The organism is Acinetobacter sp. 1294596 (genome assembly GCF_000582925.1).
Classification (GTDB): Bacteria; Pseudomonadota; Gammaproteobacteria; order Pseudomonadales; family Moraxellaceae; genus Acinetobacter; species Acinetobacter radioresistens.
Map to the genome: position 1 here is coordinate 1 of NZ_JFCC01000016.1, position 57174 is coordinate 57174.

50 protein-coding genes, 4 tRNA genes, 3 rRNA genes, 1 pseudogene and 1 riboswitch are annotated in these 57174 nt (G+C 42.7%); of the genes and pseudogenes, 27 read left to right on the forward strand and 31 right to left on the reverse strand.

The features are described 5' to 3' along the window. From J502_RS07735 to secA, 9 genes are all read right to left on the reverse strand, one after another. Positions 1-241: ribosomal RNA gene (locus tag J502_RS07735) — 16S ribosomal RNA — on the reverse strand; the annotation flags it as partial. A gap of 624 nt (positions 242-865) precedes the next feature. Further along, positions 866-942, reverse strand: a tRNA-Pro gene (locus J502_RS07740). 4 nt (positions 943-946) lie between these two features. Then, positions 947-1022, reverse strand: a tRNA-His gene (locus J502_RS07745). A 36-nt stretch (positions 1023-1058) separates the two neighbouring features. Next, positions 1059-1135 (reverse strand) — tRNA-Arg (locus J502_RS07750). 45 nt (positions 1136-1180) lie between these two features. Then, positions 1181-1257, reverse strand: a tRNA-Pro gene (locus J502_RS07755). A gap of 153 nt (positions 1258-1410) precedes the next feature. Then, positions 1411-2475, reverse strand: a complete 1065-nt coding sequence (gene nadA / locus J502_RS07760) for a quinolinate synthase NadA (RefSeq protein WP_034683707.1) — start codon at positions 2473-2475, stop codon at positions 1411-1413. 140 nt (positions 2476-2615) lie between these two features. Further along, complete coding sequence (argJ, locus tag J502_RS07765; protein WP_034683709.1) at positions 2616-3836, reverse strand: bifunctional glutamate N-acetyltransferase/amino-acid acetyltransferase ArgJ; 1221 nt, start codon at positions 3834-3836, stop codon at positions 2616-2618. Between the two features lie 164 nt (positions 3837-4000). Next, on the reverse strand, positions 4001-4360 hold the full coding sequence (locus J502_RS07770) for a hypothetical protein (protein WP_034683756.1): 360 nt from the start codon (positions 4358-4360) through the stop codon (positions 4001-4003). A gap of 135 nt (positions 4361-4495) precedes the next feature. Continuing rightward, complete coding sequence (gene secA, locus J502_RS07775) at positions 4496-7225, reverse strand: preprotein translocase subunit SecA (RefSeq protein WP_034683712.1); 2730 nt, start codon at positions 7223-7225, stop codon at positions 4496-4498. 339 nt (positions 7226-7564) lie between these two features. Between secA and J502_RS07780 the strand changes: the two genes are divergently transcribed. Both J502_RS07780 and J502_RS07785 read left to right on the forward strand, forming a co-directional pair. Beyond that, positions 7565-8206 carry a peroxiredoxin gene (locus tag J502_RS07780; RefSeq protein WP_005018543.1) on the forward strand — a complete coding sequence of 214 codons (642 nt, stop codon included), beginning with the start codon at positions 7565-7567 and terminating at the stop codon, positions 8204-8206. 129 nt (positions 8207-8335) lie between these two features. After that, a complete protein-coding gene (locus J502_RS07785; protein WP_348908065.1) occupies positions 8336-8887 on the forward strand; it encodes a dual specificity protein phosphatase family protein in 552 nt (183 codons plus the stop codon). An 8-nt stretch (positions 8888-8895) separates the two neighbouring features. Here the strand turns inward: J502_RS07785 and J502_RS07790 are convergent, their stop codons facing one another. From J502_RS07790 to trpA, 4 genes are read right to left on the reverse strand one after another with little or no spacing between them, the layout of a single operon-like run. Beyond that, complete coding sequence (locus tag J502_RS07790; RefSeq protein WP_212750095.1) at positions 8896-9903, reverse strand: SPOR domain-containing protein; 1008 nt, start codon at positions 9901-9903, stop codon at positions 8896-8898. Beyond that, positions 9894-11177, reverse strand: a complete 1284-nt coding sequence (gene folC, locus J502_RS07795; protein ID WP_034683717.1) for a bifunctional tetrahydrofolate synthase/dihydrofolate synthase — start codon at positions 11175-11177, stop codon at positions 9894-9896. Before folC ends, J502_RS07790 begins: the two co-directional genes overlap by 10 nt. Continuing rightward, a complete protein-coding gene (gene accD, locus J502_RS07800) occupies positions 11174-12070 on the reverse strand; it encodes an acetyl-CoA carboxylase, carboxyltransferase subunit beta (protein ID WP_005018522.1) in 897 nt (298 codons plus the stop codon). The genes folC and accD overlap by 4 nt, the downstream gene beginning before the upstream one ends. Further along, positions 12067-12870, reverse strand: a complete 804-nt coding sequence (gene trpA / locus J502_RS07805; RefSeq protein WP_005407043.1) for a tryptophan synthase subunit alpha — start codon at positions 12868-12870, stop codon at positions 12067-12069. Before trpA ends, accD begins: the two co-directional genes overlap by 4 nt. A 353-nt stretch (positions 12871-13223) precedes the next feature. Here trpA and J502_RS07810 point away from each other — a divergent pair, with 353 nt between their 5' ends. Beyond that, positions 13224-14555, forward strand: coding sequence for a Na+/H+ antiporter NhaC family protein (locus tag J502_RS07810; protein ID WP_034683720.1), 1332 nt, complete (start codon positions 13224-13226; stop codon positions 14553-14555). Positions 14556-14596: 41 nt separating this feature from the next. Here the strand turns inward: J502_RS07810 and J502_RS07815 are convergent, their stop codons facing one another. After that, complete coding sequence (locus tag J502_RS07815; RefSeq protein WP_034683723.1) at positions 14597-15622, reverse strand: AraC family transcriptional regulator; 1026 nt, start codon at positions 15620-15622, stop codon at positions 14597-14599. A gap of 126 nt (positions 15623-15748) precedes the next feature. Between J502_RS07815 and J502_RS07820 the strand changes: the two genes are divergently transcribed. Continuing rightward, the gene (locus tag J502_RS07820; protein WP_034683726.1) at positions 15749-16627 is read left to right on the forward strand and encodes a metal-dependent hydrolase; all 879 of its coding nucleotides are present in this window, start codon (positions 15749-15751) and stop codon (positions 16625-16627) included. 74 nt (positions 16628-16701) lie between these two features. Here J502_RS07820 and J502_RS07825 read toward each other — a convergent pair whose 3' ends face one another. The 4 genes from J502_RS07825 to J502_RS07840 form a co-directional block, all read right to left on the reverse strand. Then, on the reverse strand, positions 16702-17697 hold the full coding sequence (locus tag J502_RS07825) for a DUF2804 domain-containing protein (RefSeq protein ID WP_034683729.1): 996 nt from the start codon (positions 17695-17697) through the stop codon (positions 16702-16704). Between the two features lie 255 nt (positions 17698-17952). Further along, entirely contained in the window at positions 17953-18462 is a 510-nt protein-coding gene (locus J502_RS07830; RefSeq protein ID WP_005018507.1) for a DUF1543 domain-containing protein, read from the reverse strand. A 264-nt stretch (positions 18463-18726) separates the two neighbouring features. Continuing rightward, positions 18727-19956, reverse strand: coding sequence for a tryptophan synthase subunit beta (gene trpB, locus J502_RS07835; protein ID WP_034683731.1), 1230 nt, complete (start codon positions 19954-19956; stop codon positions 18727-18729). Then, a complete protein-coding gene (locus tag J502_RS07840) occupies positions 19940-20581 on the reverse strand; it encodes a phosphoribosylanthranilate isomerase (protein WP_005018498.1) in 642 nt (213 codons plus the stop codon). Before J502_RS07840 ends, trpB begins: the two co-directional genes overlap by 17 nt. Before the next feature lie 145 nt (positions 20582-20726). Beyond that, a riboswitch (cobalamin riboswitch) is annotated at positions 20727-20931 on the forward strand. Between the two features lie 24 nt (positions 20932-20955). On the opposite strand from J502_RS07840, the gene J502_RS07845 reads away from it, so the two are divergent. The 3 genes from J502_RS07845 (at position 20956) to J502_RS07855 (ending at position 24224) form a co-directional block, all read left to right on the forward strand. Continuing rightward, entirely contained in the window at positions 20956-22788 is a 1833-nt protein-coding gene (locus tag J502_RS07845) for a TonB-dependent receptor plug domain-containing protein (RefSeq protein WP_502322085.1), read from the forward strand. Between the two features lie 99 nt (positions 22789-22887). Next, entirely contained in the window at positions 22888-23466 is a 579-nt protein-coding gene (locus J502_RS07850; RefSeq protein ID WP_005018493.1) for a cob(I)yrinic acid a,c-diamide adenosyltransferase, read from the forward strand. A 44-nt stretch (positions 23467-23510) separates the two neighbouring features. Continuing rightward, entirely contained in the window at positions 23511-24224 is a 714-nt protein-coding gene (locus J502_RS07855; RefSeq protein WP_034683736.1) for a glycerophosphodiester phosphodiesterase, read from the forward strand. A gap of 9 nt (positions 24225-24233) precedes the next feature. Here the strand turns inward: J502_RS07855 and J502_RS07860 are convergent, their stop codons facing one another. After that, the gene (locus J502_RS07860; protein WP_005018488.1) at positions 24234-24767 is read right to left on the reverse strand and encodes an META domain-containing protein; all 534 of its coding nucleotides are present in this window, start codon (positions 24765-24767) and stop codon (positions 24234-24236) included. Positions 24768-24963: 196 nt separating this feature from the next. Between J502_RS07860 and J502_RS07865 the strand changes: the two genes are divergently transcribed. Both J502_RS07865 and J502_RS07870 read left to right on the forward strand, forming a co-directional pair. Beyond that, positions 24964-26127 (forward strand): acyl-CoA desaturase, encoded by a 1164-nt coding sequence (locus J502_RS07865; RefSeq protein ID WP_005018486.1) that lies wholly within the window; start codon positions 24964-24966, stop codon positions 26125-26127. Positions 26128-26300: 173 nt separating this feature from the next. After that, the gene (locus J502_RS07870) at positions 26301-27743 is read left to right on the forward strand and encodes a protein adenylyltransferase SelO (protein WP_005018484.1); all 1443 of its coding nucleotides are present in this window, start codon (positions 26301-26303) and stop codon (positions 27741-27743) included. Between the two features lie 335 nt (positions 27744-28078). On the opposite strand, the gene J502_RS07875 is transcribed toward J502_RS07870, so the two are convergent. Beyond that, on the reverse strand, positions 28079-28765 hold the full coding sequence (locus tag J502_RS07875) for a response regulator (RefSeq protein WP_005018483.1): 687 nt from the start codon (positions 28763-28765) through the stop codon (positions 28079-28081). A 12-nt stretch (positions 28766-28777) separates the two neighbouring features. Next, a complete protein-coding gene (gene baeS / locus J502_RS07880; RefSeq protein WP_034683739.1) occupies positions 28778-30445 on the reverse strand; it encodes a sensor histidine kinase efflux regulator BaeS in 1668 nt (555 codons plus the stop codon). A 133-nt stretch (positions 30446-30578) separates the two neighbouring features. On the opposite strand from baeS, the gene J502_RS07885 reads away from it, so the two are divergent. From J502_RS07885 to J502_RS07895, 3 genes are all read left to right on the forward strand, one after another. After that, positions 30579-30986 carry a hypothetical protein gene (locus J502_RS07885; protein ID WP_005018481.1) on the forward strand — a complete coding sequence of 136 codons (408 nt, stop codon included), beginning with the start codon at positions 30579-30581 and terminating at the stop codon, positions 30984-30986. A 309-nt stretch (positions 30987-31295) separates the two neighbouring features. After that, positions 31296-33098: an acyl-CoA dehydrogenase C-terminal domain-containing protein gene (locus tag J502_RS07890; RefSeq protein WP_005018480.1), complete on the forward strand. Its 1803-nt coding sequence runs from the start codon at positions 31296-31298 to the stop codon at positions 33096-33098. A 170-nt stretch (positions 33099-33268) separates the two neighbouring features. After that, complete coding sequence (locus J502_RS07895) at positions 33269-35050, forward strand: acyl-CoA dehydrogenase C-terminal domain-containing protein (protein ID WP_005018479.1); 1782 nt, start codon at positions 33269-33271, stop codon at positions 35048-35050. 88 nt (positions 35051-35138) lie between these two features. Here J502_RS07895 and orn read toward each other — a convergent pair whose 3' ends face one another. Further along, positions 35139-35702 (reverse strand): oligoribonuclease, encoded by a 564-nt coding sequence (gene orn, locus J502_RS07900; protein ID WP_005018477.1) that lies wholly within the window; start codon positions 35700-35702, stop codon positions 35139-35141. Between the two features lie 126 nt (positions 35703-35828). On the opposite strand from orn, the gene rsgA reads away from it, so the two are divergent. The 4 genes from rsgA (at position 35829) to secB (ending at position 38161) form a co-directional block, all read left to right on the forward strand. After that, positions 35829-36887, forward strand: coding sequence for a small ribosomal subunit biogenesis GTPase RsgA (rsgA, locus tag J502_RS07905; RefSeq protein ID WP_005018475.1), 1059 nt, complete (start codon positions 35829-35831; stop codon positions 36885-36887). 102 nt (positions 36888-36989) lie between these two features. Beyond that, a complete protein-coding gene (locus tag J502_RS07910; protein WP_005018472.1) occupies positions 36990-37412 on the forward strand; it encodes a rhodanese-like domain-containing protein in 423 nt (140 codons plus the stop codon). An 11-nt stretch (positions 37413-37423) separates the two neighbouring features. Next, positions 37424-37681: a glutaredoxin 3 gene (gene grxC / locus J502_RS07915; RefSeq protein ID WP_005018469.1), complete on the forward strand. Its 258-nt coding sequence runs from the start codon at positions 37424-37426 to the stop codon at positions 37679-37681. 27 nt (positions 37682-37708) lie between these two features. Further along, entirely contained in the window at positions 37709-38161 is a 453-nt protein-coding gene (secB, locus tag J502_RS07920; RefSeq protein WP_005018466.1) for a protein-export chaperone SecB, read from the forward strand. Positions 38162-38222: 61 nt separating this feature from the next. Here secB and coaBC read toward each other — a convergent pair whose 3' ends face one another. Continuing rightward, on the reverse strand, positions 38223-39488 hold the full coding sequence (gene coaBC, locus J502_RS07925) for a bifunctional phosphopantothenoylcysteine decarboxylase/phosphopantothenate--cysteine ligase CoaBC (protein WP_034683741.1): 1266 nt from the start codon (positions 39486-39488) through the stop codon (positions 38223-38225). Between the two features lie 111 nt (positions 39489-39599). On the opposite strand from coaBC, the gene radC reads away from it, so the two are divergent. Together radC and J502_RS07935 are read left to right on the forward strand one after the other, a co-directional pair. Further along, entirely contained in the window at positions 39600-40325 is a 726-nt protein-coding gene (gene radC / locus J502_RS07930; RefSeq protein WP_005018462.1) for a RadC family protein, read from the forward strand. Between the two features lie 42 nt (positions 40326-40367). After that, positions 40368-41279, forward strand: coding sequence for a bestrophin family protein (locus J502_RS07935; RefSeq protein WP_005018461.1), 912 nt, complete (start codon positions 40368-40370; stop codon positions 41277-41279). 6 nt (positions 41280-41285) lie between these two features. Here J502_RS07935 and J502_RS07940 read toward each other — a convergent pair whose 3' ends face one another. Next, positions 41286-42152, reverse strand: coding sequence for a PHP domain-containing protein (locus J502_RS07940; protein WP_034683744.1), 867 nt, complete (start codon positions 42150-42152; stop codon positions 41286-41288). Positions 42153-42196: 44 nt separating this feature from the next. Here J502_RS07940 and J502_RS07945 point away from each other — a divergent pair, with 44 nt between their 5' ends. The 4 genes from J502_RS07945 to mnmC are packed head-to-tail and all read left to right on the forward strand — an operon-like array spanning position 42197 to position 45579. Continuing rightward, positions 42197-42811 (forward strand): inner membrane-spanning protein YciB, encoded by a 615-nt coding sequence (locus tag J502_RS07945; RefSeq protein ID WP_005018456.1) that lies wholly within the window; start codon positions 42197-42199, stop codon positions 42809-42811. A gap of 25 nt (positions 42812-42836) precedes the next feature. Next, positions 42837-43139 (forward strand): YciI family protein, encoded by a 303-nt coding sequence (locus J502_RS07950; protein ID WP_034683747.1) that lies wholly within the window; start codon positions 42837-42839, stop codon positions 43137-43139. Positions 43140-43143: 4 nt separating this feature from the next. Further along, on the forward strand, positions 43144-43632 hold the full coding sequence (locus J502_RS07955) for an SH3 domain-containing protein (protein ID WP_005018451.1): 489 nt from the start codon (positions 43144-43146) through the stop codon (positions 43630-43632). A gap of 39 nt (positions 43633-43671) precedes the next feature. Further along, positions 43672-45579, forward strand: a complete 1908-nt coding sequence (gene mnmC, locus J502_RS07960) for a bifunctional tRNA (5-methylaminomethyl-2-thiouridine)(34)-methyltransferase MnmC2/FAD-dependent 5-carboxymethylaminomethyl-2-thiouridine(34) oxidoreductase MnmC1 (protein WP_034683749.1) — start codon at positions 43672-43674, stop codon at positions 45577-45579. Positions 45580-45651: 72 nt separating this feature from the next. On the opposite strand, the gene J502_RS07965 is transcribed toward mnmC, so the two are convergent. Continuing rightward, entirely contained in the window at positions 45652-45966 is a 315-nt protein-coding gene (locus J502_RS07965; protein ID WP_005018447.1) for a rhodanese-like domain-containing protein, read from the reverse strand. A gap of 91 nt (positions 45967-46057) precedes the next feature. Here J502_RS07965 and J502_RS07970 point away from each other — a divergent pair, with 91 nt between their 5' ends. Together J502_RS07970 and J502_RS07975 are read left to right on the forward strand one after the other, a co-directional pair. Beyond that, positions 46058-46546 (forward strand): YajQ family cyclic di-GMP-binding protein, encoded by a 489-nt coding sequence (locus J502_RS07970; RefSeq protein ID WP_005018442.1) that lies wholly within the window; start codon positions 46058-46060, stop codon positions 46544-46546. Between the two features lie 27 nt (positions 46547-46573). Next, a complete protein-coding gene (locus J502_RS07975) occupies positions 46574-47077 on the forward strand; it encodes a DUF4442 domain-containing protein (protein ID WP_034680273.1) in 504 nt (167 codons plus the stop codon). 42 nt (positions 47078-47119) lie between these two features. On the opposite strand, the gene J502_RS07980 is transcribed toward J502_RS07975, so the two are convergent. Further along, positions 47120-47488 carry an acyl-CoA thioesterase gene (locus J502_RS07980; protein ID WP_171071758.1) on the reverse strand — a complete coding sequence of 123 codons (369 nt, stop codon included), beginning with the start codon at positions 47486-47488 and terminating at the stop codon, positions 47120-47122. Between the two features lie 55 nt (positions 47489-47543). Beyond that, positions 47544-47975: a thioredoxin TrxC gene (gene trxC, locus J502_RS07985; RefSeq protein WP_034683751.1), complete on the reverse strand. Its 432-nt coding sequence runs from the start codon at positions 47973-47975 to the stop codon at positions 47544-47546. A gap of 262 nt (positions 47976-48237) precedes the next feature. Between trxC and J502_RS07990 the strand changes: the two genes are divergently transcribed. After that, on the forward strand, positions 48238-48573 hold the full coding sequence (locus tag J502_RS07990) for a protein tyrosine phosphatase family protein (protein ID WP_005018435.1): 336 nt from the start codon (positions 48238-48240) through the stop codon (positions 48571-48573). Further along, positions 48566-49003, forward strand: coding sequence for a protein tyrosine phosphatase family protein (locus tag J502_RS07995; protein ID WP_005407025.1), 438 nt, complete (start codon positions 48566-48568; stop codon positions 49001-49003). Before J502_RS07990 ends, J502_RS07995 begins: the two co-directional genes overlap by 8 nt. A 162-nt stretch (positions 49004-49165) precedes the next feature. On the opposite strand, the pseudogene J502_RS08000 reads toward J502_RS07995, so the two are convergent. Then, positions 49166-53489: pseudogene (locus J502_RS08000) on the reverse strand (Ig-like domain-containing protein). Positions 53490-53696: 207 nt separating this feature from the next. On the opposite strand from J502_RS08000, the gene J502_RS08005 reads away from it, so the two are divergent. Next, a complete protein-coding gene (locus J502_RS08005; protein WP_005018429.1) occupies positions 53697-55079 on the forward strand; it encodes a dihydrolipoyl dehydrogenase in 1383 nt (460 codons plus the stop codon). Between the two features lie 49 nt (positions 55080-55128). On the opposite strand, the gene J502_RS08010 is transcribed toward J502_RS08005, so the two are convergent. The 3 genes from J502_RS08010 to J502_RS08020 form a co-directional block, all read right to left on the reverse strand. Next, a complete protein-coding gene (locus J502_RS08010; RefSeq protein WP_034683754.1) occupies positions 55129-56406 on the reverse strand; it encodes a M20/M25/M40 family metallo-hydrolase in 1278 nt (425 codons plus the stop codon). Positions 56407-56579: 173 nt separating this feature from the next. Beyond that, positions 56580-56694: ribosomal RNA gene (gene rrf, locus J502_RS08015) — 5S ribosomal RNA — on the reverse strand. Positions 56695-56884: 190 nt separating this feature from the next. Further along, a 23S ribosomal RNA gene (locus J502_RS08020) occupies positions 56885-57174 on the reverse strand; the annotation flags it as partial.

Genomic DNA, 57174 nt, shown 5'->3' on the forward strand with positions numbered 1-57174 from the left:
CTAATCCGACTTAGGCTCATCTATTAGCGCAAGGCCCGAAGGTCCCCTGCTTTCTCCCGTAGGACGTATGCGGTATTAGCGCTCCTTTCGGAACGTTGTCCCCCACTAATAGGCAGATTCCTAAGCATTACTCACCCGTCCGCCGCTGAATCCAGTAGCAAGCTACCTTCATCCGCTCGACTTGCATGTGTTAAGCCTGCCGCCAGCGTTCAATCTGAGCCATGATCAAACTCTTCAGTTAAAATCATTTGTACCTTATTTATAGACAAGGTACCAATTCTGGCTCATTAATCTTCTGACTAAAAATTTACTCAAATAAACTTCGAGAAATTTCTACCATTCAATCAATGAAAATTATTTCGATCGATCAATCAGTAAAAATCCACACAAGTTGTTCTTCATATTCTCTTAATGATCTTCTTACTGCTTCGTCAGCAGCAAGCTAGGTCGGCTATATTACGCTTTCTTTTTAGAAAGTCAACTGGTAATTCAGATTATTTTAAACCTATCCAACAAAACCCGACTTAACTATATTTAACTAAGTTGCTGTTTTATCAGAAGTTTTAATCTTCATCACCGCCAATGGATGTGCATTATAGGCCATTTATTCCCTAACGCAAGCGGTATTTTATAAAAAAGTGATCGGCTGGTTATTTATCCGGCAAAAACCCGGTTTTTTTCTATTTCTTAAGTATACACAGCTCATTATTAAGGAACTCATAATTAATTCTTAGATTAGAGATTAGAGATTAGAGATTAGAGATTAGAGATTAGAGATTAGAGATTAGAGATTAGAGATTAGAGATTATGATTTATTTTTCTAAATTTCAAGCATAAAAAAACCGCTTGACGCGGGTTCTTTAAATGGTCGGAGCAGTAGGATTTGAACCTACGACCCTCTGGTCCCAAACCAGATGCGCTACCAGGCTGCGCCATACTCCGAGTATGGGGTGAATGACGGGATTCGAACCCGCGACAACTGGAATCACAATCCAGGGCTCTACCAACTGAGCTACATCCACCATAACATCTTTGATTCTAAATACCAAGCTACCAAATGGCGCGCCTGACAGGATTCGAACCTGTGACCATCCGCTTAGAAGGCGGATGCTCTATCCAACTGAGCTACAGGCGCATGACCGATGATAAAAATATCATGCGATACTTCGCCGATTTAAATTGGTCGGAGCAGTAGGATTCGAACCTACGACCCTCTGGTCCCAAACCAGATGCGCTACCAGGCTGCGCCATACTCCGATTCATCTCAGCTTTTATTGTATCGCACTTTGTGCGGTACGGTGTGCATTCTAGGCGTGACGCATGGTCACGTCAACACCTATATTTAAAAAAATATTAAAAAACACCTCAAATGTATATTTATCAGGCACTTTAGACATTTTTTAATCATTTTCAACGCTTTAAGCTGGCACTAAAGGCTAACATACGGTCTAAAGGCAACTTTGCACGCTGTGCAAGTGCAAGGTCAACCTCTATTTTCTGGTCAGCTTTTTGTAAAACCTGCAAAATTCCATCGAGTTCATTCATAGCCATCCAAGGGCAATGTGCACATGAACGGCAGGTTGCCCCTTCACCTGCTGTTGGTGCCTCAAGCAGGATCTTGTCAGGCACGGCCTGTTGCATTTTATAGAAGATACCACGATCTGTTGCCACAATCAGATGGGTATGTGGCAAAGACCTTGCTGCCTGAATCAATTGTGATGTACTTCCTACTGCATCAGCCACCTCAATCACCGATTCAGGGGATTCAGGATGCACCAGAACGGCTGCATCTGGATAGAGAGCTTTCAAGGTGGCAATACCACGTGCGCGAAACTCTTCATGAACAATACAAGCCCCATCCCAGAGCAACATATTTGCACCGGTTTTCTTCTGGATATAACGACCAAGATGCTGATCAGGTGCCCAGATGATTTTCTCACCCAAGCTATCTAGATGCTCAATAATTTCAACTGCACAGCTTGAAGTCACTACCCAGTCAGCACGTGCTTTGACCGCAGCTGAAGTATTGGCATATACCACAACAGTATGGTCAGGGTGTTCATCGCAAAACCGCGTAAACGCATCTTCAGGGCAACCTAGATCCAGTGAACAGGTAGCTTCCAGTGTAGGCATGAGCACAGTTTTTTCTGGTGACAGAATTTTAGCTGTCTCACCCATAAATTTTACACCGGCTACTACCAAGGTAGAAGCAGCATGATCACGACCAAAACGTGCCATTTCCAGTGAATCGGATACGCAGCCGCCTGTCAGTTCAGCCAGTTCCTGAACTTCAGGGTCGCAATAGTAATGTGCAACCAGTACAGCATCACGCTTGTTCAGTTCGGCCCTGATCTGTTCAAATTTTTCCTGTTTCACTTGTTCAGTCAGGGCAGTACTTTTGGGTTCCCCTAAACGGTCCAAATGCGCCTGCACAATATTTTTTGCTTCATTGGCAATTAATGTCGCATCAGTCATAACCATGCCTTCTCTGTTTTTGCTGCTAGCCTTTTCGCTGGCATTTGATCCATCATCTCAACCGTATTAAACATACAGTTGATAAAAACCTTTATTTTAGAAAAAAGCCCCCACATGGAGGGCTTTTTTTATTCATGATATTAAGAACGATAATCTGCATTAATCTTGACATAATCATAAGATAGATCGCAGGTATAAACCGTATCTTTCGCCTCGCCACGGCCTAAATCAACACGAATTGTAATTTCCTGTTGTGCCATCACTTCTGCTCCGGCTTCTTCGGTATAGTCAGCAGCAGCTCCGCCATCCTTACAAATCTGGACATCATCCAGCCAGACCTGAATTTTTTCTACATCCAGGTTTTTAACACCTGCATAGCCAATCGCGGCCAGAATCCGTCCCCAGTTCGGATCAGATGCGAAGAAAGCCGTTTTTACCAAAGGTGAATGAGCGACACTATAGGCAACGTCACAACATTCTTGGGTATCTGCCCCGCCTTCGACCGCCACAGTCATAAACTTGGTTGCCCCTTCTCCATCACGAATGATGAGTTGGGCCAGCCGTTTCATAATGCGGGTTAAGACCTCAAGTACAGTTTGATAGCGCTCATCTTCCAGACTGGTAATTTCTGCTCCGCCAGCCTGACCGGTAGCCACCAAAATACATGAATCATTGGTTGATGTATCGCCATCAATAGTAATGCGGTTGAAGGACTGTTCCACAGTAGTTTTCAACAGATGCTGTACCAGCTCACAACTAATAGGTATATCAGTGGCAATAAACCCCAGCATAGTGGCCATGTTGGGCCGAATCATACCTGCACCTTTAGAAATACCAGTCATGCTGTAGGTAATGCCATCAAGTTCGAACTGTTCCGATGCACCTTTAGGTGTAGTATCGGTGGTCATTATTCCACTTGCTGCATCCAGCCAGGCATCTGCTTTCAAATTATCGAGTGCAGGCTGCAAGCCTGTAAGTAAACGCTGCATTGGTAGCTGCTCACCAATGACGCCTGTAGAAAAGGGCAGCACTTCAGATGTCTGAACACCAGCTAATTCGGCAAGCTTGTTACAGGTCTCTAGCGCATTTTGCATCCCTAGCTTACCAGTACCGGCATTGGCATTACCTGTATTAATCACCAGGTAACGGGCATTACTTTTTAAAAGATGCGCTTTAGAGATATGCACTGGCGCAGCACAAAAAGCATTTTGGGTAAATACGCCCGCAACATTTGACCCTTCTGCAAATTCAAAAACAACCAGATCTCGTCGGTTCGGATAACGTATATATGCTTCAGTTGAACCAATTTTTACGCCTTGCACCACATGCATTTGTGGCATTGATACGTCACCCACAGTCATTTTTGAATTTCCAGTGATATGGTTATTGAAAACACAACAGCTTAGTGCAAATTTTTCTAAAAATCGAGAGACTCTAAATGAATTGGTGATTTTTATATTAAGCTTTATTAAATACATATAAAAAAGCCGAATAGAATCCGGCTTTTAATATGTGAATCATAAAATTAATTTGAAGCAAGAGCTGTTTCTGTACCTAGAAGTGACTGTTTGGCCTGTTCCTGACTGGCAGCCGATAATGCAGGATTTGACGCTACAATGCGGTTCACTGTAACGTTATTTACTGGTGCAATAGCCACTGTTCTCAAAATAATCGGGCGTTCAGTAGCTTTCATGGTATACCGAATACCAGTACGAGGACTGATCAGGGTAATGGTATCATTTTTTAATTCAGTCTGAGCCGTAGCTGTTCCTTGGGCAGCTTGTACTTGCGTAGGGGTAGCTTGACTTGATTGACCCGTTTCAGCAACGGCTAGAGCAGGTAAAGCAAGCGTAGCTGCCACTAAAAGGTTGAGTACTTTTTTCATATTTTTCCAGTTTTTCAACTCATCATGAGCAAGTAAATAACATTTAAATGCAGCATCTGCAATCGAATACATAATATGTAACACCTTGTAAAAAAGCAGAACCGAAGTTCTGCTTTAAGATTAGCGTACTAATGTTTAGATTTTACCATGACACTGTTTATACTTCAGGCCTGAACCACACGGACAAGGAGCATTACGACTTGCTGGCGGAGTAATATTCCCCTGAGCTGGACGTGAACGCTCTGGTACAGATGAAGTCTCTTCATGAGTTACTTCACCTGTTAGGCCATCTACTTCATCATGAGCAAAGTTTAACTGCATAGATTCCGCTTGTGCCTGTTGCTGTGCTTCCATTTCTGCCAGCTCTTCAGCAGTCGGCACATGTACACGTGACAGATCTGTTACCACGTCAGCTTTAATGGTACCCAACATATTTACAAATAAGTTAAAGGCTTCTTTCTTGTATTCCTGTTCAGGATTTTTCTGGGCATAACCACGTAAGTGAATACCTTGTCGCAGATAATCCATTGCCGCAAGATGTTCTTTCCAGTGACGGTCTAGTGAACTAAGCAGGAAATGACGCTCCAGCATTGCTGCCGACTCAGCACCCATCTGTTCACGGCGGGCCCGGTAACGGTTAATGACTTCATCCGTAATTCGTGCAACCAGACCTTCTTCATCCAGTCGGCGGTCTTCTTCCAGCCATTGCTGAATTGGCAGATCAATTCCTAAATCTGTACGCAATGCATTTTCCAGACCATCAATATCCCACTGATCATGAATCGATTCAGGGGGTACAAAATTACCGATCAGTCCCTGCATGACATCGCGATGCATCTCTTCAATATAATCTTGCAGACTATTTTCTGCGAGAATATCGTCACGCTGAGAATAAATAATCTTACGCTGCTCATTGTTAACATCATCATATTTGAGCAGGTTTTTACGAATATCAAAGTTACGTGCTTCTACCTTGCGCTGCGCATTTTCAATAGAGCGCGATACCATTTTATGCTCGATTGCTTCATCTTCCTGCAATCCCATAGCACGCATCATTGCCACTACACGGTCACCTGCAAAGATACGCATCAGATCATCTTCTAGTGACAGATAAAAACGTGACACGCCCGGGTCACCCTGACGTCCGGCACGACCACGCAGCTGGTTATCAATACGGCGTGATTCGTGACGCTCGGAACCAATAATATGCAGGCCACCCGCATTTAAGACCATTTCATGGTACTGGTCCCACTCTGCTTTGAGCCGTACTTCATCTTCTGCTGTCGGGTTTTCAAGTTTTGCCAGTTTGGCTTTCCAGTTACCACCAAGCAAAATGTCTGTCCCACGGCCTGCCATATTGGTAGCAATGGTAACAGCATTTGGTGAACCCGCCTGCGCAATGATATCCGCTTCACGCTCATGCTGCTTAGCGTTTAGAACTTCGTGATGAATACCTGCCTGCGTTAATTTCTCAGACAGAATTTCACTGGCTTCAATGGTAGCGGTACCAATCAGAATTGGTGCTACACCAGCTTCACGAATATTTCGGATCTCTCCGATAATGGCATTATATTTACCATTACGATTCAGATAGATTAAATCGTTGAGATCTTTACGGATCATTGGGCGGTGAGTTGGAATAATCACCACATCCAGACCATAAATTTCTTTCATCTCCGCAGCTTCAGTATCAGCTGTACCGGTCATACCGGAAAGTTTTTGATACAGACGGAAATAGTTCTGGAAAGTCGTGGTTGCCAGTGTCTGGTTTTCCGGCTGAATCTCCAGGCCTTCTTTAGCTTCTACTGCCTGATGCAGACCTTCTGACCAGCGGCGTCCCGGCATCGTACGGCCAGTATTCTCATCAACAATAATTACTTCACCATCATTGATGATGTAGTGTACATTTCGCTGATACAGGTAATGTGCACGGATCGCAGCAGTAATATGATGTACCAGGTTCAGGTTTGCTGCGGAGTAAAGGCTTTCACCTTCTGCCAGCAAGCCCATCTGGATTAGTTCCTGCTCTACCGTTTCATAACCAATTTCAGTCATCTCTACTGAGCGCTGTTTTTCATCGATCCAAAAATGGCCGCCATCGGCCACTTTTTCTTCTTTTTGTGGACGCAGTTTTGGTGGAATCGTATTAATTGCTGCATAAAGCTGTGACGAGTCTTCACTCTGACCAGAAATAATCAGTGGTGTACGTGCTTCATCAATCAGAATTGAATCAACTTCATCGATAATGGCATACACCAGACCACGCTGTTTTTTCTCTTGCAGCGAGAACACCATGTTGTCACGCAGATAGTCAAAGCCAAACTCGTTGTTGGTTCCGTAAGTAATATCAGCTTTATAAGCTTCAGATTTCTCTACCGGATTCTGCATCGAATAGATGACACCAATCGACAAGCCGAGAAACTCGAATAAAGGACGGTTTAACTCAGCATCACGCTGTGCCAGATAGTCATTGACAGTAATAACATGCACGCCCTGACTGCTGATGGCATTAAGATAACATGCCAGTGTTCCCATCAGGGTCTTACCCTCACCGGTACGCATCTCGGCAATCTTGCCTTCATGCAGGGTAATACCACCGATCAGCTGCACATCATAATGACGCATGCCCATTACACGCTTTGCAGCTTCACGACAGACAGCAAAAGCCTCTGGCAGAAGATTATCTAACGTTTCACCCTTATTATAACGTTGTTTGAATTCTTGGGTTTTTGCAGATAAGTCTGCATCATTTAAGATAGATATGGTCGGCTCGAGCGCATTGATCTTCTCGACAATTTTCTGCATCCGCTTGAGTTCGCGCTCATTTTTTGTACCGAAGATACCTCCGATCAGACTTGCCAACATGTAATAGACTCTCTAAATCTTGCTTGTCAAATGGTAATTTTTTCTCAGTCGTTATTATGATGCCAGAATTTACAAGTACAAGGGCTTTGCACAAAACCTGTAAAAAAAATTGTTGAATGGCTTTCATATCGCTGCACGAAAATGCTGCTAATTTAGCAAACTTACAACAGTTCCACCTAGCACAGAAAAGAGTTTTCTATCAGAATTACTGATGAAAATTAAAATATTCATATACAAAATTTTCATAAGAAAATATGTAAACAGTGGTTCTCAATACTAAAGATCTGTTCCATATTATATAAAGACTATACTTACCAATCAGAATTAGAGGCAATAATCATGACATTACGCCTAGGCGATACCGCACCAAATTTCCAGCAGCAGTCTAGTGAAGGAATTATTGATTTTTATGAATTTCTTGGAGATAGCTGGGGAATTCTGTTTTCACATCCTGCCGACTATACTCCGGTCTGTACCACTGAACTGGGCTATACTGCAAAGCTTAAAGACGAGTTTGAACGCCGCGGAGTAAAAGCGATTGCTTTATCTGTAGATGATGTGGAATCACATAAAGGCTGGATCAATGACATTAATGAGACCCAGAACACTACAGTAAATTTTCCGATTATTGCAGATCAGGATCGCAAGGTTTCCGAACTTTATGGTTTCCTGCATCCGAATGCCAGTGAAACTACAACTGTCCGCTCTCTGGTCATTATCGATCCGAATAAAAAAGTACGTTTGATTATTACCTATCCTGCATCTACTGGTCGTAATTTTAATGAAATCCTGCGCGTTGTAGATTCATTACAACTTACCGACAATCACAAAGTCGCCACTCCAGCAAACTGGCAACAAGGTGAAGATGTTGTGATTGTTCCATCTCTTCAGGATGAAACCGAACTGAAAGAACGTTTTCCAAAGGGTTATAAGGCGGTTAAACCTTATCTACGCTTAACTCCACAACCTGATAAAGACTAAATTTAATCTGTTTATATTCTCTTAGGCCTATCTCTTGCAGATAGGCTTTTTTGTTATAAATGGCTACTTAATTTAAAGAAGAGCAGGATGATAGAAAACAGATACATTTTCACAGGTCTATGCAGCAGCATGTTGATACTTAATGGATGCATGACTGCTCCTGCCCTGCCCGACCATCAGCGACCTGAGCACTGGGGGAACCAGCTTTCAGCAGCACATAATTTTTATCGGGTCAGTTCATGGGTCTACCGTAGCGAACAGCCCAGTTCCGGTTTATTGCCTTTATTAAAACAGAAAAATATCAAGACTGTAATTAATCTGCGTACACACGACCGGGATAGCAGTATTTTAGAGGGAGAGAATATTCAAGTCATACATCTGCCCATTCGCACTTGGGCAATGAACCGTGAACAGTTGCTGGGAATCATGCAATATCTAAAGCAAGCTCAACACTCTGGACAGAAGGTACTGATTCATTGCTATCACGGCTCAGACCGTACTGGTGCCAGTATTGCAATGTACCGTATTGTATTTGAAAACTGGAGCACAGAGCAGGCTTTACTTGAAATGAAGCATGGGGGTTATGATTACCATGTTATCTGGAAAAATATAGAGCGACTTTTTAGTACAGAAAATATTCAATGGACCCGGCAACAGCTGCAGAGTCCAGAACAAAAATAATAATAGGATTAGCGTTTATCGAGTGGTACCCAGTCAATAACCCAAGCAGATTTCATATTCAGGCTGGCATCATTAACAATTTTTTTACGGGCTTCATCTGCCGTGTCCCGGTCTTTAGCCGGTCCGACCATAATCCGGATTCCTTTAGAAGTTGGGCTACGGGTAACTTTATAGCCTTTAGCACGTAATTTGGAGACAATGGCATCTGCATTAGCTTCATTAGCTGCCAGAGCCACCTGGACCATCCACTGCCGGTCATCATCTCCTTCCTCCAGTAATTTACGAGCTTTTTCAGCTTCGGCTTTTTTCTTGGCCTCTTCCTGAGATTTTTTCCTTTCAGCTTCAGCTTTTAAGTTTTTTTCCTCGGCAGCTTTTTTCTCTGCTGCTTTACGTTTTTGCTCTTCTTGGGCCTTTTTCTCTGCCGCCGCTTTGCGTTCTGCCTCAGCCTTTTGTTTGGCCTCTAGCTCACTGCGCTTTTTTTCAACCACCTGACGCTCAGCTTCCTGCTTGCGCTGAGCTTCCTTCTTCTGAGCTTCTGACTGTTGTGCGTTCAGAGTATTCTGGGGTTTATTTTGTGTATTAGTTGCTGATTTAGCTTTCTCATCAACCAGTTCAGGTGGAATATTATCTGAACTTTCCTGATTTCCATTACGCAAGGCATTTAACGTTGCATATTCCTCAGCAGCTTTTCTTGCAGCCTCTGCTTCGGCCTGTTGTTGCATTTGTAAAAATTCTGCAGCACGTGCTTCCTGTTCGGCAACTGCTCTCTCACGCGCGCGACGTTGCTCCTCAAGCAGACGCTTTTCAGTTTCGACATCTACAGCTAAAGGTTGTAGCTGAACCAGATCTTGGTTAGCAGGATTTTTACGTTGTTGTTGTACTTGTTCAGTTGGGGGAACCTGAACATGTTTTTGGTCAATTTCTTCTTTACCCTTTAAGAGTAATGCTGCCAATAAAACACCACCACCTAATAAAACAACGCCTCCCATCCAGCGCTGTTTGCTATTCATTGACATTCTTCCAGATACTCCCAAACCGCTTCTAAGGTATGAAACGAACCGCAAACCAAAATCAGCTGGTGCTGTTGAGCTTCGGCCACTGCCGAGTGAAATGCTTCTTGCACACTGCTGAACTGTTTAACTGTCTCTTCCTGTAATGCAAAGCCAAGCTGCTCCAAAGAAGCTGCACGCGGTACGGTTAACGGGGCAATATTCCAACTTAAAACAGCAGGTTTGAGTATATCCACCACGGTTTCAATATCTTTATCTGCCAACATTGAAAAGACAGTTATAATTTCCGTGTATTGTTTATTGTATTCTAGAAATTTTCGCAATTGCTTTAACAAAAATTCTACACCATGAGGATTATGTCCTGCATCTAAAATTATAGTGCGATCCTGCAATTTACGTATTTCAAAACGCCCCGACAGGCGAGCTTTTTGAATGCCCTGAGCAATAGCAGTTTGAGTAACATCAAGGCCACTCAGCAGAACTGCCGCAACAGCCAGCGCAATATTTTCCAGTGCCAGTGAGCCGACTGGCAATTTCACGGTCAGGCCCGATGAAGCAAAAAACCAGTACTGTCCATCTTCACTATATTTAAAGAAATAATCCCGATTAGCGGTATATAGCGTTGCCTGTGAACTTTCGGCTTTTGTCTGGATGGCTTGAGGCAGAGTTTGTAAACCACCAAATACTACAGGAATTCCAGGACGGATAATCCCGGCCTTTTCATAGGCAATTTTTTCAATAGTATCACCTAACCAGTCAGTATGATCGAGTCCAATATTGGTAATGACAGCAATATCCGGATCAACCACATTAACCACATCGAGGCGTCCACCTAACCCGACTTCTAGTACCCAGACATCACATTGCTGCTGCTTAAAGATTACAAAAGCGGCCAGTGTAGTGGCTTCAAAAAAAGACAGGCTCAGTCCACATTCACGGCGGGCCTGATCTACAGCTACAAACGCATTGATCAGGGGCTGGTCATCAACTTCCTGACCAGCCAGTTTGACCCGTTCATTAAAACGGTAAATATGAGGAGATTGATATAAACCCACCTTATAACCCTGCGCGTTGAGAATTGCGGCCAGAGTGGTGGTGGTTGATCCCTTGCCATTGGTACCAGCGACAGTAAATATCTTGGCAACAGGTTGGGTGACTTCCAGTTTTTCAGCAACAGGGATGACCCGTTCAAGACCTAAATCAATCCCTGTAACGTGAACATGGCTCCAATAATCGAGCCATGTGTTTAATGTATCGGTTGCATGTGGAGCATTGTTCAAGGCAAGTTCATCAGTTTAGCTACAATGCGATATACAGTATCACGTAATGCATGACGGTGGACAATCTGATCGACTACACCATGATCAAGCAGGTATTCAGCACGCTGGAACGGCTCTTCAAGCTTTTCTCGAACAGTTTGCTCAATAACGCGTTTACCGGCAAAACCAATCATGGCTTTAGGCTCAGCAATATGTACATCGCCCAGCATAGCTAGAGATGCAGTAACACCACCATATACCGGATGAGTCAAGACCACCACATAAGGTAAACCTGCATCCTTAAGTCGCTGGATCGCTGCAGAAGTACGAGCCATCTGCATAAGAGACAACATCCCTTCTTGCATACGAGCACCACCTGAAGCTGCAAAACAGATCAGCGGCTGACGTTGTGCGATTGCTCGCTCGGCGGCCTGCACAAAGCGGTCGCCCACAACCGTACCCATGGAACCGCCCATAAAATCAAACTCAAAGGCACAAGCCACCAGCGGAAGATTTTTAAGTGTACCTTGCATGACAATCAAAGCTTCACTTTCACCGGTCTTATCCTGTGCTTCACGCATACGCTCCGGATAAGGACGACTGTCGACGAAATGTAATGGATCTTTAGCAGTAAATTCCTGGCCAAGTTCAGCTGTGACCTGATCCAGGAACCAAGTCAGGCGTTCGCGGGCCTTCATACGCAAATGTTCATCACATTGTGGACAAACATAGGCATTAAAAGACATAGCCGTACGTGTAACCAGGGCATGACATTCCGGGCACTCAATAGTTGGCTCGGTAAAGGTGGCTTTTAAAGCCTGCTGTTCGTCAGGTACCTCAATACCCGGAACTGAACGTTCCGTCCATGGTGTTGGTGTACTAAGGATTTTCCCTGGTTTCACTTCTTGATTCATACTAATTCATCGAGCGCTGCTCGAAGCTCCTTGACTTTATTGACCGTTTGCTCAACGGCTTGTTCTGGGGCCAAAGTTGCAAAAGTTTTTACAAAAGCGCTTCCCACAATTACTGCATCTGCCACACTGCCCATTGCTTTTGCAGAAGCCGCATCGCTAATTCCAAAGCCTACTCCGACTGGAACATCAGTGGCTTTTTTGATTTTTTCGATACGTTCTGCAGCTGCAGTGACATCCAGACTGGCAGCTCCAGTTACACCTTTGAGCGACACATAGTAAATAAAGCCACTAGCCTGTTTTACTACGTGCTGAATACGCTGGTCGGTTGAGGTCGGAGCAAGCAGGAAGATCTGATCCATCTCATGCTGTTTCAGGATCGTCACCAGACGATCAGATTCTTCAGGCGGCAAGTCGACTAGCAATATGCCATCTACACCACAAGCTTTGGCTGTTGAAACAAACTGCTCATAGCCAATTACTTCGACCGGATTCAGATAACCCATAAGTACGACCGGTGTTTCCTGATCTGTCTCACGGAATTCTTTTACCATATTCAGTGCATCTAGCGTATTGGTTCCGCCTGCCAGTGCCCGCTCTGCAGCCAAAGCAATGACTGGACCATCTGCCATTGGATCTGAAAATGGCAACCCGAGTTCAATTACGTCTACCCCTGCTTCCACCATGCGATGTAACAGCGGGACTGTTACATGCGGTACTGGATCACCAGCCATCACATAAGAAACCAAAGCTTTACGCTGTTGTGATTTAAGCTGCTCAAAACGGGTGGCTAAACGTGACATAGGGTTGTGCATTCCTTGAATCATTGAAAACTGAGAATTTGGTTTTGTAGAAATACAAGACGCTGCATTGTAACGCTATTTTTTACTCAATAGATAGAGCAAGCAAGCAGCGCATTGTGGCGATCTATTCCAGAACAACCCGAGGTCTACATTTATCAATATTTTCGTTTTTTTCTCAATGATCAAAGCTTCCTATTTTTGGGCTGTCTGAAATGAACTTAAATGAGTTAGACCTAATTTTTACAGCCTTTATTTTTTATATTTTGCAGTTTTCCTGCACGGTTGTTTAAATTTACTGAAATATTGAAACCTGCCTTATACTATAAGGGTTTTCTTATTCTCTCTTATACTTTATGACCTCCGACCTTTCTAGCAAGGTGCAGGCTCGCGTGCTTGCACTGCTTCCGCTTATTGTATTTTTGGCCATCTTTTTAGGCAGTGGTATTTACCATTCAATTATCGGAACCGAATTTGCCTTTTATCAAGTTAAAGCTCCTGTTGCAGCCCTCCCAGCGATTATTCTTGCATTGCTGATCTATCGCGGCCAGATTAATGAAGCTATTGAAGAATTTCTAAAAGGTGCCAGTCATCCGAACCTGATTCTCATGTTCATGGTGTTTATGTTTGCAGGCGCTTTTGCCAGTGTTTCCAGTACTATTGGCAGCGTAGATGCAACCGTACAGCTCGGACTTTCTATTATTCCGCCTTCTTTTGTTTTACCCATGCTGTTTATTATTTCAGCTTTTATCGCTACGGCGATGGGTACCTCAATGGGAACAATCGCAGCCTGTGCACCAATTGCTTTTGGATTTGCCCAAGTTACCGATATTGAAGTGGTTTACGCCATTGGTGCAGTGGTAGGTGGCGCAATGTTCGGTGATAACCTTTCAATGATTTCAGATACTACGATTGCCGCTACCCGTAGTCAGAATGTTGAATTGCGCGATAAGTTCCGGGTGAATGTCTGGATTGCCGTCCCCGCTTCGGTAATTACTTTGATGATCTATATTCTAACCACGCATGACTCCCAGACCATTGAGTATACTTCTTATAATTTATGGCTCATTTTACCGTATCTGGCTGTTTTCTTGCTGGCTTTCAGCCGTTTGCATGTTTTGGTTACTTTAGGTACAGGAATTTTGCTTTCAGGTCTTATCGGTTTGTTTGTACAGCCTGAATTTAATCTATTGAAGCTAAACACTGCCATATATGACGGTTTTGTCGGCATGTTTGAAGTTGCCTTGCTGTCTATGTTTTTAGGGGGTTTGTCTGCCATCATGCAAAAGGAAGGCGGACTGCAGTGGCTGATTGAGCGGATCTATAGCGTTACGCGTCTATTCAGGGTTAGCCGTGAACGGGCCGGTGAACTGGGGGTCAGTTTTCTGGTAGTTTTCTCCAATCTGTTTGTGGCAAATAATACCGTAGCAATTATCCTTTCAGGTGACATGGCACGTGAAGTCAGCAAAGAATATGGACTTGATCCAAAACGTGTGGCTGCTCTAATGGATATTTTTTCTTGTGTTGTTCAGGGTCTGATTCCTTATGGAGCTCAATTGTTATTGGCCTGCTCCATTGCCAAACTGTCGCCTGTTGAGTTGCTTGGCCATATTTATTACTGCTGGGTCTTGGCAATTTTTGCCATCCTGTCCATCCTGTTCCGTTATCCACGCCTGAAAACAATCTGAATCAGCCTATATTGTAAACAGTTATTATTATATAGATGGCCTCATTGCTGTGCTCTACGGAATGCCAGCAGTGTAGAGCCTCTCACCCGTTTATAGGCGCGTGCTAATGCTGACTGGTCTGAATAGCCCAGTTGCTCAGCAATCCGGTTTAGACTTTCATTTTGTACCAGTAATAGCTCACAGCGCTTCATCGTCTGCAGATCTACAATTTCCTTAAAGGAAGTATCCTGCTTTTTTAAGGCACGCTGCAGACTTCGCACAGACAGATGCAACTCGTCTGCAATCCACTCCAGTAAAGGTGCCCGTTGCTGCTGTTTCAGATATTCACCTACAATCCAGTGAATTTGCTGGGTAAGATCCTGCGCTGTCGCTTTAGAGGCTAGTGCTTCTTCTGCCTGCCTGACCAGCAACTGTATAAGGGTAGAATCTGCCTGATATGGCCGGCTATTTAAACTTTCCCGTGCAAAAGTAATAGCATAATAAGGCTGCTGAAACTTTAGCGTACACTGAAAAAACTTCTGGTAATTCAGTAAGGAAACTTTTGGAAAATGGACAAACTCCACAGCCTGTAAAAAAAGCTGCTGTTCAGGGATGATCTGACGGGCCAAATGTACCATTGCAGCCAGAGTCAGTTCGCATAATACCGTCATCTGCTCATCAACCAAAGGCCAATAGAGGCGGATTTTATTTTTATATTCGGTAATATGCAGAGGTAATACCTGCTCACTGTCAATCACTAAACGATGAAACCGCATCACGTATTGAATTGCCTGTGCCAAGGTAGCGCTATTGGAAGCCATATAGCCTAGTACACCGAAATTTGCCGGGCTAATACAGTAGGCCATATCGAGCACCAGATTCGGAAGCGACCACTGTTGCCGGCTTACCTCAATCAAATCAAGAAAAAACTGCATGTCTGACTGAGTATCAATCGGCAGACTTAAAATATGCTCAAGCTGTTGCTGCTGTTCAGCAGATAAGTCCAACTGGCGCCAGTTCAGGTTTTTGCTCTGCAAGCAGGTTTTCCATAAATGGAAATAACCATTTGATATTTTGAATACTGACATGTGCAGCTTAATCCGTTAACTGTCCTGCTGTCGTAAAAAGTATAAAAATTGGCAAGAACTGTCAAAACAAAAGCGATAAAGCCCGACATACTGAACAGTATAAATGGCTATATGAAGTAAAATAATATGAATGCAGTAGTCCAGTATCAAGCCCGTCCGGTGGTGCGCTCTCACCTGAATTTCAAACTGAATGAAATACCACGTTTCTGGTTTGGCGGTGATCCGTTTATTACCCGTATGTTTGATGCATTAAGTCTGACCTTTCCTGATGGTGAGCGTTATTTTATTCAGAGTGTACGCCTGTTCCGTGATCAGATTACTGACCCTGAGCTGAAGAACCGGGTGGCTGATTTTATCCGTCAGGAAGCACAGCATGGAATTGCCCATGATCAGATGAACCAGCTCATGAAAGCACAAGGTATGCCCGTAGACCAGTTTATTCAGCGTTTAACCAGAATTTTCAAATTTGAACTCGAGCAGCGTTCTCCTGAATATAATATTGCCATGACTGCTGCTGCCGAGCATCTCACCGCGTTAATGGCCGAGACTTTTTTTGCATACAAATCAACTTTAAAAGATGCACATCCCTATGTCCGTGCTCTGTTTGCCTGGCATGCTATTGAAGAAATGGAACATCGTGATGTTGCATTTGATGTCATGCATGATATCGCCAATGTGCCAGAAATGACCCGTAAATTTACTTTAGCGTGGACTACTGGCCTGATGTTTGGTTTTACTCTTTATCGTGCCAACGTCATGTTAAGGCATGACGGCTTTTCTGCCTGGCAACGCTTGCAGATGAATGTTCGGGGTTTACCCTGGTTTTTTGGCCGTCACGGTACATTAACACGTATGGGCAAACAGTACCGGGACTGGTTTAAAAAAGACTTTCATCCCAGTCAGCATCCTATTATTACGCAATATGATGTATGGGTAAAAACACTAGAAGAAACGGGTGATCCGGTTCTGGCAGGAGAGGCTTTCTGGCAGGCAGCGCAAGACTGAAGCTATATATAAAAAATGGAAAGGCTGAGTCATCTTGGCCTTTTCATTTTTGAGTCACTATAAATAAGCGAACATTACCATTTTGCATAGTGCTGTTCTAATAAGCCATGTTCAAATAGAAGTTCTATAGTTTCATTCTCTTCAGTCCGAATTGTTCCACTTATTTTTGCCTGCCATTGGCTAAACTGGCTTCCTACCATTCGTAAATTAATACTTTCATAGCGACGCCAGCTGGTCTGGACCACCAGATTTAAACGCTGATCTAATGCGCGGATACTCCAGCTTTTGTCATCAATCGGTTCAAATAATACATCACTTAAAGCAAAAAGCTCACCATTAATCCAGAGCGAGTTTTCATTACCAAAGCTTTCATTCACCCCAGAGGCCAGATTCAATCCAATCCGCCGTTTTTTAGCATCCCAGAAATTACATGACAGCCAGTACCAGGCAGTTTCCGGTCTTAGAAAACCACAGGTGTCATCTAGTGAAGCAAAACTGGTTTCATTAAACTGAATGGTCTGTTTCTGTTTATTAACAAAATAACCTTCTACGGCCAAGGTGGTCAGTTTCTGGGTATAAGTCCACCCATTAATTCCATTTGGACTACACAAACTCAAGGGCTGGGTACCGGCACAAAACATTCGTGCACTTAATTTAATTTCGCCATGTCTGGTTATACGGATATAACGCACCCCATTGGCATGCTGGATTTCAATTGCAAAGGGTGATTTGTAGAAATGACTCTGATTGTAAAGTGGTTGTTCATCCAGATGGGTTCTATAGCCAAAAGGCTGAATTGCATTCCACTGCTGCACCTGCTCATTTGCATGATCATAAATATAGAAAAAAGCATGGCCGGCCCAGCCAATATCAACAATTGCCAGACCAATTGAATAATGTTCATGCTGAATACTACAGAATTTAAACTTTTTATATTTTAGCTTTTTACGCCAGCCTTGAAGGACCTCCCCATAAGGTGTTTTGTACTCGTACTGATCAAGGCTGATACTACTCGGCAATTGAGAAAATCGCCCATAACGCGGCTGTCCATTTGCCTGAATCAAATCCATTTTATTTCCCCTGCTCCCAAACCTAAGCTATATCAGCTTATTCAAGCTTTTAAAAATTATAATCTGCCTACTAAGATCATTTTACTCTCTATATTTCCCTTTATTTTTTTTGCTCATTTAAACAGCTTAAGGAGGCTCTTCCATAAACTTCAAAACAATATAGAAAAAACACTGTTCAAGTATTAAACAGTTGGGTTTAACAGTCAATTATGCTTTTCCAGAAAATATCCAGAACTTCTTTTACCAATTTTTTGATTAAATGGTTAGATAGGTATTTTCCCAACAATTACCAAAAAAATTACCTTCTATTAATTGTATGTAACGGCCATAAACCTGATCAATGGCAATACAGTCATCAATATCTAATACGCGGTCTGTATGCTGTTTTTTCCAATGGCTGGCAAAATACTGCTTCCCCCGCTGTTTGGCTATCATATGGTTCTGTGCTACGACCAGTACATAACGATGCAGTTCCCCAAATTCCTGCGCATCGTAACCGCCAAGGTTAATTAAATAGAGTTTCTGTTCAGAAGCCTGAGGCTGAGCTTGGGTAAAATGGATCTGATAATTCTTTTCTTCAAACGTTATACCATTGATTTTAGCCCATGCATCTATGTGCAGGCCTTTCTGTTCTCCAAACCACGACTGCTTGAGTTGAGGGTAAACTTCTTCAAGTGTATCCCCGACTGCCAGTACCACATCATGTACTTCAGTATTGGCACGTGCATGTCGTCCGCCAAGCATAACAATAAATAGACTAGGCATTGATACTCCTGTCAAAATATCTATAGATGAGCTGTATTGGCCATAATTTTATTCTGTCTTGATAAAATCGGGCTAACCAGAAAAAGATCTTATATTTTTAGCAATCAATCATTGAAATACCAAGTTATATTAATAGCCACTCTACTTATAAATATTTTTAATATTCTAAAATTGATAAAAGCATCAATTGATCTGATAAATAAAAAAATCGTGCTGGAGTTTAATCCAGCACGAGCTATTTTAGGTGTATGAAGAGATGGAGAATTACATCTCAACCATTTCTACACCGTCAATACGGGCAACAGTCATCAGGTCTTTGTCACCACGTCCCGATACGGTTGCAATGATAATCTGGTCTTTTGACATGGTCGGTGCTAGCTTGGAAACGTAAGCCATAGCATGTGAGCTTTCCAGTGCAGGAATGATTCCTTCAATCTGGGTCAGATCACGAAAACCTTGTAAGGCTTCTGTATCATTGATGGGCACATAATTCACACGTTTCATGTCTTTTAGAAAACTGTGTTCCGGCCCTACTCCCGGATAATCCAGACCTGCCGAAATAGAATGGGTTTCAATAATCTGACCCTGTGCATCTGACATCAAATAAGTACGGTTACCATGCAATACACCGACATGACCAGCATTCAATGGTGCTGAATGTTTGCCTGTCTCGATACCGTGTCCTGCGGCCTCTACACCATACATCTGGACATTTTCATCATTTAAAAACGGATAAAATAGTCCCATAGCGTTAGAGCCGCCTCCTACACAGGCAACCAGTGCATCGGGTAAACGTCCGGCCTGCTCCTGAATTTGACGACGGGCTTCACGGCCAATAATCGACTGAAAGTCACGAACCAGTTGTGGATATGGATGCGGACCCGCTACTGTACCAATTACATAATAAGTAGAATCGACATTGGTAACCCAGTCACGCATGGCTTCATTCATGGCATCTTTGAGTGTCTTAGAGCCACTTTCTACCGGTACTACAGTCGCGCCCAGCAAACGCATACGGTACACGTTCATGGCCTGTCGTTTAACGTCTTCTGCGCCCATATAAACGATACATTCCATTCCCAGACGTGCTGCAATTGTAGCGGTAGCTACTCCATGCTGACCGGCGCCAGTTTCTGCAATAATCCGTCTTTTACCAGAAAGCTTGGCAAGCAGAGCCTGTCCGATCGTGTTATTCACCTTATGAGAGCCGGTATGATTCAAGTCTTCACGTTTCAGATAAATCTGTGCACCGCTTAATTCTTTTGACCATCGCTCAGCATAATATAAAGGACTAGGACGACCTACATAGTAGGCAAGATCACGGTCGAATTCTGCCAGAAACTGCTCATCATTTTTCATGCGGTTATATAGATTTTCTAAATCTTCTAAAGCCGCCATCAGCGTTTCTGACACAAAACGTCCGCCATGGATACCAAAATGCCCACGGGCATCTGGGTACCGGGTGTAGTCAATCACATTATTTTGCTGATCCACGTTGGACTCCTTGCATAAATCGTTCAATGAGTTGCTGGTCTTTAATACCTTTTGCGGACTCTACGCCTCCGCTGACATCTACCGCAAATGCTCCGGTAGTCTGAATAGCTTCTTCAATATTTTCAGGCGTTAAACCGCCTGCCAAGATTAAAGGTACATCGATTTTAGGAAATTTTGACCAGTCAAACTGGTGTCCTGTACCACCTTTAAGTACAGGATGCCAGGCATCCAGTAATACAGCACTTGCACCTGCCTGCTGATAATGACTGATCTGGGCCAATATATCCAGATCAGGTTTGACCTGAATTGCTTTATACCAGCGCCGTTTAGCCTGCTCTGCAATATTCTGGCACTGTTCAGGCGTTTCATCACCATGAAACTGAAGCACATCTAATGGAATGTCATACAGTACCTGACAGACTTCACTTGCAGTAGCATTAACAAATAATCCAACAATCTGGACATAAGCAGGTATATGTTTTATCAGATTTTTAGCCTGTACGATATTGACATATCGGGGGCTTGGTGCATAAAACACCAGCCCGATAGCATCTGCACCCGCATCTACAGCGGCCTGAATATCAGAAGTTCGGGTAATTCCACAAATTTTAGCACGGGTACGCATACAGTTCTGGCTCTTAGACTGCCTGGTTTATAGTTCATCTATAAATATGACGGGCCGTTCATTGTAATGCAATTTTTTTAGCTTGCGTAAAGTTCATCCTGAATATTCTTGATATGGATTGTTTAATTGACAGGCAAACTTTATACTGCGCGCGATTGCAACAAGTCTAGCTTAGAGCTTTAGGGAAGTTGGTGCAAATCCAACACTGCCCCCGCAACGGTAAAATGAACCGCATATTATTTAAGTTTTAACTTACGCCACTGCATAAAGTGTGGGAAGGCGAATATGCCAATATTGCAAAGCAATATTTATATTTGAGTCCGGAGACCTGCTTGTTGCGCCTGTCAACTCAATCATTCACGGGGGGTGAATGTATGGAGCATAAAGTCATGTCTATTTTATTTCAACCTACCCGTCTGGTAGGGGCTATCGCTATTGCGATGGGGTGTTCTCCTGCCATTTTTGCTGAAGATACAACGATATCGGCTCAACTTGACCCAATTGTAGTAACTGCGTCAAAAAGTGCTGAAAAAGCAAGTGAAGTACCTGCTCGAATTACGATTATTGAACCTGAGGTTCTTGAACAGTCACCCATTGCATCTCTACCACAATTATTACAGACAGATGCTGCTATCAATATGGTACAAAGCGGAGGTTATGGACAAATAGCTTCAATTTTCTTACGTGGCGGCAAATCAGATCAAGCTCTTATATTAAGAGACGGAGTTCGTCTAAATTCAGCAACTTCTGGCACGGCATCACTCGCATTTATTGACACAACAGATATTCAGCAGATTGAAGTACTAAAAGGACCAGCCTCTGTTTTATACGGTACTGATGCAATTTCTGGTGTTGTACAACTAATTTCAAAAACACCTAAAAAAACCTCAGCTTTTATTACGGGTGAAATTGGTGAAGATAAAACATATAAGTCTGTTATTGGTGCTGATCTAGTAGAGAATGATTTTTATGCACAAATTCGTGGCCAACGTCTAGAAACTGATGGGACACCTATAAAAGATATAAAAAATGCTCCTAATGCCTCATTTGATCAAAAAGGTTATAGTGCAAAGATAGGGGTTGATAAAGAAAATTATGCTGCTTCTGTTGATTATAGCGAAAATGAAGGCTATAGCGATTATGACAATTATGGGAACCTAATTTCTCAAGATTTTAAAAATGAAATTATTAATGTTAAAGGTCGTATAAATATTCTTGAGAATCTAGCGTTAAACGCACGTATCTCTCAATTTAAAGATGATATTGATCAAAATAGTTCTTCAGATTATGTACATAGCAAAACCCAAGAAGCTGAAATTTATAGCCAATGGGGCTTCACACCAAATCAAAAATTATTGCTGGGTGTAACACATCGAAACATTGATGGGGATGTCATTTCATATGGCACGCCATATCAGGAAGATGTTAATTCGACAGGCTATTATATTCAACATAAATATGATCAGGCAGGATTAAATACACAGGTTGGCCTTCGTGTTGAAGACAATGAGAAATTCGGCACACACACTGTTGCTCAAGGCTCTGTTCGTTACCAAGTTCTACCATTAACCAGTGTTTATGGAAATATTGGTTCAGCCTTTAAAGCGCCCACACTTAATGACATGTATGCTTATGGTGGAAATCCTGACTTAAAACCAGAAGAAAGCCTTTCATATGAAATCGGTCTAGACCAGAAACTAGCTTATAATATTTCAACTGGTTTATCTCTCTATATCACCCAGGTTGATAATCTTATTGACTTTGATGGTATTCTCAATCAGATGAGAAACCTTGATAAAGCGAAAATGGAAGGTAGTGAGCTTTATGTGAAATGGCAAGGTAAAAACTTATTTACAAATTTAAGCTACAATTATGTCCGTGCCAAGAATAAGAACAATGATGAAGATTTAAGCCGTCGTCCCCGTCAAAATATTGCTTTAACAGCAGGCTGGAGGGATGAACATTACATCTTCTCAACTACGATGCTTGCAAATGGACATTATGATAATAGTGCCTTTGACGATGTCCAAATCCCGGGCCATTTCCGTGTAGATATTCATGGACAATATCAAATCAATAACCATATAAATATTTTTACTAACATTCAAAACGTTAGTGATTCAAAATATCGTACAGCATATGGCAGTGGGAGTTATTATATTAATGGCGGCCGCCTAGCATCAGCTGGTGTTACATTCCGTTATTAATATTTGAACTCTAAAAAATATATTTAAAACAGCGCACTTTATGGATAATGTTCTGACCGGCATTATCCTTTTTTATTGCTTACAGTTTAAGGAAAACTTATGGGCCACCGTTTAAGTAAAATTTATACCCGTACAGGCGACTCAGGTACTACCGGCCTTGGAGATGGCTCACGCGTCGCCAAGGATGATCTGCGTATAGACGCTTTAGGGGATGTGGATGAATTGAATGCATGTATAGGCGTCTTACGTGCACAAATTGCAGTGAGTACAATCAAAGACAAAAGCTGCTGGGATAAATCTCTGAGTTTAATTCAACACTGGCTGTTCGACTTAGGGGGTGAAGTCTGTATTCCAAATTTCAACCTGCTACAACCAGTTTCAGTCGAATTTCTTGAAAAGGAAATTGACCGGATGAATGAAGATCTACCGATGTTAAAGGACTTTATCTTACCGGCAGGCACTTTAGCCTGTAGTTATGCCCATCAGGCACGTGCTGTTTGCCGTCGTGCCGAGCGCAGCCTGATGTCTGTACATAGCCGTGACCAGAATATCCAACCAACGTCCTTACAACTTCTGAACCGTTTATCGGACTGGTTGTTCGTGGCTTCACGTGCCTTGCAACGGGCTGAGGGTGGCAATGAGGTTCTGTGGCAAAAAAATATAAATGACACAATTTAGGTTTATAATATTCAGTTAAGTTCAAAACTCGTTCGAGTTGTTTCATGAAAATTATTGGCCATCGTGGTGCCCGTGGTGAAGCTCCTGAAAATACACTAGGGGGCTTCCAGTATTTACGTGATTTGGGAGTCCGTGCTGTCGAGTTTGATGTACGGCAGCTCAAGGATAACTGTCTTACTGTTATTCATGATGATAACTTTCTGAGAACCGCAGGCTTACCTCACCCCCTGTATGAATGTGTTGAAAGTGATCTGGTACGTTATGACCACCGGCATCAGTGGGCCAACTGGCCTAAAACGGAAAACACGCCAAAATTACAGCAGGTGCTTAGTCTGCTAAATGACTTTGAGCATATTGAAGTTGAGATTAAACCGGTTACTACACTTCCAGAAGCAGAAAAACTGACACTGAGCCTGGAACAACAGCTAGAGGGTCTGGAGCGACAGGTTACTATCACCAGCTTTGATGAAAAAGTCTTAAGTAGCTTGCAGCAGCAACGCAGCAGATTTAAACGCGGCCTTCTGGTAGAAGATGATATTAAAAGCAAGGCAATCGAAAAAGCCCATCATTTAGGCTGCTCGCATATTGGCTGGATGGACCAGTTGGCTACTCCTGAAATGATTCAACTGTCTCATTTAGCTCAACTGAATATTAGTGTTTGGACAGTCAACAGTATTGAGCGGGCAAAAGCCCTGCGTGATGCAGGTGTACAAGGTCTTATTACCGACATTCCCAAAACCATGCAGAGCCAGCTTTAAACCAGTCGACTAGTTTTTCTCGGCCTGAATCAGAATCTGGCCAGCCCGGTCCTGCAAATACAGCTGCTTATTATTCAGCTGGAAACGGCTGATCCGCTCTAAAGCATCAGCCAGATCAGCTTCCTGTGCCAGTGCCTGATCACAACTCTGATGTCCTACCTTAGCAGTCAAGTTCAGGGTTTTCTGGGTTGTATTAATGTCATAATGCCCAAAGACAGTATTACACCCTGTATGTCCGGTCACGGTTCTTGATACAGAGTTTAAACGGATAAAAGGTATTTGATTGAAAAATTTAGCTGGCTGGCTTTTAATTCTGACAATACGCCAATTTACATCCTGAACACCGTCACGGCTGAGCTGCTTAGATGACGCTTGAGTCACTACTTTTTGTTTTGAGACTGGGCGGGTTTCTAGAGAAGTGGAAGGTTGTGATGACTGGCAGCCTGCAAGCCCAATCAAGAATATTAAACTGCCTGTAAGAACGCTAAGCCTTAGATTCAAAAAGTTATATTTTTTAAACGCTTTATCAGTATATTTCTTCATATTGTACTCTCCTGCTTACGCGTGAAAAACAAACATTCATTCTGTTACGGTTTAAGGTGTACAAGCGTACAATAATACTAGTGAACAGCTGTACTCACATGTTAAGATGCGGGTCTTATGGCTATTTTTGACAAAAAATAGCTGCGCTGTTTCGTTTTTGCCTTTGTTGCAAAGGCTTGTAGGAGCGTTACTGGAGATGAATAATCCTCCCCTAACCAAAGCCCCAATTAACTGGACCGCCAGTATTACTCTACTTGGGACTCCCATTGCTGCCGCTGTTCTGATTCCGCTTTATGCGTATCATCATGATTTTAGCTTAAGTGCATGGCTCAGCTTATTTTTCTTGTTAGCATTTAGTAGCTTAAGTATTACTGCAGGTTACCATCGGTTATGGGCGCACCGTGCCTATGAAGCCTCCCTGCCTTTAAAAATCCTCCTGATGATTGGTGGAACGTTTGCAGTACAAAATAGTATTTTATACTGGGCTTCTGGCCACCGTACCCATCATCGTCATGTTGATGATGTAGAAGAAGATCCATATTCCATCAATAATGGTTTCTGGTATGCCCACTTGGGCTGGATGATTCGTGACTATCCGGCTGCAGCACCTAACTATAAAAATGCACCAGACCTCTTAAATGACAAACTGGTTATGTTTCAGCACAAGTACTATGTACCGCTGGTAATTGCTGTACATGTTGCAATTCTGGGCGGGATTGGCTGGGCAGTAGGTGATATCTGGGGAGTAGTTCTACTGGGTGGGTTATTACGTCTGGTTCTAAGTCATCATGTGACTTTCTTTATTAACTCTCTTTGTCATATGTGGGGCAAACGTCCCTATACAGATGAAAATACAGCACGTGATAACTTCTGGCTGGCAATTGCTACCTGGGGTGAGGGTTATCATAACTATCACCACATTTTCCAGTACGACTATCGTAATGGTGTAAAGTGGTGGCAATACGACCCTACCAAGTGGCTCATCTGGAGCTGTTCAAAACTGGGACTTGCTAAAAATCTGCGCCGTATACCAAGCTTTAATATCAAGAAAGCTGAACTGGCAATGAAGTTTAAATATGCTGAACAAGATCTTGCTATCTACGGTCATGATGTGAATACAGATATCAGTACTGTTAAACAGCGGCTTGCTCAGGAATACGAAGCTTTTACTCATACCTTAAATGACTGGGCTAAACTCAAGGAACAGGAGCTTCATGCCAAGAAAGCTGCTGTAGCAGAAAAAATCCACCAGATGGATAACCGCCTAAAAGGTGAATTCCAGCAGGTAGAGGAGCGTCTGGCTCATCACCGTAAATCGTTAGAAGAAGTTATGCGTGGCCTGAAAAAACAGACCACCTGATTTTTAAAACTTTAAAAAAGGCTAAAACCGGAAATGGGTTTTAGCCTTTTTTCTTTTAAAGCAGTTATGTTTTTAAGGTATTTGTATCCAATTCTTATCACGCCTTAACTAGTGCTAGGCAGGAACAGTAAATTTGTTATAGTAAATCTATATTTTTATTTGTCTGGTACCTTATGCAGTTTAATCCAAGATATTCTTCCCTCGACTCCCGACTTTATCATCAGCAACAGCCTGTACCATTACGAGGTGCCAAGCCGGGTCACTTTAACTTGCATCTGGCGGAAGAGTTGCAATGGACTGAAGAAGAAAAACAAAACTGGGTTGAAATTTGCAGCGGACAAAGAACGTTTCAGGAATGTGCGCCCTTAGCCATGGTTTATGCAGGCCATCAGTTTGGGCAGTGGGCCGGACAACTTGGAGATGGCCGCGGCCTGCTGATTGCACAGGTACTTGACCGACAAGGCCAGACGATTGACCTTCACCTTAAGGGTGCAGGACCTACCCCCTATTCACGCATGGGTGACGGCCGGGCGGTATTGCGTTCGGTAATCCGTGAATACCTGGCTGGTCATGCACTTAATGCCTTAGGTGTGCCATCTAGCAATGCCCTAGGTTTCACCAGTTCCACCCAGAATATACAGCGTGAGACATTGGAACCAGGTGCCATGCTATTGCGAACTGCTGATAGCCATATCCGCTTCGGACATTTTGAGTGGATTAACCAGTATGCTCCAGAGTTACTTAGAGATTTCACATATAAATGTATCGAATGGCATTATCCGGATTGTCTGAAAACACAATTACCTGTACTGGCGTTTGCTGAAGAAGTGATTAAAAGAACTGCCAGCATGATTGCCAAGTGGCAATTGGTTGGTTTTGCCCATGGGGTGATGAATACCGATAATCTTAATATTACTGGCTCAACTCTTGATTTTGGTCCTTATGGCTTTATGGAGCGTTTCCGCCCGGGCTGGATCAATAACCACTCGGATTATCAGGGGCGCTATAGTTACCAGAACCAGCCAAGTATTGCTCACTGGAACTTATGGATCTGGTTAAATAACCTTATTCCTTTGGCTGAAGAAACCGACAAGGAACAATTCAAGGAAGAACTTGCCAAATGTCTGGAACAGTTTGAACCGACCTTTTTGGAACAGTATCAATTTGGTTTATGTCAGAAAATGGGCTTACCCGAATTCCATAAAGACAGTATGGAATGTGGTATGGTCTTCTTAAGAATTCTGCAAAGTGAACAGTTGGACTACACTCACAGTTTTATCCGCTTACAGCAAAAGGAATATAAGGCTCTTCGTGATGACTGTCTCGATATCCGGCAGTTTGATACCTTCTTGACCCTGTATCAGCAAATCCGTGAGCATCAGGATACAGATAAGCTGGATCAGGCCATGCAACAGGTTAATCCTCGCTATATTCTGCGTAATCATATGGCACAAAAAGCGATTGAACTGGCAGAACAGGATGACTTTTCTGAAGTAGACCGTTTATTCACCTTACTCAGTCAGCCGTTTATTTTTCAGCCAGAGACCGAGAAACCGGAAGACCTGGCGCCTCTACCAAGTGATATACCCGAAATTATGGTTAGCTGCTCTTCATAGCTGAAACTGTAAATGTGTGGATAAGATACATTTTATCCACACATCTAATCCGGTTAGAGCCAACTAATTAGAAAAAATACAGGAAATTATAAGTATTTTTTCAGCAACTACTTCTCTAAAAACAATTTATCTAATGTGTTTTATAAGAAATAGAGTATTTGTGGTATAAAGACAAGAGAATAATATATGGCTAGCAGACTTATCATATTCTGCACCGCACTGATCATCAGACAGCTTCCAGACCTCAGCATCCATAGCCTCTAACCAGAGCTAATCAATAAAAAAGCGGATCATGTGCTGTCCGCTTTTTAGTGAGAAAGTTAAAGCTTTGCTATTTACTCATCTGGATATTCAAAACGATAGCCTACCCCGTAAACTGCCTGAATCCACTCATGGCGGTTGCCAGTATTAGCTGCATCAGTGATTTTACGGCGCAGATTTTTAATGTGGCTATCAATCACACGGTCGGCTACATCAAAACTGTCAGGGTTAATATGATCTAACAGCTGGGCACGTGAATATACCTGTCCCACGTGTTCTAAAAACAGCTCTAACAGGCGGAACTCTGTGGGTGTCAGATTCAAGGATTTCTGCTGATACCAGATACGCTGTTGCGCCTTATCGATTCTGAAAAGACTATTTTGTTCAGGTTCAGCCTTACGGTCCAGACGGCGCAGTACCGCCTGTACACGTGCTACCAGCTCTTTAGGACTAAACGGTTTACAAATGTAATCATCAGCCCCCATATTTAAGCCAAGCACACGATCAATTTCTTCAGTCCGGGCAGTGACCATAATAATAGGAATATCTGACTGTTCACGTACTTTACGGCAAATAGTCAACCCGTCCATGCGCGGTACCATTAGATCCAGAATCATGAGACTTGGTTTGCGCTGAAGGAAATGGTCATAGGCTTCTTGCCCATCATGAAAGACGCTCACTTCAAAACCGCCAGCCTCAAGATAATCGCGTACCAGTCCAGCAAGTTCAACTTCATCTTCTACCAGCATGACATGCTTCATGAGTGTGCTTCCTTATATAGTGGTTAATTTGGGAAAAGTCAGCTTGCAACGCAAACCGCCGAGTGGTGAATGATGGAATGTTAATTCTCCGCCCATGGTTTGGGCAATTTTACAGGACAGGGCCAGACCTAATCCGGTTCCGCCGGTACTGCGCGTACGCGAATCATCTACTCGGTAAAAGCGCTCACCCAGACGTGACAGCTGCTCATCGCTGAGCCCAAACGGACTGTCATCCACATACAGACTCCAATGCGTATCAGACTGTTCAGTATGAATACGGATTTCTCCACCACTTTCTGTATAGCGAATACTGTTTCCAAGCAAGTTGACCACAATTTGTTTGAATCGGTCTACATCCAATTGTAATTCAGCTCCTGTTCCCTCTGAGTGTACTGAGAGTCCTGCCTGTTCAAAGTTCGGCCGGAAGTTTTCAATTTCCTGCTGTACCACAGACCACGGATCAACATTAGAGAAATAGCACTTGAGCTGCTGGGCCTCGGCCTGGGCCAGATCCGCCAGATCTTTAGTAAGTTTTTTCAGACTGCTGACCTGACGCATCATGGCAGCAAGATGCTCAGGGGTAGCTTTTCGGATACCGTCCTGCATGGCCTCAATCTGGGCCTGTAGTACCGCTAACGGTGTTTTCAACTCATGTGAAGTATCTGCAACCCATTGCCGGCGTGACTGCTCATGCTGGTCAAGAATAATTGCTAACTGGTTAATCTCATTGGCCAAATCACCCAACTCATCATTACGGCGAATTTTGACCTGATGCAGATAATTACCTCGAGTTAATTCCTGTGTGGCACGCAGCAGGCGTTGAATCGGCTTTTTAAAATAGGTTGCCATTAATATAGCGGCAATCAAACTGGCCAAAATGGTTAATGCATATACTAAAAGCAGGTAACGCTTCTGGTTACTGAAGAAATTAATACTTAAAGCATCATCCTGATCCAGTACAGGTTTTAAGCCCAGATAGCCGACTACCTGATTACCTACCACTATAGGACGATAAGATACTTCCTGATCAGAGGGCTCACCGACTACAAACTGTCGCTGGGCATCATACAGTGATAACCGCGAACTCAGCCCCAGACGGTCTGGCATAAAAATGAACCGTTTTTTACCAGCTTGAGCTTCTACGCTTTGAAGCGTAGAGGGATTGGTTTTCTTTTCCGGATTATGGGTCATGCTCTGGTTAGCACTTAACGGAAAACGCAGTCCTTCAAAAGGCTGATATTCGGAAGGTAAATTTTCTTCAATAAACCGCAGTTCTTCAGTATCCACCATTTTTTGCCGTAACTGTTCATTGGCCGAAAACTGGGGAGAGACATTCATCATGGAATGTTCTTGAAAATAACGCTGCTGCAAGGCAATATCGTATTGACGGCGCAGCCACCACCGCGAAAGACGGTCATAGTCGTCTGGTGCAGCCTCACCTTCAATCTGTAAAATCTGCGCCTGAATAGCATTACCCCAGTCCTGATATAAACCGTATACACCAGCCAGATTACTGATCAGAAGATCCAGCTTCTGCATTTCTACATCTGCCACATACTTGGCAAAGTTTTTCTGCATGGTCCAGTGCAATACCCCCAAGCTGAGCGTCGTAATGAATAACGTCGTAAACAGTACGGTCAGAAACAGGCGTAAGGCAATAGGAACTCGGCGGATCTTCAAAACAATTTCTCAATTTATTCTTCTGATTCATCATTGTAACTAAGCTCTGGCAAAAATACTCTTCATTGTTTCTACATCTTTATTATTTAATCTTAAGCTATTGGTAAATATAGTTGGCTCAGGAGTAATAATAATGAAATCTTTAATCAAGGCCGGATTATTGGGTACAGCGTTGACTGCTGTTATGGGCCTGACTGCCTGTCAATCCTCTACAGCTCCACAAGATAAACCACATCACCCAATGATGCACAAAGATGGTGATAGAGGTCATCATATGAAACGTCATCATCGGAATATGACACCGGAACAGCGTGCAGAGTGGGATAAGCGCCGTACTGAACGGCAGATGCATTATCAGCAGCTCCAGCAGGCCTGCGCAGGTAAGCCTGCCGGACAAACCGTTCAGCTCAAGATGGCCGACAAAACCATTGAAGGCACCTGTGAAATGCGCTTTAAGCCTAAACGGACAGCAACAGTGGCGCCCCAGCCTTCAACTGCTCAGCCATTAACACCGCAGCCTGCTGCTAAACCGGTAGCATGAAAGTAAAACTATTAAAGACACCTTTGGGTGTCTTTTTTATTTAATTCCTTGCTCATACCATACATATTCCCTTACGATTTTGACTATTTGTGTCAGCTTAAAATAATAAAAACTGTTTACACTCAAACAGGTTAGATTTTTCAAGAGCCTTTTCTTTGACTTTACAGTCACCAACAATACCCCTTCGACGCTTGTGTGGTGGTGCAACTTATTGCACGATGTAAGCATACAAATATATGTGTCGCTGCTGGCACGTAAATCGTTTATTAGGATTATAAATCTGGTTTAACCAGTATTGAGGAACCCGATATGCCACAATACAAAGCGCCCTTACGTGATATGCAATTTGTTCTGCATGAACTGTTAAATGCTGAAGAACATTATGCAAAATTACCGGCTTTTCAGGAAAATGTAAGCCGTGATTTAGTAGATCAGTATCTTGAAGCGGCTGCAGACTTTTGTGAAAACGAACTCTCTCCGTTAAACCAGATTGGTGATCGTGAAGGCTGTAGCTGGAATGATGGTGTAGTGACTACACCAACCGGCTTTAAAGAAGCTTATCAAAAATATATCGAACTCGGCTTCCCATCTCTTTCTGCTGAAGAGCAGTACGGCGGTCAGGGCCTGCCAAACTCGCTGGGCATTGCTATTTCTGAGATGGTAGGTAGTTCTAACTGGGCTTGGGGCATGTACCCGGGTCTGTCTCATGGTGCAGTGCGTACTCTTGAGCATCATGGTTCTGATGAACAAAAAGAGACCTATCTGCCGAAACTGGTATCAGGTGAATGGACGGGCACCATGTGCCTGACCGAGTCACATGCAGGTTCTGATCTGGGTATTATTCGTACCAAAGCTGAACCAAATGCTGATGGCAGCTATGCAATCTCTGGCGAAAAAATCTTTATTTCTGCCGGCGAACACGACATGGCAGAAAATATTATTCATATTGTTCTTGCCCGCTTGCCTGGCGCGCCTAAAGGTACCAAAGGTATTTCCCTGTTTATTGTGCCAAAATTCAACGTAAATGCTGATGGTTCAGTTGGCGAGCGTAATGCCGTGCGTTGTGGTTCAATTGAACATAAAATGGGAATTCATGGTAATGCCACCTGCGTTATCAATTTTGATCGCGCAACCGGTTACCTGATCGGTCCTGAAAACCGCGGCCTGAATTGTATGTTCACATTCATGAACACGGCACGTATTGGCACAGCAGTACAAGGTCTGGCTGCATCTGAGTCAGCGTTCCAAGGGTCTATTGTATATGCAAAAGACCGTCTGGCGATGCGTTCGCTTTCTGGCCCTAAAGCCCCAGAAAAAGAAGCTGATCCAATTATTGTTCACCCGGCAGTACGTAACATGCTGATGACTCAGAAAGCATTTGCTGAAGGTGGCCGTGCACTGGTTTATCTGCTGGCCCAGCATGCTGATGTTGTTGAAAAAGGCGCAACTGAAGAAGAGCGTAAATTCTCTGACAATATCCTGTCACTTCTTACCCCAATCGCCAAGGCATTCCTGACTGAAACCGGTCTGGAAGCTGCGAATAAAGGTATTCAGGTGTATGGCGGTCATGGTTTCATTTCTGAACATGGTATGGAACAGATTGTACGTGATACCCGTATTGCCTGCCTGTACGAAGGAACTACTGAAATTCAGGCTCTTGACCTGCTAGGCCGTAAAGTGCTGGGCACTCAAGGCGCCATGCTGAAAGATTTTACCAAGATCATTCATAAATTTGCCGAAGCCAACAAAGACAATGCAGAACTTGCCGAGTTCATCGAGCCACTTGCCAAACTCAATAAAGAGTGGGGTGAGCTGACTATGCAAATTGGTATGAAAGCAATGCAAAATCCGGATGAAGTAGGTGCAGCAGCAGTTGACTACATGTACTTCTCGGGCTATGTAACACTGGCTTACCTGTGGGCACGTATGGCGCTTCTGGCTCAGCAGCAGCTGGCAGCTGGCAGTACAGAAGTTGATTTCTACAATGCCAAAATTACCACTGCACGATTCTACTTCAAGAAAATCCTACCACGTGTACGTTCACATGTTGACGTAATCGCAAGCGGCCTTGATTCACTCATGGCACTTGATGCTGAACATTTCGTCTTCTAAAAAAACGTTGTTATAGCAAGTTTTCATGGGAAAGGACTGCACAGCATTATTCTGGACAGTCCTTTTCTTTTATCAAATACTCAAAATCTGGTACGTAATCGGTTAAGGTATAACGGCACTTTACTTAACTTGATTAAAATCTACTGATTCGAACAATAAACAGGTGAACTATGCCAATTTATAATGCACCTCTTGCAGATATGCGCTTTATTCTGAATGATGTCTTTCAGGCAGAACAATTCTGGCAAGCCAATGAAAACCTAAACCATGTAGATGCAGCAACTGCTGAAGCAATTCTTGAAGAAATGGCCAAGTTTGCACAGAACGTGACTCTGCCATTAAACCGCAGTGGTGATGAAGAAGGTGCACAATATAATAATGGTGCAGTCACTACTCCTGCGGGCTATAAGGAAGCTTTTCGCCAATATGCAGAAGGTGGCTGGATTGGCTTGGGCGCCGATGAAGAATGGGGCGGTCAGGCAATGCCAAAAATGCTGACTGTATTGGCAGATGAAATGCTGTTTGCGACCAATCCGGCCTTCATGCTCTATCCCCTACTTTCTGTAGGTGCAGGTATGGCACTTAACAGTTATGCTTCGCAGGAGCAAAAAGAAACCTATCTGCCAAAGATCTATTCAGGTGAATGGTCAGGAACCATGTGTCTGACTGAGCCGCATGCAGGCACTGACTTGGGTATTATTAAAACCAAAGCAGAACGGAATGAAGATGGCAGTTACAGCATTACCGGTACCAAAATTTTCATTACCGGTGGCGACCATGACCTGAGTGATAATATTATTCATCTGGTATTGGCAAAAACTCCGGATGCCCCTGCTGGTTCACGCGGTATTTCGCTCTTTATTGTTCCAAAATTTCTGGTCAATGAAGATGGCAGTCTAGGTGAACGTAACCCTGTCGGACCAGGCTCTATTGAACATAAGATGGGTATTAAAGCCTCCGCTACCTGTGTAATGAATTTTGATGGCGCTAAAGGCTTTATTGTTGGTAAAGAGAATGAAGGCTTGGCAGCCATGTTCGTTATGATGAACTATGAACGTTTGTCAATGGGCATTCAAGGTATTGGAGCTTCCGAGTTCGCCTACCAGAATGCAGCTCAGTATGCTACTGACCGTATTCAAGGTCGTAACGCCTCAGGTATAAAATCACCAAACAAGGTTGCCGACAGTATTCTGGTTCATGGTGATGTACGCCGTATGCTGCTTAATGTTCGTGCTAACAATGAAGCATCACGTGCATTTGCGGTGTATGTAGGTCAGCAACTGGATATTACCAAGTTCTCTACTGACCCGGAAGCTGTGAAAAAAGCCAATGATCGCGTGGCCCTGCTCACTCCAATTGCTAAAGCATATTTAACGGATACGGCATTCCAGGCAACTCTGGATGCACAAATGGTTTTCGGCGGGCACGGTTATATTCGCGAATGGGGTATGGAACAATGTGTTCGTGATCTGCGTATTGCCCAGATCTATGAAGGCACCAATGGTGTACAGTCACAAGATCTGATTGGCCGTAAGCTGATAAAAAATAATGGTGCTTTCCTGGAAGAGTACATTGCAGAGATCCGTGATTTTGCCAACAATATGGATACTCATCTCAACTTCATTAAAGATGCAACACTAGACGCGGCAACTGATATTGAAGCGGTAAGTCGTTTTATCATTGAACAGGCATCAGAAAAACCGGATTTCTCTAACTCTGTTGCAGTTGACTTCCTGCATGCAGTTGGCCTGCTCAGCTTCAGTTATATGTTTGCACGTATTGCAGCGGCAGCAAAATATAAATCTGGTGAGTTTTACCAGAACAAACTGACCTTGGCACATTACTTTGTACAGCGCATTTTACCTGAACTGTCTATGCGTATTGCCAAGATTAATGCTGGCTCTGACCTGGTGATGGAATTTAGTGAAGAGTTCTTTACATCACAATCCTGATTCAATATCTAAAAAAACGCCTGTAAATTCAGGCGTTTTTTTATGACTGATATTTCAATTCAGCAGCATATTTGAGTCTAAAAATATCTTAATGCTGGTTATCATGTGTAATAAAGAAATACTCGCGATAATATTTCAATTCACGGATTGAGTCACGAATGTCATCCATTGCCAGATGTGATGCCTGCTTTTTAAGGCCACTCATAATTTCTGGCCGCCAGCGTTTCGCCAGTTCCTTGACTGAAGAAACATCCAGATTACGGTAATGAAAGAATTGTTCCAGTTCTGGCATTAACCGGTGCAGAAAACGGCGATCCTGACAGATCGAGTTACCACACATTGGTGAAGTTTTCGGGTTAACCCATTTTTTTAGAAAATCTATCGTCTGCTGTTCTGCTTCAAGAGCAGTTAAAGTACTACGACGTACACGCTGAATCAGACCCGATTGTCCATGCTGGCGAGTATTCCACTCATCCATTGCATTTAAGACCTGATCAGACTGGTGAATAGCCAGTACCGGACCTTCAGCCAGAATATTTAAATGATCATCTGTAATAATTGTTGCAATTTCAATAATCTGATCGTTATCGGTATCTAAACCGGTCATTTCCAGGTCAATCCAAATTAACCGTGTATCTGGGGTACTACTCATGAAAGACCATCTTAATGTACTTGGAAAGTAATAATAGTAGCAAATTTCTTGTATCTTGGCTGTAACTTCAACCCCGCTTCATGCTATTTTTGCCATCCTTAACAGGTGGTTTTTCTCAGGATATGAATGGCATTAATTCGTAAACGTCGCTTGACTGAACAACAGCAACGCCGGATTCAGAAACAGCAAAAAACACGTCAGGAAGAAATCGATACTTCAAATGACCTTGAAGGTCTGGTGGTACAGCATTATGGCCGCCAGCTTGAAGTGGAAGCCTTGTCTGTTCCTGTTGAACATCCGCCACAACCTGTGACCCAGCCAGGTGAACCGGAGCCATTCTGGAAACCGGTGGAACTGGGCAGTATCTGGCGCTGCCATACCCGTACCAATCTAGAATTACTGGTTACAGGAGACCGGGTCAAATGGCAAGCCGACCCCAATACCGGTTTAGGTATTATCACAGCGATTCATCCGCGGTCTTCCTTACTCACCCGTCCGGATCGCTATCATAAGGTCAAACCGGTTGCAGCTAATATTTCTCTGATCGTAGTCGTTTTTGCTGTCTTGCCAGAACCGGCCCCGATGCTAATTGACCGCTATTTAGTTGCATGTGCAGATGCCGAGATACCTGCGCTTCTAGTACTCAACAAAACTGATCTGCTCAGCCAGAATGATCCTATTTTACAGCTAGTGTCCGAATATGAAGCACTGGGTTATGAAGTCATGCAAACACAGTCTAAAGGTGATCTGTCTGCTTTGGCAAAACGCTTGGATGGTGAAACTGTCGCATTTGTAGGCCAGTCTGGTGTAGGAAAGAGTTCCCTGATCAATGCAATTGTTCCTGATGCCTCTCAGAAAACCAATATAATTTCCGAGAATTCTGCTTTAGGTCAGCACACGACTACTTCTACGCGTTTAATCCGTTTTGGAACTAGCGGCGCATTGATTGATTCGCCTGGAATTCGTGAATTTGGCCTGTGGCATCTGGATGCAGATAAGGTTCAGCGCGGTTTTCCTGAAATTGAAAATCTATTGGGGCACTGTCAGTTCCGTAACTGTACTCACACCCATGAAAAACATTGTGCGCTCAGAGAGGCGGCCAAGAATGGAGAAATTCTGCCCCGTCGTCTGGAAAGCTATTTACGCTTGCAGGATGAGATTGCTGAAGCTCAGCAAAAAAATTAGTTTTATTACGGTTTTCTAAAGCCCATCCCTTGAAGGGATGATTTTGATCACCATATATATACGATATACTCTAGATCAGTTTTGATTTGAATTAGGTGACTTGTGGAACGTTGGCTTGAATTTATGGGGAATCACCCCTTTTTGTTTGGTACGTTAGGGGTTTTGCTGGTGTTGTTTTTCATTTTTGAAGGGCAGCGAAATGGCCGCAAAATTTCACCGCAGTCACTTGGAATTCTGGTCAAGGCAAAAAATGCCATGCTGATCGATTTGCGTGATGCTAAAGATTTTCGTGAAGGCCATATTAGTGGTAGTCGAAATATCCCTTATAGCCAGATCGCCAATCATGTTGATGAATTAAAAGCGACAGAACGTCCTTTAGTTTTTATCTGTAATCTGGGTCAGGTTGCAGGTAGTGCGCTACAGAAAGTTGGACATAATGACAGTTACCGTCTCGACGGTGGCATTAGCAACTGGAAAGCCCAAGGTTTACCCTTGGTAAAAGGTAATAAAACCACCAAAGCTTAAGGAGATATTTTATGGCTGCTGAAGTAACAATTTACTCAACCACCTTCTGCCCGTACTGTGTACGTGCTAAACAGCTTCTTGAGCGTAAAGGTGTAGCATACAAAGAAATTAACTTATCAAATGAAGCACCTGAAGTACGTGTGGAGTTGATGCAGCGCACTAATCATCGTACTGTTCCACAAATTTTTATTAAAGATCAGTTTATCGGTGGTTTTGATCAGCTCTATGCTCTTGAGCGCGAAGGTAAACTCGATAGTCTTTTAGCTTAACCCGTTTCCATATCAAGGATATAAAGAATGAGTGAAGAACAACAAACTCAACCACAACTTGCCTTAGAGCGTATTTATACTAAGGATATTTCTTTTGAAGTACCAGGGGCACAAGTATTTACCAAAGAATGGCAGCCTGAACTGAATATCAATTTATCCTCTTCCGCAGAGAAAATTGATCCGACTCATTTTGAGGTTTCACTCAAAGTAGTAGTTCAAGCGAACAATGCCGGCGATACTGCGTTTATTGTCGATGTAACACAGTCAGGCATTTTTTTGGTAGATAATGTTGAGGAAGAGCGTCTTCCTTACATTCTGGGTGCTTATTGCCCGAATATCCTATTTCCGTTCCTGCGTGAAGCTGTAAATGATATGGTTACTAAAGGTAGCTTCCCGCAATTGCTTTTAACTCCAATCAACTTTGATGCCGAGTTTGAAGCTAATATGCAACGGGCTGCCGATGCTGAAGGTCAGGCTTAATTACCAGCCTGTAAAAAAAGACAGCAATCTGCGGTCTTTTTTATTAACTGTTTTTTATACATCAGGATACAGTGGCATTTTGATGCAGTGCATCAGCGACAGCCTCAACCAGCTGCTGGGCAATTTCCTGCTTAGACGCCTTTTCCAGCTCACGTTTTTGCAGATGATACTGCTCGGCAAAAAATACAATCATGGCATTTTCATCGGAAGCAAAACCGATGTCATTCCGTGATACATCATTACAAGCGATCATATCCAGCTTTTTCGCAATCAGCTTCCCAGCTGCATACTCTTCTACATTACGGGTTTCTGCTGCAAAACCGACCATAAATGGGCGCTTTTGCTGCTGGGCAATAGTTGCCACAATATCGGGATTCTTAATCAGGGAAACATTCAGCTCATCGCCGGCTTTCTTGATTTTATGCTCAGCAACTTCTGCCACACGATAATCGGCAACAGCTGCGGTGGCGATAAAAATATCACAGCCTTCTTCCAGCATCTGCATACTGTGTTCTAACATCTGAACTGCTGAAGATACATTAATGCGTCTTACCCCATTAGGCGTATCCAGACTTACCGGGCCAGCAATTAAGGTAACTCTAGCTCCCGCTGCATAGCAGGCCGCGGCCAGAGCAAAACCCATCTTTCCGGTACTATGGTTAGAAATATAACGTACCGGGTCAATCGCTTCGCGGGTCGGACCTGCTGTAATGACCACATGTTTGCTGGCCAGCAGACCAAATTTTTCAGCAATAGCACGCTGGGCTTTATGAAAATAGTCTTTAACCTGACGGGCCAGATCTTCTGGTTCCGGCATGCGACCAAGTCCGACATCACCACAAGCCTGAGCACCTGCTTCTGGCATAACCACATGAACACCATCTTCAACCAGTGTCGCCAGATTTCGTTGTGTAGCTTTTGCTGCCCACATTTGCTGGTTCATTGCTGGCGCTACCCAGACTGGAGCTTTAGTCGCCAGATATAAGGTACTCAGCAAATCATCGGCAAGACCGGCAGCGAATTTTGCCAGTGTATCGCAGCTGGCGGGTGCAACCAGAACCAGATCTGCCCAGCGTGCCAGTTCAATATGCCCCATTCCTGCTTCAGCTTCAGGGTCTAAAAGTTCAGTATATACCGGATTACCTGAGAGGGCCTGGAAAGTCAGCGGTGTGATAAAAGCCTGGGCACCATGCGTCATCACTACTCTGACATTAAAACCATAGTCTTTTAGCCGGCGGACCAGAATAGCAGATTTATAGGCGGCGATTCCGCCCGTGACAGCGACAATAATATTTTTATTTGAAATTACACTTAAATCAAAGCTCACGAACAGTAATCCTCTGTTGCAGTGCCGCTCACAATAGCATTAAATATCTGCTGACCCAAGCCTCTCGGCTGGAAATATAAAAACGAAAATAAACAAGAAAAGTGAACTATTATGCAAAATTCAATCAAGCATTGGCCGGAACAGGAACGGCCCAGAGAGCGGCTATTACAGCAAGGAGCACAAAGCCTTTCCGATGCAGAACTTCTGGCCATTTTCCTGCGTTCCGGTTCTAGACAGCATTCAGCAGTGGAGCTGGCACGACAGATGATTCAGCATTTTGGTGGCCTGAGTCCGGTATTTGATGCCGAACTGAGTGACCTAAGCCAGTTCCATGGCATGGGACCTAGTAAATATTCACAGCTCATGGCAGTTAAAGAGTTAGGACGGCGTTACCTCCAGCAATATTTCCACCAGCCCCAGCTCGAGCTTAACTCTTCAGCTCAGGTGTTAGACTATTTACGTTACGAACTGCTGGGAGAACGGCAGGAAGTTTTTGCAGTGCTCTGTCTGGATAATGACCTGCGCAAGCTCAGTTTCAAGAAATTATTTTTTGGTTCACTGAATCATTGTGCCGTATCTATCAACCAGATTTTGCGCTATGCCTTAAAACAGCATGCTTGTCATCTGGTTATTGCACATAACCATCCTTTTGGACAGGCACAACCTTCACCGGCTGATCTGGAACTTACACGGCAATTATCTCAGGCCTGTAAGTTAGTAGAAATTGTCCTGCTTGATCATTTTATTATCTCTCCAGAATGCAGTTTTTCCTTTGCTGAGCAGGGCTTATTCAATACTTCAGAACAGGTCGAGAATAAGGTTGACAAAGCTGGTTGAAGCCGTAAAGATCAGCTTAAACCCAGTGACGTTTTAGCAGATATGATTGTCCGCGAGCAACCCGATGTTTTAAAGTTATTATTTTCTTGGCGCGGTACAATTCTACCTAAAATTCTGCCGCCGCTTGGGATTGTTATGCTCATCTCAGCCATTGTAGGCGGAATTGAATATATTGATCTGTATCGCTTTCCGGAAGTTCCTTTAGCCGGTTTTACTTTAATTGGAGTAGTACTTTCGATCTTTCTGGGTTTCAAAAATACCGCCTGTTATGACCGTTGGTGGGAAGCCCGGCGTCTCTGGGGTATTCTGATTGCCAATGCCCGCCATTTTGACCGTGACTGCCGTGTACTGCCACAGGCACGTCGTGAACGTATTATTCAGCACGTCATTGTATTTGCCAATGTATTACGTGACCGTTTGCGTCATCAGACTGCTAATCCTACTGAACTTTTGCAGACCAGCGGTATGTCACAGCAGGCACTGACCCAGCTTTATCAGCACCATAATGCGCCGCAGTATACTTTGAGCCTGATTCAGTGGGAACTGTTGCTGGCTTTAAAAGAAGGCGAAATTTCCGACATCATCTATACACAGATGAATCAAAATGTAGCAGCACTGAGTGAGGTCCAGACTGGTTGCGACCGGATTGCCAATACGCCTCTTCCGTTTGCCTATTCGGTTTTGCTTAACCGTACTGTTTATTGTTTCTGTTTCTTGCTGCCTTTTAGTCTGGGCCAGACTTTAGGTTTGCTTACCCCATTTCTGGTCGGGCTGCTGGCCTATACATTCCTGGGGCTTGATGCACTGAGTACAGAACTTGAAGAACCGTTTGGCACCCAAAGTAATGACTTACCGCTAGACTCCATGGTACGACTGATTGAAATTGAACTGCTCGGCACTTTAGGTAAGCCTACGCCTCCCCCAATTCAGGCACAGGACGATAATCTTCTCTAAACAGGTTTATAGCGAAAAACTTTCCCAAATCCCAATCTGGTCTGGGCGGAGTGAAGGTACATTGCCCAGTTTGAGCCAAGGCATGTTTTCACCATGATAATCACTACCAATTGAAACCTTCAGTGCATACTGCTGAATCAGCCGGTCAATCATCTGGCGAGTAGAAGTCGGGTCACTGGCCGGTGGCAATTCGATGGCATCCCCGCCAGACTCTGCAAATAACTCGACCAGGTAACGGATATTGGTGGCCGACAAGGTATAACGAGTTGGATGAGCCAAAACTGCAAAACCACGACTGACATGTATAACTTGAATGGTTTCGGCCAGGCCTAGACCTTCAAAATTTACAAAAGCTTTTTTCCCCTCTTTTAAATAACGGTCAAAAGCCTGCTGTGGCCGGGATACAATCTGTTGCTGTACCAGTGCTTTGGCAATATGTGTTCGGGTGATTCGGTCAGGTTCACCTTCAACCAGCGCCAAAACCTGCTCATAAATATCTACCTGAATAATATCGGTGAGCAGATGACAAATGTGTCTGGCACGTGCTGCACGTATCCGTTTTTGCTGCTCAAGCATTTGCAATAATGGGGCTGGATTCTGCATGCCCAGTGCAACCACATGTACACCATAACTCTTTTTGGTGGCAGGACGTGACCACTGGCTTGAAATCTCTACACCAGAAATAATCCTGAGTGAGTAAGGAGCCTCAAGTGTCATGCTACAGGCTTTAGCCCGCTGGATGCCGTCCATATTGTCATGATCTGTAAGGGCCAAGGTATGAACACCTGCTGCAACAGCAGCATGCACCAGCGCCTCTGGAGACAAAGTTCCATCAGAAATATTGCTGTGTGTATGTAAATCTATGCCGTGCATCTCTTATACTATGCTATTTATTTAAACAGAACTGATACTCTAACATGAAAGCGCTTCTGGACTTTGTTCCACTGATTATTTTCTTTTATCTGTACAAGACGGTTGAACCAGATGATACCCAACATCCACTTTTACAACTGATCGGCTCTGCGGGCGGTGTAGATAACAATAATATTCTGGTGGCGACCACAGGACTCATCATTTCCATGTTGGTGGTGTATGGTGCTTTATTTGTCATGCAGAAATTCCGTCTGGATAAACAGCAGTGGATTGTACTGTTTATGACCGTAATTTTTGGTGGTATCACTTTGATGCTTAGCGATGATTTTTATATCCGTCTGAAGGCAGCCATTTTGAATCTGGTCTTTGCCGGAGCTTTCCTTTTGTCGCCATTTTTCGGTAAAGAACGTAAACCGCTGATCCAGCGTTTATTTGGTCCTATTTTCAACCTGACCGAAAAGGGCTGGAAGAATCTGAACTTTGCCTGGGCTGCCATGTTTGTAGTCATGGCCTGCCTGCATATTTTCTTTGCCTTTATCTGGATGAATGGAAAATATTGGGGAGAATTTACGGCATTTGGTGACATGATTGTTATGTTTTCCTTTATCATTATTCAGTTCATAGTCTTACGTAAACACTTTAAGTCGCCCGAAGCTTAAGGTGTGTCATACAGGTCAAAATTTCATGCCTTTATTTGTATTAAGCTGTACTGATCACGAGGGTACAGTTGAAAAACGTCTCGCCACACGTCCTCAACACATTGAACGGTTACAAAAGCTAAATGACGAAGGCCGCCTGATCGTAGCAGGTGCGATGCCTAAAGACCCTGCTGATCCTCAGGCAGGTTTTTATGGCAGTACTATGATTGTTGAGTTTGATAGCCGTGAAGCACTGGATGCCTGGCTTAAAGAAGAGCCTTTCCTAAAAGCTGGTGTTTATGCGCATATCGATGTCAAGCCTTTCAATAAAGCCTTTCCTCAAGGATAAATTCATGCGTGTTGTAGTCCAAAGCTGTCTGGGCATTCTATTTTTTTGTTCTACCGCCTGGGCTGTTGAAGCAGTCAGTGAACCTGTAGCAGCTGCACCTGTAACAGCCCCACTAAATGCTAATACGGCTAACCGACCAGCCGCTATGGCTGTCGCTGCAACAGTTGCCCCTACAGGCCAACCTCAGGAAGTCCGGCCTTTAACAGCTGAACAACTCGCCAAAAATAAGGCCTTGCAAGATGCCAAGATTAAAACACTGATCAAAGATCAAGGTATACGCCTGCAACAACTGGAAAAAGCCAATCTGGACGCACTGGCACAAAATCAGGAACTGCAATTAAAAAATGATAGCCTTGCTGTACAGGTTCAGGTTTTACAGAGTGAACGTAGTGCCCAGATGTTTCTCTACGGCGCAGCAACTTTAGCTGTAGGCGTATTGATGGGTTTTCTTATTGCAAGTTATGTATACACCAAGCGCCGGCGTCAGTGGTAATTTCCACTTTTTCTCTGCATAAATAAAGGGTTTTATGGTTTGTCCTATCCGATTCAAACAGCTGCTTTAGACTGGCAACTTATCGATAATATTGAGGTACCGGTATCCCGACAGTTTGGAGATGTCTATTTCTCCAAAGATAACGGTCTGCTGGAAACACGCCATGTTTTTTTAAATGGCAATGACTTGACTGAACGCCTCGCTACCTTAAACGACTTTGAATATTTCTGTGTAGGTGAAACCGGTTTTGGTACTGGACTGAATATTCTAGCGTTATGGCAACTTTGGCAACAGGTCAGACCTGATAATCATAGCCATCTGCATGCAATCAGTGTAGAGAAGTTTCCGCTTGGCAAACCTGATCTGATCCGTGCATTAAAAGCCTGGCCAGAACTTGCTCCTTTAGCTGAGCAGCTGCTCCAGCAGTATCCCTTACTGATTGCAGGCTGTCACCGGCTGTCATTTCCTGAAGAACGCTTTAGCCTTGACCTATGGCTGGGAGATGCACATGATATGTTCCCCCTTATGGAAAAGACAGCATCTGTAAATGCCTGGTTTCTGGATGGCTTTGCGCCTTCTTGTAATCCGGATATGTGGGAAGAACAGGTTTTAAATCATATTGTCCGTTTATCTGACCATGGTACTACATTTGCTTCATTCAGCGTCGCCGGTGTTCTCAAGCGGGGGTTACGTAGTCACGGCATTCAGGTTACACGTCCACGTGGTTTTGGTCATAAGCGTGAAATGTTAAAAGCGATCTGGCAGCCGTCCGTTGCCGATGCTGCAACTGAAAAGCAGGAAAAACCAGAGAGTCTGTCTTCAGGACAACCCCCCCCCCGAATAGCTGTTAAAACAACTCATCGGCAAAAACAGATCGCTGTGATTGGTGCAGGTATTGCCGGACTAAGCGTAGCCTGGTCTTTTGCCCAGCGTGGCCATCAGGTTAAACTGTTTGACTACAATGCGCCTTTAGCTGGCGCCTCCGGAAATCCACTTGCCCTGTTAAATCCGAAGCTCAGCCAGATCGAAAAAAGTCATACCCATTTAATGACAGTTACTTGGCAATATGCACTTAATCATTATCAGCAATTTAGAGCTTTCCGGCCATTACAGATTCACCAGATGGCTTTAAAAGAAAGCGAGCAGCTCTTGAGTCTGGCAGAACAATATCCGGATGAATTACTTACAGTACAAACTGCTCAATGTCACCCGCTTTCTACACAGTCTGAAAGTCTACGGCTTAATCGAGCTGGCGGTGTCTCTCCACATCTGTTACGTGACCAGATTTTAGAACATTCACTGATCCAGTTTGCGCAGGCAGCCGTGGAACGTATTATTCCGGAAGCTCAAGACACCGTCTTATATGACGCCAACGGTAAATCTCTGGGTAAATTTGACCATGTGGTGGTGTGCTGTGCTCGGCAGAGCCAGTCACTGCTCAGCAATTGCCCGACACTACGGCCAATTCGAGGGCAAGTAAGCTGGGTCAATAATACGGCACAACCTTTGAATATGCAGGAAGCCATCAGTTATGGCGGCTATTGTCTGCAATTTGATGCTGAAAATTTGCTTCTTGGCGCTTCGTTCTTACCAGGCCGTGAAGATGATGAAGTCCTGGCTGAAGATCATCAGCATAATGCAGAACTTCTTGCAAAAGTATTTCCAGAATATGCAGCCACTTTACCGCCTATAGAAGCTTGGCAGGGCCGTGCCTCTATTCGTGCCCAAACTATGGATTACTTTCCCCTGCTAGGCAAAATGGGGTCTGATACAGAAATTTATACTTTTTCCGGTTTAGGCTCTAAAGGTTTTCTGTATGCACCCTTATGTAGTGAAATACTGGCTGCATTGGTATTTAAAGAAGCCTGCCCTGTACCGGCCAGTGTAGTACAGAAGCTCAACCCTCAACGGTTTCAAAAACGTTTAAAACAGCAAAGAAATTCTTGAATCAACCAGCCTGTGCGAAGCTGGACAGTACTCATAGTCTGAAAAAAAGCGCCCTCTCTGGGGCGCTTTTTTCTATCCTTCTTGTTCCAAAGGCAATCCTGCATCACGTGCTGCTCGGGTCCCTCCCATCAACACCACGTATTCACGCGAGTCATCAATGCTTTCAAGCATTTCAGCCGCACGCGGGGCTTTACTGCCACCACCGCACAGGATATAAATCGGTTGATCCGCTGCTACCTGAGACAAGCTTTCCGCGCTCAGATCATTGATAGGCTGATTGATCGCACCTCGAATATGACCTTCTGCATATGCACCTGTGTCACGGACATCCCAGATAACAGCATTTTCTGGGAACTCAAATGTAGTAATTTCTTGTTTACGGATCATTGCGCACTCCTTTGATGTAAACAATACTTGGCAAATGAAGAAAACATCCCTAGCATCTCAGATATTCTTTCCCTTTGTAAAGGTCTAAACCATGCCATCTTTCGATATTGTATCTGAATTAGAGTTATTTGAAGTTAATCACGCTGTTCAAAATACCCAAAAGGAAATTGCAACCCGGTTTGACTTCCGCGGCCAGGATGTTTCCATCGAACTAAATGAAAAAAATAAAGAAATTAAAATTAGCACAGAAAGTGATTTCCAATGTGAACAAGTGTATAGCATGTTAGAGAATCACTTTTATAAACGTAAAATTGATGTACAGGCACTCGATCCCCAAAAAGCGACTGCTTCAGGAAAAAATGTAGTCCAGGTGATCAAACTTAAAGATGGTCTTGACTCAGATACGGCAAAAAAAATTAATAAAGCCATTAAAGAAAGTGGGATTAAAGTGCAATCATCGATTCAGGGTGACAAAATCCGTGTAACAGACAAAAAGCGCGATACCCTGCAGCAGGTAATGAACTTTCTGCGTGAGCAGCAGTTTGGCTTGCCACTACAATTTAACAACTTCAAAGATTAAGACACTATTGCTTGCAAGAGAAACCTCATGGCCCATAATAATCGCTTGTCCAGACTGATCAAGACCACCTCAAAGCTTCCTAAAGGCCTGCGCAGTACTTTGTGGAGTAGAGCATTTGGTCGGGTGGTGCCAATGGTAGGTACAGCAAAGATTCGTTATCTTGAAGTAACCGCATCCAAAGTGGTAGTCAGTATGGCAAATCATCATGTCATGCAGAACCATATTGGTCAGATTCATGCCTGTGCCATGACACTTCTTGCCGAAACTGCTACTGGTTTTGTAACTGCAATGAATGTTCCTCAAAATGCTATTGTACTGATTAAAAGTTTTAAAATTGACTTTAAACGGCCCACTCAAGGAGCGATGACCGCTGTAGCAACTTTGTCTGCTGAACAGCAGCAGATGATGCAAACCTCGGAGAAAGGCGAAACGCTCGTTACAGTCTCAGTGGTAGATGAGTCTGGTGAAGAGCCCATTCAGTGTGAAATGCTGTGGGCCTGGGTCGCTAAAGATCGGCTTAAACCGTCTTAATGACAATATAAAAAATCCCAGATTATGTCTGGGATTTTTATTTTAAACCTGTTGTGACTCTAAAAACTTCTGCTTAACCTCTTCTGGAATTATGCGTTTATTACCTTTTACGTCTACAGCGACAAAAGTAAAAACTCCTTCTGTAACACGTTTAGCTGGCCGTGATGAATCATGGCTATCCCAGACTTCAATCTGCATCTGGATTGAAGTATTACCAACTTTTAAAATTTTGGTATAACAGCTAATTACATCGCCCACTTTAACCGGTACCAGAAAAGTCATCTGGTTAATCGAAATAGTGGCGCATCGTCCTTTACTAAAACGTTCAGCATGAATTGCACCAGCTAAATCCATCTGGGAAACGATCCAGCCACCAAACACGTCTCCGCTCCAGTTGGTATCAGCAGGCATAGCAATTGTTTGAAGAGACAATACCCCTTCAGGTTTTAGATTAGTATCTGACACATTAACTCCGGACTTTAAGTTGCTGATCCAGCCATTGTTGTAACTCGGCAGATCGAAGGACGCCACTTATTCTAGCAACTTCTGTGGTTTTATTCATCAGTACCAGGGTCGGGATACTTCTGACATTAAATGCAGCACCTAAGCGTGGAGAAGTCTCGGTATTAATCTTGGCAAAAATAACATGCGGGTTATGTTTGGCAGCCTCAGTAAAATGTGGCGCCATCATTTTGCATGGCCCACACCAGTCGGCCCATAGATCAATCAGTACAGGCAGATCACTATGACTCATGAAATTACTAAAATTCTGCTCAGTTAACTCAATTGGTGCTCGTGGAAGCAAGGCAGCATGACATTGTCCACAATTCGGAGCTGCATCAAGCTTTTCCTCTGGTACACGATTTTTTGCACTGCAGCTTGGACATACAAGAATCATTCATTTTCATCCAGTCAATGTATATGAAAATTTTAATGCGAGTATGCCCGACTTTTCAAATAGTATTATTTTATAAGAATAGAAACTCTAAATCTGCCCTCAGCCCATATATGATTAAAAAACCTTACAATCAAAAATATTCATCAGATCCATTAATATTTTGTTGGGAAAAATTTATTAATTTTCTACCGATTTCGACGCATAATCTTGCTTAATGCTATCATGTCTGCATAAATTCCTTATGAGTCTATGGAGTAAAAAAATGAGCGAGAATGTAGGTTTTGCAGGCCAGATTGGCCCTGATCATGTGTCACAAGTAGTTGAAAAAGGTTTCAGATCGATCATCAATAACCGTCCAGATATGGAAGGTGGTGCTGAACAGCCTACCAGTGCGCAGATTGAAGAGGCCGCTCGAGCTGCGGGCCTAGATTATGTCTATCAGCCTGTTGTTGCTGGCCAGATCAGTGAACTTGATGTGCGCACATTTGCAAATCACTATAATGAACTGCCAAAACCTATTTTAATGTTCTGCCGTACTGGCAATCGCTCAAATAACCTCTATCAATTAGCAAAACAGATGGACCTGCTGGATGACTAAATACATATGCGCCCTTCTGCTCAGTCTGGGCTGGTGTGGAAGTGCCATCTCTTCAGTCAATGCTGCTGTTACTGACCAGGCCATCATCAGCAAACCTTTAAATGAAGAGGTTAGCGTAGCCGGACAGATGGATTTGGTAAAGTTTCAGCAGTTACTCAAGCAGGGTTTTAAATCAGTCATTGTTAACCGGCCCGACGGTGAGCTCGGCAATCCTGTAACCGTAAATCAGCTCCGGACTGTTGCAGAAAAGTCTCATGTAAGTCTGATTTACCAGCCTGTTGAAAGTGTAAAAGTTTCACAGCCGGATATTGTTGAGTTTGCTCGTTATTATAATAGCCTGCCCAAACCGATTCTGCTGGTCTGTCGTAGTGGGGGGCGCTCGACTGCTCTATTTAATCAGGCCAAGCAACAGGGATTATTACGTGAATAAAATTTTACTCGTTCTTTTATGTTCACTTACCTTGATGGGCTGCAGTTCTATGAATGTACGCCCAACTGTTGGGGTAAGTGTGGGAACCTCACTTTAATTTTCAGATACGGACATTCATAAAAAAACAGCGCCTAGGCGCTGTTTTTTAGCTTCTTTCATCTATTAAGGACAAGAAAAATTCGTACCATACGGGCTTGTTAAATTAGGACCATAAGCACCATCTGTACTATAATCAGATTTAAGTGAAGCTAAACCAAGATTATAAGTTGTACGGGCAGGCAAAGTGGCTACAGTAGAAGCCGCCCCAATTTGAACAGTTAACCATTGTGCATATATTTTCGGGTATCGAATCGTAAAATCAAATTTTCCTTGCGCATCTGTTGTATATGTTGCAACTGTACTTTCTGATCCCAAGAATGTAGGTACCTTCACAGGAATATTAATTACTTGCCCATTTGTTACAGCAGTACCATTAGGATCAGCAAGACATCCTGCTGTTGGATGTATAACCCAATCTTCTTTTTGGTTACCTAATGCATCTGTTACAAGTTCCCATTTATATTGGCCTTTAGTATACAGAATCGGGGTAATATCCATTTTAACCTCCTGTTTTGACAGAGGTTTACCATCAAAGTCTACTACACTAACTGAAAGATTACGTGTGTAATACACCCCATCTGTAGATGAAGTAACTTCGGTAGGATTTACGCCAATTACAATTGAAGCTACTGGATTCTGTATTAGTGATTGAACTATATTCACTTGAGTTGTTTGTGTAGCTTCTAGGTAACCATCTTCTTTAAATTTTGCAGTCAGTTTTAGATCATCTGCTGCAAAGGAGGCGGCATCATAACCCACAGCCCGCGCAAATTCATCAATCTGAACCTTAAATGTAGCTTGACCATTTATATTGGTAGTTAATCCTGAAGGGCCAACAATAATTGCTCCATTACGATTAAAATCTTCAATAGCTAACTCAATATATTTATCAGAAATTCCACCACCATTTGCATCGACTAAAGTAACTGTGACATCAGTTAAATCATTACGTACATTTAAACTTGGCTTTGTGGCTTGTATACGTACATTATAACGAGCTGGCTGTGGGGCAACTGATACAGGTCTAAAAGGGGCTAAGCGATGAATTTGTGTAATAGTACCTGCTTCATTAGTATGACTAGCAGTTAATTCAATCCCACTGGCAACTAATAAGCCACCATCAACTGTTTTACTATCAATTTCTACTGAGAAGAATGCATTACCATTTGAATCTGTTATTACAGTTTGTGGTTCACTGGTATTAGTAGGATGACCTGCTCCAGGAGTACCGATAATTAATGTTGCTGAATTATTTGCTGATAATTTAACTGCCTGATTACGAACAGGTTGGTTATTCTGATCTAACAATGTGGCTGTGATAATTGCTCTGTCACCATTGACACTTAAATTTGTTTTTGAACTTTGCAAGATTAAATGGTTGGTATTAATCACTTCAGAAACTGTGAAATTTAGAACAGTCTCAAGTTTTTCACCCTTAGGATTGGTAATAAAGCCATAAACCTTAATGCCTGATGTTAACAATGCCTGCTTAGTAATCTCCGGTATATTTTTCGGAAGAGTAATTGAAACAGGAACACTAGTATTTGCAGAAGTCATTACAGAATCCGCACTGAGTCTAACTCCTGCTGTAACTGCTTCACTATTTAAAGTTAAATTGACCGGATAAGCTGTATTAGCACCTAATTCATCTTTTACTGCAACTTGAATCTGGTAAGCTTTACCCAACTCAAGATTATCCTGTTCCGAGGTTAAACGCAGATTAACTGAATCTCTCGGTATTGCCACTTGAATAGTTCCAGTCTGCTGGATACGATCACCATTATTTAAATTAGTCCCTACAACTGCAAAAGTAATTCCATTTTTAATCAAATTAGCATCATATGTACCTTCAGCGACCTTAACTGAAAACTCAGCTTCACCTTTACTATTTGTAGAAAGAGCTGAATCTGATAAAGAAACTCTTGAGCCGGCTAGACCAGACAATGCAAGAGCCAACGGGGTATTCGGAATGATATTCCCTGCACTATCTTTTGCGATAACTTTAACTCGGACTTCTCCACCTAATACTGATACAGTCTGCATATCATAAGAAATTGCTAGACCTGCTAAATTTGGTAAAATTACAGGTGGTTGACTAATATCAATTTTACGTGTCAGTAGGTAGCTAGAGCCATCCTTACGGTAGCCTTTTACAGAAATCGTAATGCCATTTGCTATCAGATTTGTTAGTTCGGTGACGCTGTTAGCTTTAACCTTTAAACTGAAAACAGCCTGCCCACTTGAATTAGTAATTAAAGATGAAGCTGTTGCAAGGCTGACGCCATTACTTAGAGCTGCTTCATTTAAACCTATGCCAATTTTCTGACTTGCATAGGCTGTTCCATTCGTACCTGTAGCTTTAACTGCCACTTGAATTGTCTGTTCTATCCCTGGTTTCAATACCAGATTCCCGGGCATATCTACAGTCAAGTAATCTAAATCTATTTCATTTTGTTCAGTAGGTGCTTTAAAATTTAAAATAATAGACTGCTGAGCATTATCAGAAGCTGATGTAGCTGTAATACGTATACCTCCTCCAACCAGCTCTCTCTGTCGCTCACTATTATTTGCTTTATATTGATAACGGAATGTGGCATATCCTGTTTCATCAGTATTAGTTGAAGATTGGCCCATTAAACTTAGACCTAAAGCTTGTAAGTCTGAAGTAACTAAAGCAGGTAGGCTAATGTTGATTGTTTCACCTTTTAATGCGCTTCCTTTAACGCCCACTGCTTTTACTCTTAATTCAACAGTCTGATCTTTTGTATAATCAAAAGCATTATTAATGGGATCAATTGTCAGATAACCTACAGCCTCCTCAGACTTTGCTTCATCCTCTACAGCAATTTTAATAGTATTAGTTAAATTATTGTCTGTTTTAAACGTTGCAGTAATGCCGGCTTGAACTAAATCTGCTACTGCTGCCTCTGTCTTAGCATTGGTTTTTAAAATATAAGTGACATAACCTGTTCTGAATTCCTGTTCTGCACTACCTTCAAAAGTTACCCCATTCGCGAGAGCTTCCGAGTTTAAACTCAAAGTTACTTTACCTTTAGTAGCAGCTTCTCCTTTATTATTAATACCTTTTACAGTAATACTAACAGAGTCATTTTTCGCGTTAATTTTATAAGATGATGCTATTTCTAAACGCTGTAAAGCTAGCTGGTCAGTAGCACCAGTATTTGTAGTAATTACAGAAACCGTATCTTGGGCAAAAACTTCTGCATTATCTGTATAGAGAGCTTTTAAATTAATACCTTGCTGAGAAAGTGCAATTGGGTATGAGGAATTAGTACGTACTATAAATTCTGCATATCCGGCAGCATTGGTCGTTACTTCGGTTTGATCCAGGCTCACGCCGTAAGCATCGCTCTTATCTGTAAAAATTAGCTTTACTTTCTTATTTGCTAAAGGTATATCATTACTATTTTTAGCTCGGACTTTAATAATAGTAGAACCGCCTTGTGCAACAATAGGGGTATCTTCTTTAATAATTTCAAGCTTTTGTACTATTTGAGATATGTCTTTAAAGGTAATTGCAGCTTTAACAATACGTTGTGCTTGATACTCATCAATAAGCTTGAATTCTAGACTCTGTGAAGTTCCAATAAAGTTTTGAATTTCTTCAGCACTTAAATCAGAATTTGAAGTAATTGTGAAAGAAACATTACCTTTATTATCTGTAGTCAATGAGGAGCCAGAAGAGATAGAAAATTTTTTCCTGCATTTCTTTTGGAAGGGCTAAGATAACATTTTGTCCTGTTTTAACTCCTCCATTCTGGTCAGTTACTTGTGCATTAATTGTGACTGAACCTTTTGGTATATTAAGGACAACTCCCTGTTGGACATTTAAATTATAGTTACTCTGAACTGTTGATGTCTTAGCAATATTCAAAGTATAAATCTGCTTGATAGTTGTTCCATCTAAAGTAGCTGTAATTTGCACCTTTCCAGATTGAGTATTTAATCGAGGTATATTGACCTCAAATACAGCAATACCATTTTCTGCTGTAGTGACTAAAGAACTTTTACTAGTTATACCCAGATTTTCACTATCGTTTATAGAGAGACGTACATTTTTGTTTGAAATTCCACCTTTATCAGCATTGAGTACTTGTACAGTAATCTGTACATTAGAATTATCAATAGCTTGAATCAAGCTTTCACCAGAACTATCACGCAAATTGATATTTAAGCTTTCAGCAACTTGAGAGGAATCTGGAGTTGACTCATTACCTCCAGAATTATTACCAGGAGAAGAGCCGCTGCCCTCATTATTAAAGTATCCTTCGCTTCCTCCACCTCCACAAGCTACTAACGATATAGAGGTAGCAAGAAGAGTAAAATTTACCCCAAGTTTTTTCAACTTGATTAAATAGTTAGACATTTATAGATCCTATATTTCTTGTAAAATTCAAATCATTTAAAAATTGATTAGTTATAAGTGAAATTTACTTAAAATAACATTTTTTATCAATCTGATTCTTTATTAATACCTTTCTTTAATTAGTTTTAACAAAAGATACAAACCAAAAATTACAACACTATATGATGAATCCTTGACTATAAAAAATCTTTTAAAATAGGTAGATAAATGTACGATCTTATTATTGTTGGGGCAGGCACAGCCGGCATCGGTGCCTATAAGGAGGCAATTAAACATACACAAAATATTTTAATTATCAATGATGGCTCTTGGGATACTACATGTGCCCGTGTAGGTTGTATGCCAAGTAAAGTTCTGATTTCTTCAGCTAACCGGATGCATGATATACATCATGCAGATGAAGTTGGCTTAGAAGCTAAAAGCAAGATTAATACAGCTCACGTCATGCCACATGTACGACGGCTCAGAGATCAATTTGTAAAAGCTACTCTGATGGATGTAAAAAGCTGGAATGAAGCTCATAAAATCTCTGGACAGGCACATTTTATTGATGCCAACACCATAGAAGTGAATAGCCAGCATTATCAGGCTAAAAGCTTTATTGTTGCAGTTGGCTCAACTCCAAGCTTCGATATTAAATGGAAAAAAGAACTTCAGGATCGTTTAATTACATCAGATGATATTTTTGAGCTCGAGACTCTACCCAATTCACTGGCCGTAGTGGGTAGCGGTGTAATTGCCCTTGAACTCGCACAAGCCATGCAACGTTTAAATGTAAAAACAACCATATTTGCACGTAGTCAGCGGATAGGTAATTTAAGTAGTCCAGAACTTCAGAAAATCGCCCAGCAGGAATTTGCTAAAGAGTTATCTATTTTATATAACACCTTACCTGAACAGGTAGTAAAAACAGAGTATGGGGTAAAGTTAAGTTATCAGCAGAATGGAAAATTTAAAGACTTAGAAGTTGATTATTTGTTAGTAGCTACCGGAAGGAAAAGTCTTCTAAATATATTAAAACTTGACCAGATTCATTCTGATTTTAAAGATATTAAAAATCTTCCTGTTCATCCAGAAACTAAACAGCTTGCTGAGTACCCTATCTTTATAGTAGGCGATGCATATACAGATACTCCCATTCAGCATGAGGCAGCACAAGAAGGCAAGCTTGCTGTACATAACTGTTTAAGTTACCCCCATATTCAACCTATAAAATTATTTACGCCCCTATCTATTGTATTTAGCCAACCAGAAATGGCTATAATTGGAAAAAGTTATCAACAACTGGTTAAAGCAGGCTCTCAATTTGTGACTGGAGAAGTTTTTTATGAGAAACAGGGAAGAGCCATCGTATTAGGAAAGAATGTGGGCAAAGTTGAGGTATACGTAGATAAACAGACTAAACAATTACTGGGTGCAGAATTGTTAGTAAACAAGGCTGAACATTTTGCTCATCTGCTAAACTGGATGATGGCCGAAAATATAACTATTGATCACTTACTTGCAAAACCATTTTATCACCCAACTATGGAAGAAGGATTAAGAACAGCATTAAAGCACGCACGCAGACAATTAAATGTCCTAAATTAAATAAAGCCATGAATAAGAATTCATGGCTTTACTCTAGTCTTATATAAAACTATTTATTTTTCTGCTCTGAAATATCCATAATGAGCCGAGTAGCCATATATAAACGTGGAACAATACTTTCTACCAGAATATATTCGGCCTGATTGGAATGGGCTCCATATCCTGAAACTCCCATTCCTTCGATGACTGCTGCTTTGGAATCCAGCGCAGCAAAGGCAGCATCTGTCCCTCCACCTGTTGCCTCAGTTAGAATATTTAATGGCTGTTTGAATTCTTGCAAATAAATTTGTTGGGCCTGCTTGGCAATTGATCGAGCTTGCTCACTTGCAGATAAAGGAGGCCGGCGCAATTCAAATTTAACTGCCACTTGGCTGTCTTTTAATTTTTTATTTTTTATCCGCTCAGCCAATATTCTTTCAACTTTCTTAAAATCGGCATTGTCTAAGGCACGTACATCTGCCTGGGCTTGAGCCTCTTCTGGTATTGCATTACGGGTTTTGCCAGCTGTAGCAACTGTCCAGTTTAATTTTAAACCTGTTTTAGCATCAGACAGATCCTGCAGCTGTAATATCTGGTGAGAAAGCTCAGTTAATGCATTTACCCCATCTTCAGGCTTGACGCCCGCATGAGAGGCCTTACCTTTAACCTCTAAATAGGCAGCGCCAATACCGCTGGTAGCCAAGCGTAAACTTCCATCTGTTCCCCCACCCTCAAATGAAAATATGACATCCTGCTGTTGAGCAATTTTACTAATCAGTTTACGGGAACCTGGCGAACTGATTTCTTCATCTGAATTCATCAATACTGTTATGGTGCCGTAGTCCTGATAGTTTAATTTTTTAAGTATAGACAGAATATGAATAATCGATGCAACTCCCTGCTTGTCATCAATGATTCCCAAGCCATATGCTTTATCACCTTCAATACGAAATGGCTGTTTTGCTAACGAGCCTTTTGGATAAACTGTATCCATATGCGCAATTAGCATAATATTAGTTTGCCCCTTACCTTTAAGGGTTGCTTTCACAACTGGTCCCACTTGCTCGGGCGTATCATCCATACGATAAATATCGTGATTAGTAATAATTTCTACTTGAGCACCCGTATTTTTAAGTTGTTGGGCTACCTGCTTTGCAATTATATTCAGCCCTTCTATATCGCGACTACTGGACTCAATATTTACTAAGTCTTTTAAAGTATTTAAAAAATGCTGCTTTTGTGACTCAGCTACTTTTATTAATTCTTGAGCTGAGGCGGCATGACTGATTAAAGTACAAATAAAAAGTGATACACCTATACCTATGCCATATTTTAATTGTCTTTTCATTTAATAATAATCCCTATCAATTTATCTGCTTTATAAATACAGCTCACAAGCTGAAGTTTAAATAAGTGAAAAATCAATATAATAATTTATTTATTAAAAGTAATTATTATTTTATATAAAACCCTCCGCATAAAAAAAAGCCCCCTCATATGAGGGGGTTTTTTAGAATAATGAGCTGGCAATGACTTACTCTCACATGGGTAACCCCACACTACCATCAGCGCTAAGAGGTTTCACTTCTGAGTTCGGGAAGGGATCAGGTGGTTCACTCTTGCTATGGTCGCCAGCACAACTGTTGATGGACTTGTTCGGGTCTGATTTAACTGCGGTGCAGTATATGCCGTACTTTAGTCCAAATGAGTTATTAACAGCGGGCAGATCTGGGTCTGAATTGTATGTTCCAGCATTAGGCTGAATCAAGGGATATTGCATATTTATGAATCGATTGATGCTTTGTATACAACTGTTTGGGTGTTGTATAGTCAAGCCTCACGAGCAATTAGTATTGGTCAGCTTCACATATCACTATGCTTCCACATCCAACCTATCAACGTCCTGGTCTTGAACGGCTCTTTAGGTGACATAAAGTCACGGGGAAATCTTATCTTGAGGTAGGCTTCCCGCTTAGATGCTTTCAGCGGTTATCCCTTCCGAACATAGCTACCCGGCGATGCGACTGGCGTCACAACCGGTACACCAGAGGTTCGTCCACTCTGGTCCTCTCGTACTAGGAGCAGATCCTCTCAAATTTCCAGCGCCCACGGTAGA

Coding starts and splice junctions, on each gene's coding strand:
- nadA (WP_034683707.1), bottom strand. CDS start 2,475: ATGACTGATGCGACATTAATTGCCAATGAAGCAAAAAATATTGTGCAG.
- argJ (WP_034683709.1), bottom strand. CDS start 3,836: ATGACTGTGGGTGACGTATCAATGCCACAAATGCATGTGGTGCAAGGC.
- J502_RS07770 (WP_034683756.1), bottom strand. CDS start 4,360: ATGAAAAAAGTACTCAACCTTTTAGTGGCAGCTACGCTTGCTTTACCT.
- secA (WP_034683712.1), bottom strand. CDS start 7,225: ATGTTGGCAAGTCTGATCGGAGGTATCTTCGGTACAAAAAATGAGCGC.
- J502_RS07780 (WP_005018543.1), top strand. CDS start 7,565: ATGACATTACGCCTAGGCGATACCGCACCAAATTTCCAGCAGCAGTCT.
- J502_RS07785 (WP_348908065.1), top strand. CDS start 8,336: ATGTTGATACTTAATGGATGCATGACTGCTCCTGCCCTGCCCGACCAT.
- J502_RS07790 (WP_212750095.1), bottom strand. CDS start 9,903: ATGTCAATGAATAGCAAACAGCGCTGGATGGGAGGCGTTGTTTTATTA.
- accD (WP_005018522.1), bottom strand. CDS start 12,070: ATGAATCAAGAAGTGAAACCAGGGAAAATCCTTAGTACACCAACACCA.
- trpA (WP_005407043.1), bottom strand. CDS start 12,870: ATGTCACGTTTAGCCACCCGTTTTGAGCAGCTTAAATCACAACAGCGT.
- J502_RS07810 (WP_034683720.1), top strand. CDS start 13,224: ATGACCTCCGACCTTTCTAGCAAGGTGCAGGCTCGCGTGCTTGCACTG.
- J502_RS07815 (WP_034683723.1), bottom strand. CDS start 15,622: ATGTCAGTATTCAAAATATCAAATGGTTATTTCCATTTATGGAAAACC.
- J502_RS07820 (WP_034683726.1), top strand. CDS start 15,749: ATGAATGCAGTAGTCCAGTATCAAGCCCGTCCGGTGGTGCGCTCTCAC.
- J502_RS07825 (WP_034683729.1), bottom strand. CDS start 17,697: ATGGATTTGATTCAGGCAAATGGACAGCCGCGTTATGGGCGATTTTCT.
- J502_RS07830 (WP_005018507.1), bottom strand. CDS start 18,462: ATGCCTAGTCTATTTATTGTTATGCTTGGCGGACGACATGCACGTGCC.
- J502_RS07840 (WP_005018498.1), bottom strand. CDS start 20,581: ATGCGTACCCGTGCTAAAATTTGTGGAATTACCCGAACTTCTGATATT.
- J502_RS07845 (WP_502322085.1), top strand. CDS start 20,956: ATGGAGCATAAAGTCATGTCTATTTTATTTCAACCTACCCGTCTGGTA.
- J502_RS07850 (WP_005018493.1), top strand. CDS start 22,888: ATGGGCCACCGTTTAAGTAAAATTTATACCCGTACAGGCGACTCAGGT.
- J502_RS07855 (WP_034683736.1), top strand. CDS start 23,511: ATGAAAATTATTGGCCATCGTGGTGCCCGTGGTGAAGCTCCTGAAAAT.
- J502_RS07860 (WP_005018488.1), bottom strand. CDS start 24,767: ATGAAGAAATATACTGATAAAGCGTTTAAAAAATATAACTTTTTGAAT.
- J502_RS07865 (WP_005018486.1), top strand. CDS start 24,964: ATGAATAATCCTCCCCTAACCAAAGCCCCAATTAACTGGACCGCCAGT.
- J502_RS07870 (WP_005018484.1), top strand. CDS start 26,301: ATGCAGTTTAATCCAAGATATTCTTCCCTCGACTCCCGACTTTATCAT.
- J502_RS07875 (WP_005018483.1), bottom strand. CDS start 28,765: ATGAAGCATGTCATGCTGGTAGAAGATGAAGTTGAACTTGCTGGACTG.
- J502_RS07885 (WP_005018481.1), top strand. CDS start 30,579: ATGAAATCTTTAATCAAGGCCGGATTATTGGGTACAGCGTTGACTGCT.
- J502_RS07890 (WP_005018480.1), top strand. CDS start 31,296: ATGCCACAATACAAAGCGCCCTTACGTGATATGCAATTTGTTCTGCAT.
- J502_RS07895 (WP_005018479.1), top strand. CDS start 33,269: ATGCCAATTTATAATGCACCTCTTGCAGATATGCGCTTTATTCTGAAT.
- orn (WP_005018477.1), bottom strand. CDS start 35,702: ATGAGTAGTACCCCAGATACACGGTTAATTTGGATTGACCTGGAAATG.
- rsgA (WP_005018475.1), top strand. CDS start 35,829: ATGGCATTAATTCGTAAACGTCGCTTGACTGAACAACAGCAACGCCGG.
- grxC (WP_005018469.1), top strand. CDS start 37,424: ATGGCTGCTGAAGTAACAATTTACTCAACCACCTTCTGCCCGTACTGT.
- secB (WP_005018466.1), top strand. CDS start 37,709: ATGAGTGAAGAACAACAAACTCAACCACAACTTGCCTTAGAGCGTATT.
- radC (WP_005018462.1), top strand. CDS start 39,600: ATGCAAAATTCAATCAAGCATTGGCCGGAACAGGAACGGCCCAGAGAG.
- J502_RS07935 (WP_005018461.1), top strand. CDS start 40,368: ATGATTGTCCGCGAGCAACCCGATGTTTTAAAGTTATTATTTTCTTGG.
- J502_RS07940 (WP_034683744.1), bottom strand. CDS start 42,152: ATGCACGGCATAGATTTACATACACACAGCAATATTTCTGATGGAACT.
- J502_RS07945 (WP_005018456.1), top strand. CDS start 42,197: ATGAAAGCGCTTCTGGACTTTGTTCCACTGATTATTTTCTTTTATCTG.
- J502_RS07950 (WP_034683747.1), top strand. CDS start 42,837: ATGCCTTTATTTGTATTAAGCTGTACTGATCACGAGGGTACAGTTGAA.
- J502_RS07955 (WP_005018451.1), top strand. CDS start 43,144: ATGCGTGTTGTAGTCCAAAGCTGTCTGGGCATTCTATTTTTTTGTTCT.
- J502_RS07965 (WP_005018447.1), bottom strand. CDS start 45,966: ATGATCCGTAAACAAGAAATTACTACATTTGAGTTCCCAGAAAATGCT.
- J502_RS07970 (WP_005018442.1), top strand. CDS start 46,058: ATGCCATCTTTCGATATTGTATCTGAATTAGAGTTATTTGAAGTTAAT.
- J502_RS07975 (WP_034680273.1), top strand. CDS start 46,574: ATGGCCCATAATAATCGCTTGTCCAGACTGATCAAGACCACCTCAAAG.
- J502_RS07980 (WP_171071758.1), bottom strand. CDS start 47,488: ATGCCTGCTGATACCAACTGGAGCGGAGACGTGTTTGGTGGCTGGATC.
- trxC (WP_034683751.1), bottom strand. CDS start 47,975: ATGATTCTTGTATGTCCAAGCTGCAGTGCAAAAAATCGTGTACCAGAG.
- J502_RS07990 (WP_005018435.1), top strand. CDS start 48,238: ATGAGCGAGAATGTAGGTTTTGCAGGCCAGATTGGCCCTGATCATGTG.
- J502_RS07995 (WP_005407025.1), top strand. CDS start 48,566: ATGACTAAATACATATGCGCCCTTCTGCTCAGTCTGGGCTGGTGTGGA.
- J502_RS08005 (WP_005018429.1), top strand. CDS start 53,697: ATGTACGATCTTATTATTGTTGGGGCAGGCACAGCCGGCATCGGTGCC.
- J502_RS08010 (WP_034683754.1), bottom strand. CDS start 56,406: ATGAAAAGACAATTAAAATATGGCATAGGTATAGGTGTATCACTTTTT.